Origin of the sequence: Vagococcus allomyrinae, assembly GCF_017829975.1 — a bacterium.
GTDB lineage: Bacteria > Bacillota > Bacilli > Lactobacillales > Vagococcaceae > Vagococcus_D > Vagococcus_D allomyrinae.
In genome coordinates this window covers 1-57,671 of sequence record NZ_JAEEGA010000015.1, presented here as the reverse complement: position 1 = coordinate 57,671, position 57,671 = coordinate 1, and the positions used below count along the sequence as shown (strand labels likewise).

The 57,671-nt window shown below is 40.3% G+C and carries 50 protein-coding genes (1 of these 50 running past the window's edge); 15 read left to right on the top strand and 35 right to left on the bottom strand.

The features are described from left to right. Nucleotides 1-375 (bottom strand): peptide chain release factor 2 gene (gene prfB / locus I6N95_RS19750; protein WP_209531072.1). Its coding sequence is split into 2 segments (ribosomal slippage): nt 1-302 and nt 304-375, totalling 1,122 coding nucleotides; it reaches 748 nt to the left of the window's first position; the frame shifts between segments, so codons are not numbered across the junction. A gap of 464 nt (nt 376-839) precedes the next feature. Beyond that, nucleotides 840-3,368, bottom strand: a complete 2,529-nt coding sequence (secA, locus tag I6N95_RS19745) for a preprotein translocase subunit SecA (protein ID WP_209531071.1) — start codon at nt 3,366-3,368, stop codon at nt 840-842. A gap of 390 nt (nt 3,369-3,758) precedes the next feature. Between secA and I6N95_RS19740 the strand changes: the two genes are divergently transcribed. Then, nucleotides 3,759-4,649 (top strand): alpha/beta hydrolase, encoded by an 891-nt coding sequence (locus I6N95_RS19740; protein WP_209531070.1) that lies wholly within the window; start codon nt 3,759-3,761, stop codon nt 4,647-4,649. A 49-nt stretch (nt 4,650-4,698) separates the two neighbouring features. Here I6N95_RS19740 and hpf read toward each other — a convergent pair whose 3' ends face one another. The 3 genes from hpf to I6N95_RS19725 form a co-directional block, all read right to left on the bottom strand. Beyond that, nucleotides 4,699-5,265: a ribosome hibernation-promoting factor, HPF/YfiA family gene (gene hpf, locus I6N95_RS19735; protein ID WP_209531069.1), complete on the bottom strand. Its 567-nt coding sequence runs from the start codon at nt 5,263-5,265 to the stop codon at nt 4,699-4,701. A 213-nt stretch (nt 5,266-5,478) separates the two neighbouring features. After that, the gene (locus I6N95_RS19730; RefSeq protein WP_209531068.1) at nt 5,479-6,012 is read right to left on the bottom strand and encodes a ComF family protein; all 534 of its coding nucleotides are present in this window, start codon (nt 6,010-6,012) and stop codon (nt 5,479-5,481) included. 152 nt (nt 6,013-6,164) lie between these two features. Continuing rightward, nucleotides 6,165-7,520: an ATP-dependent helicase ComFA gene (locus I6N95_RS19725; protein WP_209531067.1), complete on the bottom strand. Its 1,356-nt coding sequence runs from the start codon at nt 7,518-7,520 to the stop codon at nt 6,165-6,167. A 216-nt stretch (nt 7,521-7,736) separates the two neighbouring features. Here I6N95_RS19725 and I6N95_RS19720 point away from each other — a divergent pair, with 216 nt between their 5' ends. Continuing rightward, on the top strand, nt 7,737-8,654 hold the full coding sequence (locus tag I6N95_RS19720) for an alpha/beta fold hydrolase (protein ID WP_245249739.1): 918 nt from the start codon (nt 7,737-7,739) through the stop codon (nt 8,652-8,654). 20 nt (nt 8,655-8,674) lie between these two features. Here I6N95_RS19720 and I6N95_RS19715 read toward each other — a convergent pair whose 3' ends face one another. The 3 genes from I6N95_RS19715 to I6N95_RS19705 form a co-directional block, all read right to left on the bottom strand. Next, the gene (locus tag I6N95_RS19715) at nt 8,675-9,379 is read right to left on the bottom strand and encodes a hypothetical protein (protein ID WP_209531066.1); all 705 of its coding nucleotides are present in this window, start codon (nt 9,377-9,379) and stop codon (nt 8,675-8,677) included. Nucleotides 9,380-9,458: 79 nt separating this feature from the next. Further along, nucleotides 9,459-9,983: a hypothetical protein gene (locus I6N95_RS19710; RefSeq protein ID WP_209531065.1), complete on the bottom strand. Its 525-nt coding sequence runs from the start codon at nt 9,981-9,983 to the stop codon at nt 9,459-9,461. Nucleotides 9,984-10,268: 285 nt separating this feature from the next. Continuing rightward, complete coding sequence (locus tag I6N95_RS19705; protein WP_209531064.1) at nt 10,269-10,577, bottom strand: DUF7662 domain-containing protein; 309 nt, start codon at nt 10,575-10,577, stop codon at nt 10,269-10,271. 211 nt (nt 10,578-10,788) lie between these two features. Between I6N95_RS19705 and I6N95_RS19700 the strand changes: the two genes are divergently transcribed. After that, nucleotides 10,789-11,427, top strand: coding sequence for a YigZ family protein (locus I6N95_RS19700; protein ID WP_209531063.1), 639 nt, complete (start codon nt 10,789-10,791; stop codon nt 11,425-11,427). Between the two features lie 217 nt (nt 11,428-11,644). Here the strand turns inward: I6N95_RS19700 and I6N95_RS19695 are convergent, their stop codons facing one another. The 3 genes from I6N95_RS19695 to I6N95_RS19685 all read right to left on the bottom strand — a co-directional run bounded on the left by I6N95_RS19695 (nt 11,645) and on the right by I6N95_RS19685 (nt 18,028). Continuing rightward, nucleotides 11,645-12,721, bottom strand: coding sequence for a glycerol dehydrogenase (locus I6N95_RS19695; RefSeq protein ID WP_209531062.1), 1,077 nt, complete (start codon nt 12,719-12,721; stop codon nt 11,645-11,647). 82 nt (nt 12,722-12,803) lie between these two features. Further along, nucleotides 12,804-13,514, bottom strand: coding sequence for a GntR family transcriptional regulator (locus I6N95_RS19690; RefSeq protein WP_209531061.1), 711 nt, complete (start codon nt 13,512-13,514; stop codon nt 12,804-12,806). A 203-nt stretch (nt 13,515-13,717) separates the two neighbouring features. After that, nucleotides 13,718-18,028 carry a 2-hydroxyacyl-CoA dehydratase gene (locus I6N95_RS19685; protein ID WP_209531060.1) on the bottom strand — a complete coding sequence of 1,437 codons (4,311 nt, stop codon included), beginning with the start codon at nt 18,026-18,028 and terminating at the stop codon, nt 13,718-13,720. Nucleotides 18,029-18,269: 241 nt separating this feature from the next. Between I6N95_RS19685 and I6N95_RS19680 the strand changes: the two genes are divergently transcribed. Then, nucleotides 18,270-18,878 carry a TetR/AcrR family transcriptional regulator gene (locus tag I6N95_RS19680; RefSeq protein ID WP_209531059.1) on the top strand — a complete coding sequence of 203 codons (609 nt, stop codon included), beginning with the start codon at nt 18,270-18,272 and terminating at the stop codon, nt 18,876-18,878. Between the two features lie 74 nt (nt 18,879-18,952). Here the strand turns inward: I6N95_RS19680 and addA are convergent, their stop codons facing one another. The 8 genes from addA to I6N95_RS19640 form a co-directional block, all read right to left on the bottom strand. Then, the gene (gene addA / locus I6N95_RS19675) at nt 18,953-22,687 is read right to left on the bottom strand and encodes a helicase-exonuclease AddAB subunit AddA (RefSeq protein WP_209531168.1); all 3,735 of its coding nucleotides are present in this window, start codon (nt 22,685-22,687) and stop codon (nt 18,953-18,955) included. A gap of 1 nt (nt 22,688) precedes the next feature. Next, nucleotides 22,689-26,243, bottom strand: coding sequence for a PD-(D/E)XK nuclease family protein (locus tag I6N95_RS19670; protein ID WP_209531058.1), 3,555 nt, complete (start codon nt 26,241-26,243; stop codon nt 22,689-22,691). 256 nt (nt 26,244-26,499) lie between these two features. Next, nucleotides 26,500-27,768: a serpin family protein gene (locus I6N95_RS19665; protein ID WP_209531057.1), complete on the bottom strand. Its 1,269-nt coding sequence runs from the start codon at nt 27,766-27,768 to the stop codon at nt 26,500-26,502. Between the two features lie 26 nt (nt 27,769-27,794). Beyond that, complete coding sequence (locus I6N95_RS19660; RefSeq protein ID WP_209531056.1) at nt 27,795-28,916, bottom strand: DUF4349 domain-containing protein; 1,122 nt, start codon at nt 28,914-28,916, stop codon at nt 27,795-27,797. Continuing rightward, the gene (locus I6N95_RS19655) at nt 28,903-29,427 is read right to left on the bottom strand and encodes a sigma-70 family RNA polymerase sigma factor (protein ID WP_347340583.1); all 525 of its coding nucleotides are present in this window, start codon (nt 29,425-29,427) and stop codon (nt 28,903-28,905) included. The genes I6N95_RS19660 and I6N95_RS19655 overlap by 14 nt, the downstream gene beginning before the upstream one ends. A gap of 243 nt (nt 29,428-29,670) precedes the next feature. Further along, nucleotides 29,671-30,252 carry a signal peptidase I gene (gene lepB / locus I6N95_RS19650; RefSeq protein ID WP_209531054.1) on the bottom strand — a complete coding sequence of 194 codons (582 nt, stop codon included), beginning with the start codon at nt 30,250-30,252 and terminating at the stop codon, nt 29,671-29,673. 148 nt (nt 30,253-30,400) lie between these two features. Beyond that, nucleotides 30,401-31,294 (bottom strand): EamA family transporter RarD, encoded by an 894-nt coding sequence (gene rarD, locus I6N95_RS19645; RefSeq protein WP_245249757.1) that lies wholly within the window; start codon nt 31,292-31,294, stop codon nt 30,401-30,403. 152 nt (nt 31,295-31,446) lie between these two features. Then, nucleotides 31,447-31,830 (bottom strand): ACT domain-containing protein, encoded by a 384-nt coding sequence (locus I6N95_RS19640; protein ID WP_209531052.1) that lies wholly within the window; start codon nt 31,828-31,830, stop codon nt 31,447-31,449. Between the two features lie 302 nt (nt 31,831-32,132). On the opposite strand from I6N95_RS19640, the gene I6N95_RS19635 reads away from it, so the two are divergent. Beyond that, nucleotides 32,133-32,480 (top strand): sensor histidine kinase, encoded by a 348-nt coding sequence (locus tag I6N95_RS19635; protein ID WP_209531051.1) that lies wholly within the window; start codon nt 32,133-32,135, stop codon nt 32,478-32,480. Nucleotides 32,481-32,529: 49 nt separating this feature from the next. Here the strand turns inward: I6N95_RS19635 and I6N95_RS19630 are convergent, their stop codons facing one another. From I6N95_RS19630 to I6N95_RS19620, 3 genes are all read right to left on the bottom strand, one after another. Next, nucleotides 32,530-32,730, bottom strand: a complete 201-nt coding sequence (locus I6N95_RS19630) for a hypothetical protein (protein WP_209531050.1) — start codon at nt 32,728-32,730, stop codon at nt 32,530-32,532. 161 nt (nt 32,731-32,891) lie between these two features. Next, a complete protein-coding gene (locus tag I6N95_RS19625) occupies nt 32,892-33,458 on the bottom strand; it encodes a hypothetical protein (protein WP_209531049.1) in 567 nt (188 codons plus the stop codon). Between the two features lie 817 nt (nt 33,459-34,275). Beyond that, on the bottom strand, nt 34,276-35,982 hold the full coding sequence (locus tag I6N95_RS19620; RefSeq protein WP_209531048.1) for a LysM peptidoglycan-binding domain-containing protein: 1,707 nt from the start codon (nt 35,980-35,982) through the stop codon (nt 34,276-34,278). A gap of 520 nt (nt 35,983-36,502) precedes the next feature. On the opposite strand from I6N95_RS19620, the gene I6N95_RS19615 reads away from it, so the two are divergent. Continuing rightward, nucleotides 36,503-37,057 (top strand): beta-class carbonic anhydrase, encoded by a 555-nt coding sequence (locus tag I6N95_RS19615; RefSeq protein WP_209531047.1) that lies wholly within the window; start codon nt 36,503-36,505, stop codon nt 37,055-37,057. A gap of 352 nt (nt 37,058-37,409) precedes the next feature. On the opposite strand, the gene I6N95_RS19610 is transcribed toward I6N95_RS19615, so the two are convergent. Next, a complete protein-coding gene (locus I6N95_RS19610; RefSeq protein ID WP_209531046.1) occupies nt 37,410-37,772 on the bottom strand; it encodes a winged helix-turn-helix transcriptional regulator in 363 nt (120 codons plus the stop codon). A gap of 152 nt (nt 37,773-37,924) precedes the next feature. Here I6N95_RS19610 and I6N95_RS19605 point away from each other — a divergent pair, with 152 nt between their 5' ends. After that, nucleotides 37,925-38,761: an aldo/keto reductase gene (locus I6N95_RS19605; protein ID WP_209531045.1), complete on the top strand. Its 837-nt coding sequence runs from the start codon at nt 37,925-37,927 to the stop codon at nt 38,759-38,761. 58 nt (nt 38,762-38,819) lie between these two features. Beyond that, complete coding sequence (locus tag I6N95_RS19600; protein WP_209531044.1) at nt 38,820-39,614, top strand: SDR family NAD(P)-dependent oxidoreductase; 795 nt, start codon at nt 38,820-38,822, stop codon at nt 39,612-39,614. A gap of 375 nt (nt 39,615-39,989) precedes the next feature. Here I6N95_RS19600 and I6N95_RS19595 read toward each other — a convergent pair whose 3' ends face one another. The 10 genes from I6N95_RS19595 to I6N95_RS19555 all read right to left on the bottom strand — a co-directional run bounded on the left by I6N95_RS19595 (nt 39,990) and on the right by I6N95_RS19555 (nt 47,747). Then, nucleotides 39,990-41,381 (bottom strand): oxaloacetate decarboxylase subunit alpha, encoded by a 1,392-nt coding sequence (locus I6N95_RS19595; protein ID WP_209531043.1) that lies wholly within the window; start codon nt 41,379-41,381, stop codon nt 39,990-39,992. Further along, the gene (gene citX / locus I6N95_RS19590) at nt 41,378-41,923 is read right to left on the bottom strand and encodes a citrate lyase holo-[acyl-carrier protein] synthase (RefSeq protein ID WP_245249733.1); all 546 of its coding nucleotides are present in this window, start codon (nt 41,921-41,923) and stop codon (nt 41,378-41,380) included. Before citX ends, I6N95_RS19595 begins: the two co-directional genes overlap by 4 nt. Further along, entirely contained in the window at nt 41,916-43,445 is a 1,530-nt protein-coding gene (gene citF / locus I6N95_RS19585) for a citrate lyase subunit alpha (protein WP_209531041.1), read from the bottom strand. Before citF ends, citX begins: the two co-directional genes overlap by 8 nt. After that, nucleotides 43,446-44,333: a citrate (pro-3S)-lyase subunit beta gene (citE, locus tag I6N95_RS19580; RefSeq protein WP_209531040.1), complete on the bottom strand. Its 888-nt coding sequence runs from the start codon at nt 44,331-44,333 to the stop codon at nt 43,446-43,448. It abuts the gene before it with no gap. Next, entirely contained in the window at nt 44,321-44,632 is a 312-nt protein-coding gene (gene citD, locus I6N95_RS19575; protein ID WP_209531039.1) for a citrate lyase acyl carrier protein, read from the bottom strand. Before citD ends, citE begins: the two co-directional genes overlap by 13 nt. After that, entirely contained in the window at nt 44,622-45,635 is a 1,014-nt protein-coding gene (citC, locus tag I6N95_RS19570) for a [citrate (pro-3S)-lyase] ligase (protein WP_209531167.1), read from the bottom strand. Before citC ends, citD begins: the two co-directional genes overlap by 11 nt. A 92-nt stretch (nt 45,636-45,727) precedes the next feature. Beyond that, on the bottom strand, nt 45,728-45,853 hold the full coding sequence (locus I6N95_RS27520) for an OadG-related small transporter subunit (RefSeq protein WP_283809000.1): 126 nt from the start codon (nt 45,851-45,853) through the stop codon (nt 45,728-45,730). Between the two features lie 34 nt (nt 45,854-45,887). Further along, nucleotides 45,888-47,009: a sodium ion-translocating decarboxylase subunit beta gene (locus I6N95_RS19565; RefSeq protein ID WP_209531038.1), complete on the bottom strand. Its 1,122-nt coding sequence runs from the start codon at nt 47,007-47,009 to the stop codon at nt 45,888-45,890. Between the two features lie 29 nt (nt 47,010-47,038). Continuing rightward, complete coding sequence (locus tag I6N95_RS19560; protein WP_209531037.1) at nt 47,039-47,428, bottom strand: acetyl-CoA carboxylase biotin carboxyl carrier protein subunit; 390 nt, start codon at nt 47,426-47,428, stop codon at nt 47,039-47,041. Then, nucleotides 47,412-47,747 carry a hypothetical protein gene (locus tag I6N95_RS19555; protein ID WP_209531036.1) on the bottom strand — a complete coding sequence of 112 codons (336 nt, stop codon included), beginning with the start codon at nt 47,745-47,747 and terminating at the stop codon, nt 47,412-47,414. The genes I6N95_RS19560 and I6N95_RS19555 overlap by 17 nt, the downstream gene beginning before the upstream one ends. Before the next feature lie 550 nt (nt 47,748-48,297). Between I6N95_RS19555 and I6N95_RS19550 the strand changes: the two genes are divergently transcribed. The 3 genes from I6N95_RS19550 to citG are packed head-to-tail and all read left to right on the top strand — an operon-like array spanning nt 48,298 to nt 51,227. Further along, nucleotides 48,298-49,641 (top strand): CitMHS family transporter, encoded by a 1,344-nt coding sequence (locus I6N95_RS19550; protein ID WP_209531035.1) that lies wholly within the window; start codon nt 48,298-48,300, stop codon nt 49,639-49,641. Nucleotides 49,642-49,675: 34 nt separating this feature from the next. Beyond that, on the top strand, nt 49,676-50,380 hold the full coding sequence (locus tag I6N95_RS19545) for a GntR family transcriptional regulator (RefSeq protein ID WP_209531034.1): 705 nt from the start codon (nt 49,676-49,678) through the stop codon (nt 50,378-50,380). Further along, nucleotides 50,364-51,227 carry a triphosphoribosyl-dephospho-CoA synthase CitG gene (citG, locus tag I6N95_RS19540; protein ID WP_209531033.1) on the top strand — a complete coding sequence of 288 codons (864 nt, stop codon included), beginning with the start codon at nt 50,364-50,366 and terminating at the stop codon, nt 51,225-51,227. The genes I6N95_RS19545 and citG overlap by 17 nt, the downstream gene beginning before the upstream one ends. 40 nt (nt 51,228-51,267) lie before the next feature. Here the strand turns inward: citG and I6N95_RS19535 are convergent, their stop codons facing one another. Beyond that, nucleotides 51,268-51,990, bottom strand: a complete 723-nt coding sequence (locus tag I6N95_RS19535) for a response regulator transcription factor (protein WP_209531032.1) — start codon at nt 51,988-51,990, stop codon at nt 51,268-51,270. 157 nt (nt 51,991-52,147) lie between these two features. Here I6N95_RS19535 and I6N95_RS19530 point away from each other — a divergent pair, with 157 nt between their 5' ends. Further along, nucleotides 52,148-53,971 (top strand): sensor histidine kinase, encoded by a 1,824-nt coding sequence (locus I6N95_RS19530; protein WP_209531031.1) that lies wholly within the window; start codon nt 52,148-52,150, stop codon nt 53,969-53,971. A gap of 54 nt (nt 53,972-54,025) precedes the next feature. On the opposite strand, the gene I6N95_RS19525 is transcribed toward I6N95_RS19530, so the two are convergent. Continuing rightward, on the bottom strand, nt 54,026-54,793 hold the full coding sequence (locus tag I6N95_RS19525; RefSeq protein ID WP_209531030.1) for an SDR family NAD(P)-dependent oxidoreductase: 768 nt from the start codon (nt 54,791-54,793) through the stop codon (nt 54,026-54,028). A gap of 307 nt (nt 54,794-55,100) precedes the next feature. On the opposite strand from I6N95_RS19525, the gene I6N95_RS19520 reads away from it, so the two are divergent. The 3 genes from I6N95_RS19520 to I6N95_RS19510 all read left to right on the top strand — a co-directional run bounded on the left by I6N95_RS19520 (nt 55,101) and on the right by I6N95_RS19510 (nt 57,566). Continuing rightward, a complete protein-coding gene (locus I6N95_RS19520) occupies nt 55,101-55,445 on the top strand; it encodes an antibiotic biosynthesis monooxygenase (RefSeq protein WP_209531029.1) in 345 nt (114 codons plus the stop codon). Nucleotides 55,446-55,648: 203 nt separating this feature from the next. Continuing rightward, nucleotides 55,649-55,843, top strand: coding sequence for a helix-hairpin-helix domain-containing protein (locus I6N95_RS19515; RefSeq protein ID WP_245249731.1), 195 nt, complete (start codon nt 55,649-55,651; stop codon nt 55,841-55,843). 28 nt (nt 55,844-55,871) lie between these two features. Beyond that, entirely contained in the window at nt 55,872-57,566 is a 1,695-nt protein-coding gene (locus tag I6N95_RS19510; RefSeq protein ID WP_209531028.1) for a YfhO family protein, read from the top strand. The last annotated feature ends 105 nt before the right edge of the window (nt 57,567-57,671 follow it).

Sequence of the window (57,671 nt, the reverse complement as noted above, 5' to 3'; positions counted from 1 at the left end):
TTGCTATCATAGGGTTGATTTAACAATTGCTCCAACTCATAGGCATTCAAACGATCTGTAAATGACTGCAAACGTTCAATTAGCTCTTGATTTAAGGTTTCGTCAAACTCTTCTTGTTGCATCTCCAACATTAAAGCAAGCTCTTCGTGTTCCTCGGCTAAATCCATAAAAGCCTGATACTTGCCTTTCAAAGCATTAGTACGATTAATGACTTCCTGAGCCGCGTCATTGTCATTCCAAAAAGTAGGATCCGCCATTTGCTCTTCGTAACCTGCAATCTGTTCTTCTAGGTCATCTAAGTCAAAGAGACCTCCTGAAGTCACCTATTTTTTGTTTTGCGCTTTCGATTTCATTTTTCAACTCACTGATTTCCATAACTTTTTCCTCCTTGAAGCACTTTTAGCTCATTTAAACCTGTCAGAACCACTTCACGAATCGTTGCCGTTGTTCTTATCGTTTTAGTCTTTAGTAGCAAAGGGCGTATCCTTTTGATGCCCGCTTTGGCTTTAACAACGTGATGGGCCTTATCGCAAAAGCTACTCCTCACTGAAATAGTGCCCCCCTATGGTTGCTTGGTTTACTTATCAGCTATCATGGTCCTGTCCAATTAAATAAATTCTCCATTACCAATTGTACAACTTTTTTATGAATTTTCTAGTACTACGCTTAGTATTTTTTGATAAGTTTATGTTAATTTCTGATACTACATGGCCATAATGGCATTTTGAGCCTCATTGAAAGGATTGGCAAGCCAATCGCCCCTTTTTAGAAACAACGCTCTCTTGCTATCTTTAAACAAAGCAAATGCGGCTTGGAATTATCCAAACCGCATTGACTCATTAGTCGTTTTTACCGTGACAGTTTTTATATTTCTTACCACTACCACATGGGCATAAATCATTTCGGCCAACTTTATCAACTTGACGTGGTTTCTTGCGTTGGTCCGCATCAACTCGTCCGTCTTCTTCTGTTGGGTGAACGGCTTCTCCTTGAGCTACTTGCTCACGTTGAACGTTTTGTCTGATTTCGGCTTTCATAAAGAGACGTGTGGTGTCAAATTCGATAGCGCCAATCATCGTTTCGAACATTTTATACCCTTCTTGTTGGTACTCAACAAGCGGATTATTTTGGCCATAAGCACGTAAACCAATTGATTCACGTAATTGATCCATCGCATCGATATGATCTGTCCACTTCATATCCACAACCCGCAAGATCACCACTTTTTGGAATTCAAGTAATTGTTCACTGCCATTTAAAACGTCAGCTTTTGCTTGATAGACCGCTTTTGCCATATCGAATAACATCGTCTTAATTTCAGCTGGCTTTTTGCCTTTGACATCATCAAGGCTGATAGCATCTTCATGTACAAGACATGAACGAGCAAAGTCAACAATGCCTTCGTAATTCCAGTCTGTTTCTTTTTCAAAAGCCGTGTGATCGTCCACACTGCGGTTAATCGCCCGCTCAACCATTCCTAAAAGTACATCCGTTAAGCTATCGTCTTCCATGATCACTTGATTACGTTGACCATACATAATTTCACGTTGCTCACGCATCACATCATCGTATTGCAGGACGTTTTTACGTGTGTCATAGTTATTCCCCTCAACACGTTTTTGTGCTGATTCAACTTGTTTAGACAACATTTTACTTTGAATAACCGCGTCATCTTCCTCAATCTTAAAGCGATCCAACATCGCTTTAACACGATCTGAACCAAAGCGTTTCATCAAATCATCTTCTAATGATAGATAGAATTGTGTCACACCAGGATCTCCTTGACGACCGGCACGTCCACGTAACTGGTTATCAATCCGGCGAGACTCATGACGCTCAGTCCCGATAACCGCTAAACCACCTAATTCTTTCACACCTAAGCCTAATTTAATATCCGTTCCACGACCAGCCATATTGGTAGCGATGGTAACGGCACCCTTTTGACCTGCATTTAAAATGATATCGGCTTCTTTAAAGTGATTTTTTGCATTCAAGACTTCATGAGGCACTTTTTCACGATTTAGTAATTGTGATAGGTACTCAGAGGTTTCAACCGCTACTGTCCCCACAAGAACTGGTTGTCCTTTGCGGTGACGTTCTTTGATATCAGCTGTCACAGCTTTAAACTTACTTTCCAACGTTGGATAAAGTAAATCTGGACGATCATCACGAACGATCGGACGGTTCGTCGGGATTTGAATAACCTCAATATTATAGATTTCACGGAATTCTTCTTCTTCGGTTTTAGCAGTACCCGTCATTCCAGATAATTTTTTGTACATCCGGAAATAGTTTTGGAATGTTACGTTTGCCATTGTTTTGGTTTCATCTTCAATTTCAACTGCTTCTTTGGCTTCAATCGCCTGATGAAGACCATCTGAGTAGCGACGACCATCCATAATACGACCTGTAAATTGGTCAACGATCATAACTTTGCCTTCTTGTACTACATAGTCAATATCACGTAACATGATGTAGTTCGCCCGCAATGAATTATCAATATGATGAGTCAAGGCTGTATTGTCAATATCGTATAAGTTATCAATACCAAAGGTTTCTTCTGCCTTGGAAATACCTTCTTCTGTCAAGGCGATGGTTTTAGATTGAACGTCGATTTTATAATCTTCCTCATCTACCAAACGCTTCACGAAATTATCAGCACGCGCATATAAAGCAGTTGATTTTTCCGCTTGGCCTGAAATAATTAACGGCGTTCTAGCTTCATCGATTAAAATTGAGTCAACCTCATCAACAATCGCATAATTCAACGGACGCTGTACCATCTGCTCACGATAAACAACCATGTTATCACGTAAATAATCAAAACCTAATTCATTGTTTGTGCTATAAGTAATGTCACAGGCATATGCATGACGTTTTTCTTCAGAAGATTTAGAATTTAAGTTCAACCCAACGGTTAAACCAAGGAAGTTATACAACTCTCCCATTTCACTGGCATCACGTGTTGCCAAATACTCATTAACCGTGACAACATGAACCCCTTCACCAGTCATGGCATTTAAGTAAACAGGCATTGTGGCCGTTAAGGTTTTACCTTCACCAGTTTTCATTTCAGGTATATTACCATCGTGTAAGACCGTTCCCCCCATTAACTGAACTTTGTAAGGATATAAGCCTAGCACGCGTTTTGACGCTTCACGAACTGTCGCAAAAGCCTCTGGTAATAATTGATCTAATGTTTCACCTTTTTGGTATCTTGCTTTGAACTCCTCAGTTTTTGCTTTGATTTGCTCATCGCTTAAGGCTTCCATTTGTTTAGCATAGCTGTCAACTTGGTCTGCTATTTTTTCTAAGCGACGTAACTCTTTCTTATCGCTTTCGATAATTTTTTTAAGAAAATTAGCCATCTTGTCTTTCCTTTCCCTAATAGAATAAAACTGATTACATTTTATCTACATTTCATATATAAAAATTGAGATATTACCCCATCTTTTTTATTCTAGCATCTTTATGTTGAAAATGAAACAATTTTTAGCGATATCCTGCTTTTAGAAAGAATTAACCAATGTTTTTCAACGTTTTTCTTGAAAAATACATTTTTATTAACAACTCACTAAATAGCCGCTTTTACCACGGCCACCTGTCTTCAAAATAGTTAATCAGCTCAGCCCAGCTACGCCGTTCAGCAAAAACTCAGACAAGTTGCCTAATCTTCTCATAAGAGAGCTTGTCTATTTTTTGATAATTGCGCTATAATTGTATGAAGCTATTATGCCTCTTTGAAAGGAGTATTTCAAATGAAAAAATATTTCCTTAAACTATCATGCTGCCTCGCCCTCTTTTTAAGCGGGTGTAGCTCGACCACTCAGTCGGAACATGCTAACACGATCGAACAACCAACCATCAATTTAAGCAAGCAAATCCCCATTCTCTTTCTTCATGGTAGTGGTGGTTCAGAAAATGATTTAATCGCTTTTGCTGAAAGCATTACCGACGATCAAGCCGTAACGAAGCTAATGGTCACCATCGACGGTCATAATCACTTGACCTATCTCAATCAACTAAGTGACAAAAACAAACGGCCTTTTATCTTTATCGGTTTTAAGGATAATAATGCGGCAATCGAAGACTGGAGCAAAAGCTTGGCAACTTTATTGCAAGATTTGACCCGCCATTACCAGTTTCAAACAATTAATCTAGTTGGTTTTTCCAATGGTGGGTTAGCTGCTGGTTACTTCGCAGAAACTCATTCAGAATACCATAATTTACCCTCTCTAGATAAATTAGTGATGATCGGCGCACCCTTTAACGACTTAACACCACTAAACAACACTGACCCGTTAGATTTTAATGACCTTTCAACTAAGGATACCTACTTTGATAAATTTTTGCAAAAAAAAGAACAGCTACCTTCCGACTTAAATGTTTTAGCAATTGCTGGCGATATCGGTGACGCCTCCTTTTCCGATTCCGTTGTGCCCATTAGCAGCGCATTCGGCTCTCGTTTAATTTTCCCCGACCATGTGCGTTATTACGAAGAACAACTGAGTTATGGACAGGCGGCCAGTCATGTCGGATTGATCAGTGATAATAAAGACGTGAGCAACTGGGTTAAAAACTTCCTATTTGTATCCAAACAGACAGGAGCCCCCCAGCAAAATATTGTCTCTCATCTAAAAAAAAGGTAAAAATTCACATGTGAATTTTTACCTTTTTTCCTTGTTATTTAATTTAAACCTAGTTAGTTTCAATCAGACCGTATTTACCGTCTTTACGACTATAAACAATGCTTGTCCCATTGGTTTCTGCATCTTCAAAGATAAAGAAATTATGTCCTAACATGTTCATTTGTAATACAGCTTCTTCACTGTCCATTGGTTTTAATGATAGGCGTTTAGTTCTAACAATTTCAAGTTCATGCTCTTTAGCTTCAGTATCAGCTTCCGCTTGACCATTCAAGAAAACTGCAGCTGTCTGAGTGTCAACAGCTACCTCACGTTGTTTGCGATTGATTCTTGTCTTAAATTTACGAATTTGTCTCTCTAGTTTATCAACAACTAAGTCAATACTTGCATATAAATCATGAGATGTTTCTTCTGCTCTTAACACGATATATGGTAGTGGAATAGTCACTTCCACTTTGGCGTTTTTATCTGAATAAACCTTCAAATTTACATGAGCTGTTGCTTCAGGAGAACGTTCTTTATCAAAATAGCGTTCTAACTTAGACACTCTTTTTTCTACATAAGCTCTAATAGCATCCGTTACCTCAATATTTTCTCCTCTAATGTTAAATCTTAGCATAGCAATTACCCCTTTCGTCTACCATTGAAAGAAACTGGAAAGGACCACTCTCTCCATGTGTTTCTTCTTACCTTTATTATAACTAAGTTCCGATTAAAATACAATTAATGTTCTCTTTTTTTGAAAAATAGATAACAACTGATTTTTACAGCTCCGTGTAACGGCTTTACAACTGTTTCGAGTTTAATAACAAGCCTTTTGGAATTTTATAACTTAACGTGCTAAAGAAAAGGTCTGAATTGACTGCGGGTTTCCTTGGGCAAGACAAGCTTTTGCATGGAGCACTGTCCGTCCTGTCGTGTACACATCATCGACAATTAACACATGCCGTTGATTAATTAATGACAGATGCTCCACAGGCACATAAAAACTCTGTTGGGCTTTTAGCCGCTCACGCCTAGTTTTATTGGATTGAGGGCTTTCAATTTCCCCTTTCTTTTTTAACAAAGGCACATATGAAATCATTGCCGCTTTCAACAACTCCTCCACTTGGTTAAAACCTCTACTTTTTAGGCGCTCATCAGAAACAGGAATCGGCACAATCAACGATTGTCTTTTTTTTCTAAAATAAGCAGATAGTTCCCTATTAAATGAACTAGCAAGTCCAATATTCCCCTTAAATTTATACTGTTGAAACCAATCGTGAAGAGCTTCATCGTAACAAAATAAGCTTTTATGGTTCAATACAACACCAGGAATTGTTCTTTGCCACTCTCTACAGTCCTCACAGTACCCCGTCTCAAACATTTTGTCACATCCCAAACACTTCTTAGCATGATGATTTAAGGTAAAGAGTTCCCGACACCTCTGACAAAGGTCCTTAGGAAGAAGTCTGCTTAAGGAAAAAATCTCCCTTAACGTCAGATTAACGGCAAATTCTTGTTGACAGTACACACATTTCATTGCTCAATCAGTCCCTCCTCTTTTGCTAAACGATTTAACTTGCGAATCTCCCGAACGGCTCCTTTCATCGCCTTGCTCCAACCATCGTGTAAAAAATAAACATTGCCCGTCGGATTTTCATCGCTCCTTCCAGCTCGTCCGGCAATTTGAATTAACGTTGACTGATTAAAAACCCGATGGTTACTTCCTAAAACAATCACATCGATATCAGCAAAGGTCACCCCTCTCTCTAAGATCGTTGTTGTTAAAAATAACTCATAGTCTCGCCGTCTCATAGCCTTTATGCTTTCATACCGCTGACGGTCTTTCCCGTAAGCGGAACCGATGGCTGACTGAGGAAATTCTTTGACAAGCAATCGAGTCATTTTGCTTAAAAATTCAACTGTAGGACAAAAAATCAACGTCTGACGCTGTTGCTCAAGCTGTCCAACTAAAAGCTGTTTAAATGAAGAAAGCACTCGCTTTTTTTGTGGCATTCTTTCCCAATTAGCCAGCCAACGCCCTTCCGGAACAGGTAAAGAATGCCGATGAAACCGTGCAGGCAACACCACTTTTTCTAAGTTGCCAGAAACAACCTCCTGCTCCAACGCCGGTGTCGAGGTGGCAGTCAACAGAATACGAGCACCTTTTTGTTTCCTAGCATTTAAGGTTGCCCTTTGCAATAATCGATTATCAACATAAGGAAATGCATCAACTTCATCCACTATCAGCACGTCAAAAGCATGGTAAAACCGCAACAACTGATGCGTGGTACAAATAACCAAAGATGAGTAATGATAGTCTTCTTCTTGTTTTCCATACAATAACGCAATCTCAATTGATGGAAAGGTTCTTTGTAACCGAGGAAACAACTCCAGACAAACATCCACTCTTGGAGAGGCTAGAGCGATCCGCCAACCTCGACTCAACCCCAGCTGGATTCCTTCAAACAACATCTCCGTCTTCCCCGCACCGGTCACAGCATGAATCAACAGCGCCCCTTTCTTCTCGATCGCTGTCATCACTTTTTCTGATACTTTTCTTTGACTTGGAGTCAATTGCCCTTCCCAGACCAATCTCACCGGCCTCTGATCTTTTTTCGGTCGTCGCCGACTTCCGTAAAGAGATAAGTTACTTTGAACTCTTCCAAGTTGAATACAGCTAGGACAAAAATAAAAGGTCTCAAACTTATTCACAATTCTAACATGGTCACTTCGATGAACAGTACCACAACGCATACATTGAACCGATCGACCGATGATGCGCATAGCTGGATACTCCTTAATGCGGTAATCTGTCAACATCCCTCTCAACTCCTTGGGAACTTCACTTAATAACAAGCGTCGTCCTGAAAAAAAACTTAATCCGCTCATTTTTAATTCCTCCTTTCGCCAAAATACCCTTACTTTAGATTTCGCAAAAAATCGCAAAAGTCATTTATTTTATTGGGAAAGTTGACTAAAATAGACTATACTGTGAGTAATAGTTTCACCTTACTGGTAACACTTGAGAGTATCTGACCCCTTTTACCTTAAGCTGACTTAAATGAGTTACAAGAAAATAACGCATCATTCGAAAGGACGAACCAATTGAAAACACACATTGAACTTCCTTCAAAAGACAGATTAACTACGCTCCACCTTGTCCAATGGGCACCTGAAAAACCAAAAGCCATTTTTCAAATAATTCATGGAATGGCCGAATTTATTGAAAGGTATGATGAATTTGCTCATTATCTTACAGAGCACGGCTTTCTTGTAATTGGTCACGATCACTTGGGACACGGTCAGTCAGTTTCAAAGTCTGACCCTCTTTACGGCTATTTCTCTGAATCACAAAGTGCCAATATATTAATTGAAGATAGCTATCAAGTCACTGACATGATTCAACGCAAGTATCCAGAGCTCCCTCTCTTTATTATGGGGCATAGTATGGGCTCCTTTGTGTTACGAAATTATTTAACTCGCTACTCCACCCATTTAGCAGGGGCAATCATTATGGGAACAGGCGGTCGACGATCAGAGCTAAAGTTTGCCTTACCACTTGCAAACGCCTTAAACAAGCAACACCCTAAACACGTGAATCATTTTTTTGATAAACTGGCCTTTGGGAGTTTTGCCAAACATTTTCCTGAAAAAAAATCCAATTTCGACTGGCTTTCTAAAAATCCGGATAATGTCGACTCTTATATCGCTCACCCAAATATGGGCTTTATCTTTACGAATAACAGCTTCCACACTCTTTTCACCTTGATGAGTAAAGCCACTGAAACTAATTGGTTTGAGCCTATTCAACGGACGCTGCCAATATACATTACATCTGGAGAGCAAGATCCTGTTGGCGATTTTGGAAAAGGCCCCAGAGAAGTAGCGAATGAACTAGCCGAAGCTGACTTTAAAGATGTCACCCTTCATCTCTATCATGATTTACGCCATGAGATTCTCAACGAAAAAGAAAAAGACATCGTTATGAATGACATGTTAACTTGGCTAAATCGCCATCTATAACAAAAAGAAAGGTCAGTCACTTAATCAATGACTGACCTTTCTTTTTCTGCAGCATGCTGTAAGATAATATCGATTAACTTCATTTGAGGCAGGGTGATTTGACGGTGATACATAATGTCAGCTAACTGGTTAAAATCAGCTTCTTCTCGTTGATAAAAATCAATTAAGCTAAGCACCGCTTCAGAAGAATAGTTTTTGGGCCCCAACTCAAATTGTTTAAAGACACTAAGCGCTCGACTGTCGAAAGCCGGGACACATCCCAATGTTCCAAGCAGCACTTTTGTAATCAAATTCTGCGATACCGGACTCGCTGGCTCTCTTTTGTCTAATCTTGCATAGGTATGCTGTCTTATTTTATGATAAACAGTTGTGATCTCGTCAGTCAATTCAAACAAACGATTACGATTTGCTGCTAACCCCAAATCCAAACAAGATATGCCACTTAAGGCATGATATTTTGGTGAACAAATTAATTGAATGGCTTCTCGATGGACTTTATAGCCATTTTGTAGAATAAATGACGAGCCGTGGTACATATTTGCCTGTCCTAGATAAACACTTAAATGCAGTGAGAGCATATTGTAATCGCTAGAGGATAACTTTCGCCAACGACTGCTACTAAAATAGTTGTAGCAATGATACCAAACCCACTCTTCTTGATTCTCCCGTAAAAGAAGTCCATTTAAATAATGGTTGCCAACATCATGGGCACTAAAATTTTTCACTTTCCCCCACCTCCTTCCTAGCCTAGCTTTAAACAAAAAAAGTGTAGCCAAGAAATGATCAGCTACACAATCGTGTTTATCATTTAGAATACACTTCTATTCCAGCCTTTTTGATAATATTGGCCAGCTCAGAAGGCCGATCAAAAAACTCTTTTAATCTGACTTCCTCTTGTCCGTTTAATAAAGTGGTCACTCCTTGAGGAACATGGTAACAATTACCATCAAAATCAACGCGTACTTCAGAGCCATCCAATCGCTCAATAATCAGCTCACGATACCCTAACATCTTAACGGTATGGGGATGCCGCAAATCCGGCTTGCGAACGATCATGTTCCCTTCGTAGGGCACATAATGCAAAATTCTAGTCGGCCTTTTTTCACCATAGACCAAGGCCCCTTTGTCTAACTCACGATCAACAGTGTGAGGATAAAGTATAGCCGCCTCATCTTCTTCATAACTACCATCGGCTTGCTCCAGTTTTACCGGAAATAACAAATAAGGGTGTAACTCAATTCGCGCACGTCGAATGTCTTTTAAAGGAACTAACGACCCATCGTTCAAAATAAGAGATTTCCCATCAAAAAGTCCCTCAACTACGTCCATCTGCATCGCTCCTTCTATCGGCAAGTATTAAACGCTCGATCTTGTGAAAAATTGTCAAACCAACGTCTTTTCCCATAACTATTGTAAACCAAGTTGCCCATAGTTGCAAAGGTAACTAAAACAAAGAGTTTACGTAACTTACCTCATTTACGCCATGCCTATTTTACTATCTTATTTTTAATAAAAGCAACAGTTTTACCAAATTAGCTGTCTCTTGTGAAATAAAAAGCTATCCATTGTTAAGAGATCACTCTAATCTTGTTATCGGCTAGAACAGCCAATAGTTTATTCTTTTTCCAATAAAAATGTTGATTTCATCAATTTATTAAAAACCACATACTCTTTTTCTAGGTTAACCCGCACCACCTCATAACCGGCATTAAGCCAGCCATAAGCCCCTTTTTCAGGATACTTATAATCATTGGCCCACCAATCTTCAGTAGTTCTTGCCGATTTAGGCAAGCCACTATACGGAAATAATATCTCGTCAAATTGAGTAAAGGTTAACGTCACTTGTGAGCCACCATTACTCATCATATAGCGGGTAACTGCATCGTATTTTCGTTCTCGTTTTGATTGATAGTGATTGGTCATTCCTTTCACCTCTTCTTTGAGTTGTAACTTACACCTATTTTCATATGCATTTAGCTTGTTCCAACAAACCGTCTATACATATTATCTCACATAATGCCATTCTTGCGAATGCTTACAGGTTTGTCCAGTAGTTTGATCTGTTTTAGTCCTTAAGGTAAACTTGCGCCTTTCCTTCAATTTGTACTATACTGAAAGGGAAAAGAGGTGCCTTATGCTATCACGCTATTTAACTGTCAAACAAACTGGTCAACATGAAATCGAAATAAAAAAATCACGCTTTATCTGCACTCTAGCCCGAGTGGAGAGTGAAGATCACGCCAAACAACTGGTTCAAGACATCAAAAAAGAACACTGGAAAGCTAGTCATAATTGCAGTGCCTTTACTATCGGTGAGCGTCAAGAAATCCAACGCAGTAGCGATGATGGTGAACCAGCTGGAACTGCTGGTATTCCGATGTTGGAAATACTCAAAAAAAGACAACTCGTCAATACCCTTGCGGTTGTTACCCGTTATTTTGGCGGAACCGAGCTTGGCAAAGGAGGGTTAATTAGAGCTTATGGTGGCGTCGTAGCAGAAGCTCTTGAGGTGATCGGAGTTGTTGAAGGTCGACTGCAACAAGAAATAATGATTACGATAGATTATAGCAATCACGGTAAAATGGAAAATTTTATCGAACAGTCCTCGTACCTAATTAAACACATCGAATTTACTGATAAAGTCGCCATCACTTGCATGGTCGATGAAGACAAGGTTGAAACGTTTCAGCAAGAGGTCATCAATGTCCTTAAAGGACAAGGAACCATTATCTTAGGTGAAAAAAAATATCACGAATCAGATTACCACAGCTAACGATCAACGAAGTCCTTGATTGAGGAATCTAGAACACCCTCCAACTTGACAGGTTTTCACGAACACTTTGCTAGAAAAGCGCCAAACGTTTGCTCTCTGCGGTGCTCCTTGTCTCTAGTTGCAACCCTCTGTCTCAAGACTATTGTTTTTAGATACGAGGGACCTCGACATTTGTGCAGTGTTCGCGGCACAACGACTTACTCTAACTGTTCTTTAGTTACCGTCCTATGTTATCTGCAGCTAACATCCCTTCAATTATTCGTTCCGCAGTGACTTCGCCGGCTAAAAAATGACTAGTTTCTCCTTGAACGACGGCTTGCTTGGCAATTTTTTTAAGAGTCTCCATGCGACCATCAATAAACAATCCAGCTAAAGTCGTTGGAAGTCCTAGTTGTTTATACAAGCTAACAAAATCAGCTATCTCTTGATCTGGTCTCTTTTCAAGGACCAGCTGAACCAGCGTCCCAAACGCCACTTTTTGCCCATGACTCAACGTTTGAACCTTGCCATCTAATACTGAAAGGCCATTTTGAATAGCGTGAGCAGCTGCTAGGCCACCACTTTCAAAACCTAAACCACTTAAAAGGATATTGGCTTCAACAATGGCTTCAAAAGCTGGGGTTAACCTTCTTTCTTGGTTATCTGCCACAGCTGCCACACCATACTCAAAAAGAATTTCATGACACTTCTCTGCAATCGCAACTGCTGTTATCGTTGGTTGTCCTCCTAATAAATTCAGCTTCCCCTCTTCTAAAACGGTCCGAACTTCAACATAAGTTGCCAAAGCATCGGCAATTCCCGAAACCAATAAAAAAGATGGGGCTTGAATAATAATCGCCGTATCAACCAAGACAATATCAGGACTTTTATGATAATAGCTGTAACGTTCAAACAATCCCTCAGAGCTGTAAATAACCGAAATAGCTGATGTTGACGCATCGGTACTGGCTGCCGTTGGGACAATCGCGATTGGCAAAGCCAAATGATGGCTGACTGATTTCCCTACATCAATCGCTTTTCCTCCACCTAAAGCGATAATAAAATCCATCTTCCCTTCTAAGTTATGATTAACCAACCGCTTAATTTCTTCGTCAGATGATTGATTTTTTATAAAAAATGGGGTGACCTTTAGTTTATTCGCTAATCGTTGGGCTAGTTCACGCCCACAAATTTCCCAAACAACCTCATCCGTCACTAGCATGCAATGCTGACCTAATTCTAAATAATGACTGTCTGTTTTTAGTACATCGGGACCTTGTATGTAACGATTGGGACTTCCAAAAATTTTAGCCATGTTGCTTCCTCCTATCGATTGTTCGTTTTTTCACAATAATTATTATGCAAAGAGGAACGAACTGATCCCTCCTTGACATGACTTATTTTTCCAATAAAAATTCAAAACGATTTCCCACGTACTGTGAACGCACATATTCAAAAGGCTGCTCATTTTCAAAATAAGTAATTTGTCGTAAACGCAAAATCGCATCCCCTTTTTTGATATCCAAATGTTCTGCAATTCTTTCAGAAGCAACCATGGCGGTTACACGTTGAATTGCTTTACCGATTTTTTGCTCACTATGCTCTGCCAATGTTTGATACAGAGATTGAGTAATCTCTTTTTTGTTGTACTCTTTTACAAATTCGTAAGGTATGCTTGTCACTTCGAAACAAATAGGCAAATCATCTGCATAACGGATTCGTTCCATTCGTAAAATTTGATCATTTTCAGTTAACTGCAATTTTTCCATTTCACTCGAACTTGGTTTTGTTACAAAATACGACGTTGTTTTACTCGCTGGCTTTTTCCCTTGAGAAATCATAATCTCAGAAAAACTCGTCGTGCCCGTCATTGTTTCTTGTACCTTTTTACGAGCCACATAGGTGCCTGAACCGATTTTCCGTTCTAAGATCCCTTCGTCTGCCAAAGTTTGGACAGCTTGCCGTAGGGTCATACGACTGACACCAAACTGGATGGATAACTCACGCTCTGAAGGTAAACGATCGCCCACAGCCCACTTCCCTTTTTCAATCTCTTCCCGAATTTGATCATGTATTTGAATATAAACTGGTAAATTTTTTTTTGGCATGCTACTCTCCCTCTCCTTCAACAATGGTGATTGGTCTATCACTTAACGATGCAACTAAAACCTTAAAATACGCTAATTCCTTCTCCCCTATTATAACTGGTATATACCAAACTTACAACCACATTTACCATTATTAAACAAAAATAAATGACTTTTTTGAGCGCCACCCTTTTTCCACTCACTCAAAAAAACAGATCGAGAAATTAATCTCGATCTGTTACAACTGTCAGCTGATTTTTTTCTTGCTCTTCAATTAACTCAGCATGTTTTTTATCCACTTGTTCTTGATTAAATACTTTCTTAGCGGTTGCCATCATTAAACGAATGCGATTAAGCTGATTAACAATTGACACACCAGGATCATAATCGATCGGAGCAATATTAGCTTTTGGATACTGGCGACGCAATTCTTTTGTAACTCCTTTTCCAACTACATGATTCGGCAAACAACCAAAGGGCTGCAAGCAGACAATATTATGGACATCGTCTTTTAGGAGTTCAATCATCTCGCCCGTTAAGAACCACCCTTCACCAGTGTGATTCCCAATTGACAAAATTTTACTAGCCTCTTCAGCTAAATCATAGATCGAAGTGATCCCCGTAAATCTGGCAGACTCTCTTAGGGCCTTATCCATTGGTTTCTGACATACTTCAATAAATTTAATCCCAAACTCTGCCATCCATTTGCTTTTCTTAGCGGTCCCCAAATTTTCATGCTTCCAAACTTGATTGTAGAGAGAGTAATTCATAAAGCCGGTAATATCTGGAACGATCACTTCTGCTCCTTCAGCTTCCAGCAGACGAACGATATCGTTATTGGCAATTGGTGAGTACTTGACAAGGATCTCGCCAACTACCCCAACTTTAGGCTTTTTCTGACCTGTCTGTGGCACTGTATCAAAGGCTTTAATAATGGCTTTCATGTTCTTATTAAACTGACGGAAAGAACCACTAGCAACACTCGGTTTAATTTTTTCAAGCCACTCATCATGAAGCTGGTCAACCATTCCCTGTTCAACTTCATAAGGACGTGTGCGGTAGACAACACGTTCGAATAAATCACCGTAGAGAAAGGCTACTGCCAGACGTTTCAACAGGGGTAAACTCAATTTAAACCCTGGGTTTGATTCCACCCCCTGATTCCCCATTGACACGGAGACAACTGGAACCTGAGAGAAACCAGCATCGTTCAATGCTTTGCGCAATAAGGGAATATAATTGGTAGCCCGACAGCCTCCACCGGTCTGAGTCATCATCACGCTAGTGTTATTGACATCGTATGCGCCACTTTGAAGAGCTTCAATCAGTTGACCAATAGAAATAATCGCTGGGTAACAAGAATCATTATTGACAAATTTAAGCCCAACATCAATGGCTCCTGTGTCTTCTGATGGTAGACAGACTACCTTATAACCTGATTCCTGTAAAGCCACATCAACTAACCCATTTTGATGAATCGGACTTAACATTGGCAATAACAAGGTATGCTTGTCTTTCATTTCTTTTGTAAACACAATTTTTTCTGGTTCATCAAACTGTTTCACAGGTACCACATTTAAATGGGCCCGTTCATTGACTGAAGCCTTTAAAGAGCGCAAACGAATTCGGATGGCCCCGAGATTTGATCCCTCATCAATTTTTAAAACCGTATAGATCTTACCATATTGTTCCATGATTTCTTCCACTTGGTCTGTGGTAACAGCATCCAACCCACAGCCAAATGAGTTTAACTGAACCAACTCCAAATTGGTCGATTTGGCAACAACTCGAGCGGCTGCATAGAGCCGTGAATGATAGACCCACTGATTGACCACTCGCAAGCCACCAACATCCTCCAGATGCGAAACACAATCTTCTGTCAACACATGGAAGCCTTCCTGAGTAATCACATCAGCAATCCCATGATTGATTTCTGGATCAACATGATAGGGACGTCCCGACAAGACAATCCCCTTTTCACCCTTTTGAGTCAACATCGCCAGAACTTCTTCACCTTTCGCCTGAATATCCTGTTTATAAGCATCTAACGCCTCAAAACCATGACGAATCGCCGCACTCATTTGCGCTTCATTAATCCCCAAGTCAGCAAAGGCTGCCGTCATTACTTTCACCACTGACTCTTCATGAGCTAGATTCATGTAGGGATTTCGATAATCCACTAATCCATCCCGAATATCGTCAACATTATTACGAATAACATCAGGATAACTTTGAACAATCGGGCAATTAAAATGATTGTCAGCTTCCGTTGATTCCTGCCTTTCAAAAACAACCCCTGGGTAAAAGATCAATGGAACCCCACTGTTTATCAATGCTTGAATGTGACCATGAGTCAGTTTAGCAGGATAACAGGCTGTGTCACTTGGAATAGTCTCCATGCCTTGCTCATAAAGCTCCTTATTAGAGCGAGGTGACAATTCAACTCGAAATCCTAACTCAGTGAATACGGTGTGCCACAATGGATAATTTTCATACATGTTTAAGACCCGTGGCAAACCAATCACTCCACGGGGGGCATCCTTAGCCTTTAATGAGCGATACTTAAATAAACGACGGTATTTATAATCCACTAAATTGACACGACGGTCTTCTCGTTTAATTTTGATGCGCGCGCCACGTTCACAGCGATTCCCAGTGATAAACTTGCGACCATCAGAAAAAATCGTCACCGTTAACATGCAATTATTTTCACACAACCCGCAGTTAGCAAATTCGTTCTCAGCAGTAAACTCTGCCATCTCATCAGCACTTAATAGCGTCGTTTCATCAGCCAACTCAAAATTTTCAAGGGCGATCAAAGCTGCGCCATAAGCTCCCATCAATCCCGAGATCGCTGGGCGTACCACCTGACGACCACTGACTAACTCAAACGCTCGTAAGACAGCTTCATTATAGAAAGTCCCGCCTTGGCAGACAATTTTCTCCCCTAATTCTTCCGGACGACGAATTTTAATGACTTTATAAATCGCATTTTTGATTACAGAATAGGACAAGCCTGCAGAGATATCCCCGACAGTTGCCCCCTCTTTTTGAACTTGTTTTACTTTAGAGTTCATAAAGACCGTGCAACGAGAGCCTAAATCCACCGGTCCTTGAGAACTTAAAGCCGCTTCAGCAAAATCCTCTACTGTATAGCGCAATGACTTGGCGAATGTCTCAATAAAAGAACCACATCCTGAAGAACAGGCTTCATTAAGTTGAATCGAAGACAGCACACCATCTTTGATTTTCATGGCCTTCATATCTTGACCACCAATGTCTAATATAAAATCAACACCTGGCTGAAATTTATTGGCTGCTTTATAATGAGCCATCGTTTCAACTTCACCAATGTCTACTTTTAAGGCATTTTTGATTAGTTGTTCCCCATAACCTGTTACTGCCGCCTTGCCAATATAAGCATCTGCTGGCATCTCACGATACAGATCCTGAATCACTTTCATCGTAGTTTCCAAGGGCTGGCCCTCATTATTGCCATAAAACTGAAACAGAATTTCGCCATCTTCATTGATCAAGATGACTTTTGTTGTCGTTGAGCCGGCATCAATCCCTAAAAATGTCACGCCACTGTGCTCACTTAACGATTTAGTCGCAACCGTCGCTGCATTGTGCCGCTGACGAAATTCTGCCAACTCCTCCTCGGTTCTAAACAAAGGTTCTAATGCTTGGCTAGGCTGTAGTTGCTCATTAGAATCATGGGATAACTTATCCAACAAAATGGCAAAGGTCGTTGTATCCTCATTTTCTTCCGCATAAATTGCCGCACCAATGGCCACAAATAATTGTGGGTTTTCTGGGAAAATGACATCTTCTGGCTGAATATTCAAGGTTTCAATAAACCGTTGACGCAACTCACTCATAAAATACAAAGGCCCACCTAAAAAAGCAATCTTGCCCTTAATTTTCCGACCAGAAGCTAGCCCGGCAATGGTCTGATTAACAACTGCTTGAAAAATACTCGCTGAAATATCCTCTTTTGCTGCGCCCTCATTAATTAGTGGCTGGACATCCGTTTTAGCAAACACGCCACAACGAGACGCTATCGGATAGATATTTTCATAGTTTTTAGCTAATTCATTGACACCGTTCGCATCAGTTTTCAACAGGCTGGCCATCTGATCGATGAACGCCCCAGTTCCTCCTGCACAACTACCATTCATCCGTTGCTCCATGGCACCTTCAAAAAAGGTGATCTTCGCATCTTCACCACCAAGTTCGATGGCCACATCCGTTTCAGGAATCAATTCCTCCACGGTTTTCGTACAAGCGATCACTTCTTGAACAAATGGAATAGCCAAAACCTCGGCCAAACCAATACCGCCTGAGCCTGTGATGGTCATCGCCACTGGTGCCGTTCCTAAAACTTCCTGAGCTTCACCTAAAACTTTTTTACTTGCTGCTTTGACATCCGAATAATGACGCTCGTATTTTGAAAAAACCGTTTGATTCAATCCATTCAGAACCACTAATTTGACTGTTGTTGAGCCGACATCAATTCCTGCTCTGTAATACATCTTTCTACCTCCATATTGTTTCAATTAACAATTCTTGCTCTCTTTTTCACTAAATAAGCAACAACCTGTTGAATATGAAACAATTCGTCTGTTATAATCATTCTATAGCAACTACAAATAAATTCAACAATCAATTTTAGTGATTTTGTGAGATAAACAACAAACTCGGCCGATTTGTTGCTTTTCTTGAAACTTTTTTGTGAAAAAACAGGCTGACTAACAAAAGAAAGTAGAGGATTTCATGAAAAAAAAGACAGATCTACGGGTACTTCGAACCAAGAAAATGATTATTGAAGGCTTCATCACCTTGATTGATGAAAAGGGTTATGAAGCGATCACCATTCAAGATATTGCTGATCAGGCTATGATTAATCGAGCGACATTTTACGCCCACTTTAAAGATAAACTCGACCTTTATGAGCATGTACTAGAATTTGCCATTGATATTTTCGCCTCTATTTTAAATACCGAACAACTTGTTGAAGGGAATTTTTTAAAGTTAAAGAAGGTGGAATTTATGCTGACATCTGTCTTCATTAAAATTCGCGAAAATAAAACTTTTTTCCTCACCTTAACAGAAGGCACTTCAGCTTTGCTATTCAGAGAAAAACTATCTCAGTTACTGACTGAGCAATACCAAGATGTTTTCAATAAACTGAGAATTACCGAAAACGATATTGAAGTACCGATTGACTTTATTATTGAGTATATGACCTCGATCTTTATCGGCACAGTTCATTGGTGGGTAAAAAGTGATTCTGACTTCCCGCCAAATCACATGTCTCGCTTAGTGATTAAACTGGTTGGAAACGGCCATTTAACTGTCCTTGGCATTGATGTCGAGAAATAAGAACAGGTCTGGCCAATTGACCAGACCTGTTCTTATTTTCTGCCGCAGTCAGGCACGACATCGCACTGATGATGTTATTCAACCACCATCTCTAAATACTGGCCTGCTGATAGTAAGATCAATTTCACACCAGTGACTGAGCGACCTTTAACTTGCTCTAAGGCTTGTTGATACAAGCTCAACTGACCACGATATTTTTGTTTGACTTTCTCCAAGTTAACCTGATCAACTTTAGCCATATGATCCGTTTTAAAATCATACAAAATCAATTGATCAGAGTCTTCGTAATACCCGTCAATAATTCCATGAATCAATATTTTATCCTCAGCTGCCGCAGGGTAATCCTTAAAGATTGCCTCTGCCTGCATCAACATTGAAAAAGGTTGTTCTCGAGTGACGCCCTGACTATTGCTTAATAACAACTGACCAAAGTCACTTTGATAAAAGGCGATAATCGCTTGCCTATCAATTTTTTCTGCCACACGTTGATCCAGGGAGCGGTTGGTTACTAATTCGGTAATTAGCTGGTCGAGGCTTGCTTCTGTCGGCATCTCTAAAGGCATCAGTTGCATAATCAAATGGGTGGCCGTTCCAACCTCTGTCCCTTGAACCCCCCCTATGTTTTCCATAAATTTAGGTTTAGCCAGCTGATCATCTGCATACCGATTCACGGTTTGTGCCTTTTCTTGAGTCAAATCCAAAGTTAGCAAATCCGCATTATCAGGATCTTCAAAAACCCGTTTAATTTCTGAAACCGACTGATAACTGGTCGTCTTTGTCGAGAGCTTAAAGGGGTAAACAAAGTCTAAACGAGCCAAGGCATCTGTTAACACACGAGGGTTTTCTGTTACAAATACAGGAGCGGACTCATTGACTTCCTCCACAGCAGTTACATCAGGTCTCAGAGCCTCTAATCCACTAAAGCTAATCTTGAAATGAGCCGGATGCTGATAAACACCGCCAACTTTGACCACCTCATACTCAGTCTGAAACTTTTGGGCATCCTGGTGACGCATCAGCGTCAAACCAATCCAATCCATTAACGTTAAACTCTTCAAGCGTAATTCATCCCCTAAAACCACTCGTGGTTCCATGGCACTGCGACTCCACTTCTTCCAAGCCGCTTCTTGATCCTTATAAGAACCGACCAAAAAAAGCTTTTCCTCAGCTCGAGTCAGAGCGACATACAGCTTTCGCATTTCTTCTGACAACAGTTTTTTGCGTTTCTCTTCACGGATTGCCAAAAAAGGTAACGTGCGGTAAAAGAGCCGACTATCCTGGTCCGTATATTTAATCCCTGCTCCCAACTTATCATCAAAAATATACGCATTGTTCAAATCCATCAAGTTAAACCGTCGCGTTAAATCCAACACAAAAACAACGGGGAATTCCAACCCTTTTGAAGCATGAATCGTCATGACACGGACCGCATCTTCATCTTCACTGATAGCTGTTGGTTCAGCCAAATCCTTGTCCTTCCCTTGCATCTTCTCGATAAAGCGAACAAACTGAAACAATCCCTTAAAACTCATCTCTTCGTAACTCGTTGCTCGCTCATACAAGGCATGAAGGTTAGCCTGACGCTGAGCGCCAGCTGGCATTCCCCCGACATAATCAAGGAAACCAGTGTCTTGATAAATTTGCCAAATCAGCTCTACTAGAGGCTGCCGTCGAGCCATTTCCCGCCAGTTTAACAACTGACTGTTAAAGACTGTTAATTTTCGACCTAACTCACTGCTGTCGTTTCTGACAACATGAGTGAAAGCATCAAAGAAACTGCCCGTGGTTAAGCTGGCTCTGATTTCTGCCAATTGATTTTCCTTTAGCCCAACGATTGGTGATCGCAAAACTGCAGCCAAGGGAATATCCTGATAAGGGTTATCGATGACATTTAATAACGCAATCATAATGCGAATCTCAGTTGCTTGAAAATAATTTTGCGTGTCATTGACGTGCAAGGGAATAGCCAACTCTTTAAAAATATCCAACAATACTAGGTTATTTTTTTTCGTCGGTGTGAGTAACACAATATCCTGGTAACGAATCGGACGGGTTTCTTTGGTTTTTTTATCGTAGATCGGAAATTTCTCGGCGATTAACCCTTTGATTTTATTGCCGACTAAACGCAGTTCGCCTTCTGTTTTATCATCAATCTGAAAACTATCGTCCACATCTTCAAATTCATCTTCTGTCTCATTGGTATTCTCAAAGATCAATATTTCAGTATCGTAGTGATTCGTCTCGGGAAACCCTTTAAAGCCATTGATTAATTGAGCGGCCTCGTCATATTCTAGCTGACCAACAGAGGTATTCATCAGTTGTTCAAAAATCAAATTGGTAAAATCCAACACGTTACGACGAGAGCGGAAATTTTCTGCTAAAATAATTCGTCGACCGTCCTGACCTTCACCAAAGCGATTATACTTGTCAATAAATAAGGTCGGGTCCGCCAGGCGGAAAGAATAAATCGATTGTTTGACATCCCCTACCATAAACAAGTTGCCTTTTTCTGGCTTCGGCTGGCGCAGCCACAAGAGAATATTCTCCTGAAGTTGATTAATATCCTGATACTCGTCAACTAAGACTTCGACAAACTTTTCCCGATAATAGGTTGAAGCCTCAGTTCCTTGCCAACCATCTGCCGTAATCGTCGCTAAAATTTGCAAGGTAAAATGTTCCAAATCATTAAAATCTACCAAATTTTTCTCGGCTTTACGAGCAGAGTATGCTCGCTCAAAACGAAACGCAACCTCGGCCATTTGACTGACCATCACTTGTGACTCTTTCATAACGGCTACCATCTTCTCAGGCTCAATACTAAACAGCCCTTTTTGCCAATCCGTCAACATTTTTTTATTGCTGTTACGCAACTCCTTAATCAGTTCATTCGTGGCTTTTTCCTCATCTTCCAAATTGCGCAAACTGGGATAACGACCAAAACTCAACGTCATCAGATAGCGATAAACACCCTCTAAATCATCACCTTGAAGCAAGTCTAACAAGCTTTGACCAACTGTCACTTCCCCAGCTAGCAACTCACTAACTTTGCTGAATTTTTCCTGACCCTCTGCCAGAGCGACCATTTCTTGACTCTGACTGATGATCAAATCCAGTTCCTTGATTAAGTTTGGCTTTAGCACCTCTTGATAAATTCCCGCATCGGCTAGACTATCCCTCACTTCATAAGCTGTTCCTAAGGAATCCAACCAGGCTTTAGGATTAGGATTGGAACGGGCAAACTCATAAAGTGAGAAAATTAACCGGGTTAAGCCATCATCACTACGGTCATTGGAAAAGTTGGCCGTTAAACGATAAAACTCTTCCTGATCCTTTTCATAGAGTTCTTCCCTTAACTCTTCCCAAACATCCTCTTTCAGCAAAATCATTTCGGTTTCATCTGTTAACAAACGAAAGACTGGGTCAATTTGAATTAAATAATAGTATTTGCGAATGACCTGTAGACAAAATGCGTGAAGCGTGCTGACATTGGCTGTTGGAATCAAACTCAACTGGTGCATAAAATGACGTTTTAATTCACCATCGGATTCAGCGGAAATCGACTGTTCAACCGCCTGTTTAATCCGTTGTTTCATCTCTTTTGCAGCTGCTTCAGTGTAGGTTACAATCAACAGTTGATCAACATTGGTTCCGCCTTTAATTTTTTCAATTACCCGTTGAACTAAGACCGTTGTTTTTCCAGAGCCGGCTGAGGCTGACACTAAAATATTGGCACCATGGTCATAGATTGCTTGCCACTGTCCATCTGTATATTGACTATTACTAGGTTTTAAGGGCAGATCACTTCTTATTTCAGACATCTTGATTACCCTCCTCGACAATTTTATTTAACACATCGTCTTTTTTCAACTTCTCTATCCGATGATACTCATTTTCCTTTAACATCACATCAAACTGACAAACACTGCGAAACGGACAGTACTGACAAGCCACACGCAGTTTATCTCGATAAGCTGGGTTTAATTTAGTCGCCCCATTAAATATCTCTTGCCCAGCTTCCTTAAAATTATGACGATTATGTTGAATTAACAACTCAACTTCCCCTTCCGTCACAAATTGACTAGAAGAAAATTCGCCATTCTTTTTCATGTTATAAGGAAAAACACTCGATTTAGGCTGCTCATCCAAAGTTAAGTCCAGACGCTCCAATAGAGGGGCTTCATTCAACAATATCCCTTTATAGCCATACTCCTTAAACAATTCTTCCGTTGCCACATCCTCTGGGAGATTCCCCTCCACTGTTGGATTCTTAATCTGCAAGTAAAACGCACCAGCTGGTTTGGCTTTTTCTGTGCCAATTAACATCACTGCATTACTTAAAGCCACATCTAAGTAAGTAATCATCTGCATAGCCAGTCCAAAATAGGCATCGCGATAATCAAAGGTATGACGACTGGATTTATAGTCAACTACCGCTAAATATGCCTGATCGTTCACATCAATTCGATCTAAGCGGTCGATTTTCCCACGAATACTCATTTGTTTATTCTGACCCAATTCAATAGTTAAACTGTCCAAACTCCTTTCCTGAGCGAATTGACCAAATAAAACTTCCGTTTGAACAGTTGACAAGCCCGTTCGTTGACTTTGTTTTCTCAAAGCCCAACTGACTCGCTGAATTGTCTGCCCTAACTGATAGCGAATATAATTCATTCTGTTACTGGTCGTTAAAATCGCAAATTTTGGTTCTGCTAAAATCCCCGCCAATACTTGATTTGTGACTTCTTTCAATTCCTCTGTCGTCAACTCACTTAAGTTTAATTGCTCACGAATCAATACTTTAAACAACTGATCTAAAGCATCATGATAAAAATCACCTGTGGCTGCCGGCGTTAACTCAAACACATCTCGCTCTTTTAATTTTAACCCATAATTCATAAAATACTTGTATTGACACTGATAAAAACTTTCAATTTTTGAAACCGAACCGTGAATCGTTTCACCGTATAACGCGTCCACTAAAGCTGGGGTTAGGGCCTCTGGCATATTTTTATGAACTTGACTTTCAAAAGTTTTACGAGCTAGTTCCTGATAGTCTGGATGTTCCAAAAGTTTTTTCTCCAACTCCAGCCAAAAAGGTGAAATGGTGGCCCTTGCCTCCTCAACCTGCCTCTTTAAAGCATTTAAATCTGTTACCAGATTACGATAAGTACTAATATAGTCCGTGCTTAAACTAAAATCAGCTGGCAATAAGCGTTTTGTTTGAACAGGCAATCCTAACTTGCGAGACAAGATACCAAGATAAGGCGACATTTTCACCTCTTTACTACCTTCTTTAGTCGCTGGATACGTTAAATATAGGCGATCTGCCGTAGAATTAAAGGCCAAATAAGCAATATAGGGTTCTTTAGCTAAATCCGCTGATGTATTTTTAATTAAAAATTTCCCTTCGTCCAATCGATCATCGATCAAACTGCGCTCTTCGTCAGATAACAACGTTTTATTCTCAATTTTTTTAGGCAACACATTATCCGTCGCCCCAATAATAAAGGTCACTTGATTTTTTTGAGCATGGATTAGATCCACTGAAGAAATACTCACTTGATCAATCGTCGTCGGCACCTTACTGTATGAAAGACCAGCCATCCCAGTCTCTAAAATATCCACAAAATCCTTGAGGACAAATCGATCTTCTCCCAGTATCGCGACATACTCATCCAGTAAGTGAATAAAGGCCTGCCAAGTTTGCTCATGAACCTTGGCTTCTTCTAATTTTCCCGCTTCAATATCCTGATTTCGCCAGTAAATAATCTCTTGCTCTACTCCACTGGACACTAAAAATTGATAAAGAGCTATGGCCGCTTGGCGCCCATTTTCAGCTTGATTTATTTCAGCAAAAAAAGGCAACAATGCTTTCCGCAAATCCCCCCGTACTTCATTGGAAATCCGCTGAGCATACAAATTTTCATCTTCTTTTGTTTCATCATTTTCAAAATCGTAATAAATATATACCCAGTCTTTTTCCTGAGTCCAGTAGAAACCTTCATAGCCATAAGCCAACACCACGTTTTCAGTTACATCAACCTTGTCGCGATAGCGATTGCGCAACTCTTGCCACGCTGCCACCGACAACTGCTTATCCTCAATTGGTAAAAAAAGTTCTGTACGTAAAAAGCGCATAACATCGGTGTAACGAAAATGTCGTTCTTGAATCGCGAAAAGACTTATTAAAAGTTCTACTAAAGGATGGTGTTTCATTTCCAGTTCCTGATTCACGTAGTAGGGAATCTCATGACTATTAAAAACCGGGCCAATCGTCTTACTGTATGCTGGCAGTTCACGAGTCAACACTTGAATATCCTGATAACGCACCCCCTCATCAGCTACTAATCGCCGAATCTCCTTGGCCACATGACTTACTTCAGCAAAAGGCGTTGTCCCCTCCCAAATTTGCACCTTATCGGTCACTAATTTAGGAAATTTTTTTGAGGGACTCACCTCTTGAGAGTCACGCCAACACTCATCCACAAGACCAATCTGCCCTTCCGCATCTGGCAGACGGGTATCCGCCAACAAATGAACTTGCTTACTGCGAGCGTATTGATGCAGTTCATAATATAGCTTCCCTGCATCAAAAAACATATTGAATCGTTCAGGAGGACGTTGAACATAGGCCTGATCTAACACCAGATTTAATTTAACCTCCGCCGCTCGTTCCACTAACACTGCAATCAACTGCTGCTCACGAGCTGTAAATCGAGAAAAACCACTGATGACAAACATGACCTGAGATAAATCCCGTTCCTTTAAGTATTCAGCCAAATGAGAAATTAATTCCTTATTCCCCACCTCTCGACTAGCTAGAGCTACCAAATATTCCTCGTACAATAACTGAAAATCCTGCAGTTTCGCCTTAAAATCAGCCTCTTTTAACGAATTGCCCATTTCTGTTAAAAGTTCAGTCAAATCAGCTAAATCAATGCTGCCATCTTGTAACTCACTAAATAAATCAGCTAGCTGTCCAATAAATCCAGCCTTATTAACCTCGCCGCGAAAAACCGATAAATTTTCAGCTTGGGCCAGTAAAATTTTGCGAATCAGCATATGCGTCCCTGCCTCGCTTAAATGCTCGTCCTGATAGAGAGCCGTGTGCTGCAAATAATACCATGCCAAACGAGAAAAACTAAACACCTGTAAGCGCATGGTCGTCATATTGTTCCAACCAGCGTAAGCTGGTAATTGATGTAAATTTTCTAAAACACTTACTTCAGTCTCAAATTTTACGTGGTTCGGCACCAAATAAAATACTTCATGTTTTGGATCGGCTGTCAACCATTCTGTCGCCCGTTCGACCAGTGGTGTTTCATGTTGACAACTCCCTGGTCCATAGATAAATTCTAAGCTCATCAGCTTCACTCCTCGTATTGTCCTAAACTCCCGCTATTTAGCCATTCATCATCACAGAAAATCTCACCTACCTCAATCAAGGATTCCCTAAAATGGCAAACACCAAGGTGATGAAACGTTTGTCATAAGTGTATCATATTTTAAGAAAAATTGGGGTTTAAGACTGTCCTTTACCATCCAAAAAACACCCCCAAAAGCGCGTTGTTAGCAATCAAAATAAGCCAGCATATCAAGCATGCTGGCAAAAAGGCTATTCTTAGTTCATGATGCTGGGATCATCAACAATTCCTTGTAGTAAAGGAACCCCATCCTGATCAGAAATTAAATAGACAAACGATCGATCCAGCTTAAATTCCATCATGGGTTCCTCTGGCACAACGACTGGTGGTACCTTGGGTTCTTCTGGGGTGACAGGCATCATCACTTGAGTATAAGCTGTACCATTCACTTGATCTTCTTCAACTGACAAGCGATTATTCTGCATCGCCCGTCCAAGATATAGACTAACGTTACTGCTCAACCGACTAAAATCAGCTGCGTCTTTAGAAAAAGCTCGTTCAAATCCCATTTTTTCCAAACTAGGCTGTAAATCAAGGCTATTCTGTGCGCGAAATTTTGGTATTGAAATAGTCATTTTAGAGGCTTTGTTTTCAACAATCCAAAACAAGGATAACATCTTTTCTTTTGTATCAATCAAACTTCTGACATCAACGCCCTCATTTGGCAAGATGAGCTGCAGTCGATTGCCATTTTTCAACGGCAAGGAGATAGCCACATAATCTGTTCCTGCTGCGTATGGATAACTGGCATAACTTTGGTGCATCATTGCCGTTTTTAGCTCTTTACCATCAGCATAAAACATCTCCTCCTTAGTTAACTTAACATCAAAAGGGTTTAGCCAATCCAAGGTCAAAGAGGAAGAATTTAATAGAACTATGGCGAAACCTGATTCAATTAACGATTTGTCATAGATCCCTTCAGCTGAATTAGCTGCTGCCCATTTAGCAATCACCGTTGCTGCTGACTCAGGATCCTCTGTAAAAGAGACGTTATTAATATCACCGTAATAATACTCCTCAGCAATGTTCTTAAAAGAGGTTGTTAACTTAACTGGCTCGTCTAGCCAAAGTCCATTGGCCATCTTAATATCACCTGATCCCAAGTATTTCCCTAACAACTCTTCATTAAACGAGTGAAGTGTTTTTCGCGAAGTCGGTGTTTGATATAAGGCTTCGAACACTTCCTTCTGAGTCGTTCCAACAGCGCCCTCACCTAAAAGAGACAGCATCAAATACGGCGCTACTGGTCCGTATAATTGATTCCCCTCTGACTGAAGCATCAAACTGCTACTTTCAGCAGCAAAGTGTAACAAACGATCCTCACTGCTATACTTTTCAATAGCGGAATCAACGACCTGACTTTTTTTTACTTTCGGGGCACTAGCAGCTTGTTGTTCAGACATACAGCCACTGAGTAATAGACTACTCCCTAAGACAGCAATCATCCCTATGTACCTTAATTTCATCTTACGCCTCCTAGTCAAGCTGATGATCAGACTCGACGTTTCTTATTAACGCACCAGATAACACCCAATACACCAATAATTGCCACAAGATAAGGCCCCACACTTAAAAAGAAGACAGCTAACTGTTGACCCAACTGCTGCCAAAATTTCAATTGATCGTGCCAATTATCTTTTGTCTTGGTTAATATTGTGGTGCTTTCTTCTTTGGTGATTTTCTTAACCTCATTGACTGACAAACGAACTTCCGTTTCAGCCACTTGACTGTCAATTAGTTTATTTTGTTGAATCAGACTTTCTTTTGAACTTCTGACTTGGGATAAACGGTCTTGAATGTATATCATATCTTGAACATTATCACTTTTTTCCAATAATTTCAACAGTGCGTCTTCTTCTGTTTGCAATGCCGTAATCCGACTGTCGTTATCTGCATAGCTTAAGCTATAGTCTGTGGCGTTTTCTGACGAAGAAATAGTTTCACCAATTTTAGCCAAAGCCGTGACAAATTCTTCTACTTTAGCCTGAGGAATACGAAACGTATAGCTTGCCCTTCTTAACAAATCATCGCTCTCCTGATTTGTTATGTCCGATTGACTGACATAACCATCGTATGTCTTAACGGTCTTTTCGATCCTTTCAATCGTTTGACTAAAATCGTTGGTTTCTTTTGCAATATCATAGGTTTTAATCAATTTCTGAGTTGACGCCGCACTTTTTTTAGCTTCTGGACTGGCTTCTGTTGCTGCATCTCCACCAGCTTCATTTGTACTAAATTCCACTTTCCCTTTTGTCTCTACCTCCTGTTGCCCAGTCGCTTCATCCACTTTTGGGGTAGCAGCAGGCGACTCAACCGCTTTATCGGCTTGGGGGGCCGATTGGTGCTGACTTTCAGAAGAGTTGAATTTCATTTGACGATTACTATTAATACTAGCAATACCGGCAGATGCTAACAATAGCACAGTCGCCGCAACAGCTAATAGCCGATGATTCTTTTTAATGAATGACCGAATCTTTGTTACTTTTCTCCGCTGGCTACTTTCGACACCTTTTTTCTGATCCGCCCCTAAGCCCTTTTCAATCGCTTGAAAAACAGCCTTTTGAGGAACGTTTATTTCCTGCCACTCTTTTTCCCACTGGTTATTCATCTTCATGGAATTCCCCTCCTTCCAAATAATCTCTCAATAAACCACGTGCTTGATGCAACTTGTACTTTGTTGTCCCAACTGGTTCTTCTGTTATCAAACTGATTTCTCTGACCTTGCGGCCGTGGAAATAATGTAAAACTGTCACTTCTTGTAAATCTTCAGGTAATTTGGCAATTCCTGCGTAAATGTCTAAACGACTGTCCTCAGATAAGCCTTGCCTCGCCTCAACGTGCTCCAAAGGCTCTGTTAAAACTTGTCGACTTGGACGTCGTAGTAAGTCCAGACTAGTATGGATCACAATTCTAACAGCCCAGGTGGTAAAAAAAGCGGGCTGACTTAACGAATCAATCTTAGTCATAATTTTTATGACCGAATCTTGAACGATATCCAAAGCGTCTGCTTCATTTTTTACATATAAAAAAGCTGTTTTATATAATTGCTGATAATGATCTTTCAACAACGTTTCAAGCGCCTGACGATCTCCTTTAATGGCAGCTTTTACCTCAATGACATCCACCAACACATTCACATCCTTCCCTAATAGTTATCTTATTCACTGATTAGACGTGTCACAAATCCAAAAGGTTGGAAAAATTTTACAAAAGTTAACAATTTTTCCTCTTAAACACTTCAGTCTTCCGACAGACGGCAACATCTAATAGTCATCCCCTAAATAACCAAAAAATGATGGCAAAAAAAATAGTCCATAAACTGATTTAACACAGTTTTAGACTATTCAATCATTCTAATGGGTGAGTTACTAATTAACGGGACCAAACTTACTAGGAGGCCAAATACAGAACTTCACATTTCCCGTAATATCAGATTTTTCAATAAAGCCTATCAAGCGGCTGTCTTTTGAAATTCGGCGATTATCACCTAAAACAAATAATTCTCCTTCAGGCACAGTACTAGACCCTAAGGCCGTCAAATTGGCTAAACTAAACTCGCTATGAGGCTGACCATCTTCTGCGGTTACGATCGTTAAGAAATCACCGTCTTCTAACTGTCCTTTAAATTCATCCAGATAAGGCTCGTCATACTCTTCGCCATTAATAAGCAATTGATCATTCTTATATTCCACCGTATCTCCAGGCAAACCAATCACGCGCTTCACATAACTCTTTTTGGGATCATCTGGAGCTGGAAACGTCACAATATCAAATCGTTCAATTTTTTTTGTTTTGGTCGCAATTACTCGTTCTCTATCTTGTAGCGTTGGGTCCATTGAATTCCCGGATACAACAACCGGCATAAATACAAAGGTCCGGATGATGAATAAGACGATTAAAAGACCGCCAAACCACACTATATTACTAATTATCTCTTTCTTGTTCAACATCTTACCTCCTGAGAGTTTAAAATCTTACCTGATTCATTTTATCACAAAAACATCAATTATTGTTAATTATTAACTTAATCCCCACTTTATGAGGAAATTCTTCAATCTTTCTTCAAAATTAAGCAAAAAAACAACACTTGAAAGAGACTCAAATGTCGTTTTTGGCCAAACCAGTTCGCTGTTTATTTTTCCGAAGCAATAAAATATTACTAGCTGTGAAGATGAGAACCCCCAACCAAATCAAGCCAAATGCTAGTAATTGCGGCACAGCAAAGGTTTCTTTAAATTGAAAGACAGCCGCAATTAACATCAGTGTTGGTGCAATATATTGCAAAAATCCCACGAGGATATATGAAATATTTTTCGTCGCTTCCGCAAATAGAAACAGCGGAATGGCTGTCACAATACCTGCCCCTATTAACAATAGGTTAAGTTTTAAATCAAAGGACATAAAGCCTTCAGAAGAAAAAAACACCAAATAAATAAAAGCAAAAGGAGCGATAATTGCCGTTTCCAACGTCAACCCTGTCATAGAACTGACAGCGGCTACCTTCTTAATTAGCCCATACAGACTAAAAGTCACGGCCATAGCAATAGAAGCCCAAGGAACGACTCCACTTTGAATGGCTAGCAACACAACACCTAATGCGGCTAACAAACAGGCGATGAGTTCCCCACGACCCAAACGCTCTTTTAAAAAAAGGGTTGCTAACACCACATTGACTAAGGGATTCATATAATACCCTAAACTGGCATCAATAACTTTGCCACTACTTACTGAAAAGATAAAAATAAACCAATTAGTTGTCACTAACAAGGAAGCAGCCACAATCGCCAACAAACGGCGATGATTGCTAACAACTTCTTTCACTTCTGCCATAAACTGCGACCATTTTCCACCAATCAGCAAAATGACTAACATAAAGACAAACGACCAGACCACCCGGTAACTCAAGACAGACAAAGGAGCTACCTTGCCAACAGCCTTCCAATAAAAAGGCAAAATCCCCCAGAGAATATAAGCCATAAAGCCCGCTGCCATTCCCCATTTTCGCCTTGCTTCTTTTTCCTTATTCACCAACAACACGACCTTTACACAATATCGAATCGATTCTGACCCATTCGTTGTTTCATTTTATCACTAGAGTGATCAGAAAGAAAGTCACGCCAATCATCTGTGACACTGCCATCAGTTTAAGCCGTCGTCACTTGATGGCCCGCAGCAGCTAAAACCGGCAGACTTCTTTCAACGTCAACGGCTTTCAATAGGACATAATCGGTATTGTAAGTTGACAAAGCAAAGATGGAAACCCCCGCTTCCGCTAAAGGATTCGCAATTTGCGTTAAAATGCCTGTTAAAGCGAAATCTAAAACCCCGCTTATCTGCAATAAGACCCATCCGTCTTCCACAGCAATCGCTTCAGTCGGATCTAACTGAGCAGTTACAGCAACCACTGAGCACTCCTCAGCTGTCCAGATAACACTCTTAAAACCTTTCATTTCAACCATATTCGGTTGATAGCTAGCAGGAAATTGAACCACTGAATAGTGTTCTTCCTCATTTAATAATAACTTCATGCTACTCCTCCTCTGTCATTTCAATGTTCGCTAAGATACTCTTAAATGATACCATGGTAATTAATCAGATTCTATCACAAATTTAGTGCTTATTGACGCAACAAGCTCCTCTCTTGAACAGCTCCTTCGTGAGTTGAATTAGCAATGTTAGAATGAGCTCAATCGTCTAAATAATTGATTCCCTCAACTATTCCATGACACTTTCATCTAAAAGTGAGGCAAGCACAGAATCTGTTGTGATCAATGACCTGCTGGAAGAAAGTCTCGCAAGTTTTTATGTCCCGCTAAAGGAAAAAGCGATCGTGCCGACTATTCACCTCACCAATAAAAAAATTTATCGTTCACTTAATGCTGTCGCTTTATCTCGCATTTTTACTAATCTGTTAACTAACGTCACTCATTTTAGTGATGGCGATTTAACAGTTACCCTTAATGAAACAGGTGAAATCAGCTTTACTAATACCGCGGCCAGCCTCAATGAGGTGCAAGTCGGTAAACTATTCAACCGATTTTACACTGTCGATACTGCCCATAAGTCGACCGGTTTAGGCTTAGCCATTTCCCAACTATTGATTGCAGAAATGAACGGCACCCTCACTGCTCACTATCATCAAAATAAGTTGACGATCATTATTCATTTACCAGAATAAATACTCCCCTCAGTATATCTTCAAAGAGAGTCACTGAGGGGAGGACTGTTTAATCAACAACCTTTATGTAATTAACTTGCGATAAATTGATGAGTGCTTTGCGTTTAAAATCTATCTGACCGACCATTAATAATTCATTTTCTGTCGCCATTACGTCTATCACTTTATCGGCCGAAAATGAATGAAACTTATCAAAAACAAACACAAGCGTACTTCCTTCTGAGATCTTCTGAATGAGATAATCTTTCATACAAACACCACCTTTCACCTCTTACTATAGCAAGCTAAGACTGTGCTGTACATTTAATGATTTCACCTCTGACTGAAATAATTGACAAATATAAGACTGTCAGCAGAAGTTGCCTCTAGTAAGTCATTTAGTTGGTCAGTAGCATCTAAAAATTGGGGCATCTATAACGTTTCGGTAGGATGGACGTGATAATCTTCTGTTAATAACAAATTGACATACTTATAAGCTGTCGCTAAGGCAACATTGCACTCAGCAGATATCTCTTTCAATGAATAATGTTCTGAATAATACAGATATTGAATTCGTTTAACCGTTTCAGGATTTATCGTAGGGCGCCCCCCTTGCCGACCTTCACTTTTGGCTTTCTCTTGTCCTAAAATGGTTCTTTTGATAATAGCAGCTTTGTTTGACTTGGCAATCGCAATGATACAGGACAGAAATTGTTGATCAGTCAGCCGTTCTGCCATGTCTTGATCCACTACATGAAGCGTTCTGTTTTCCTCTGCAAGTGCCATAAAACAGTCTAATAATTGAACGATTGTAATGCTTTCACCGATGCTGGACAACCTTACAATGGCGATCGTCTCTGCACGGTTAGACGCCATAAATTGTTTGAAAGAATCCAATTCTGTTTTATCTGGATCTTTGAAAACAATTTCGTCAACGCCATATGCCAACAAGTGTTTTTCTTCTTCTGGCGTCATTATTGATGTATAGCCTATTATCATTCCTTTAGCGCCTCCATTTACTCTCTTTTATCCCCATTTTAGCTCAAATTTTTTAAAATGACCAGATTTTACCTCATTAATGACATTCATTAAGAAAAACTAGCCTATTTTACACCAAAGAACCACTACCTATTAGTCATTAAAGAGATGTTTGCTATTGGGGCATTCCCATTCAGCCGAGGTAATTATGCAGACAAACTTGATAAAGATCTCACTCTTATCGACCACTCCGATCCTCAAAACTCTCTTTTTCATTATTTCCTCTTTAAAAATAACTATTCTTGTAGTATATTATAGATAATCAAAGGAGCTGATTACGATGAATCATTTTTCACTTTTACTGACTGCAACTACCGTTCTTTCTCTTATTATTGTTGGACTTAGTTTTATTACTGGGATTCAACTATTTCGCGGTAAATGGCATAATGACACTAACGCGCCCCCTTTATCTCGTAACGACAGGCGTAAGCAGCGCTTTTCCAACCATATTAATGGCTGTTTAGCAATCTTGTTAAGCCTTGCCCTGATCGGTCTAATTATTTCGTCAACAATTACCCCCTTTCTAGGGAGCATCTGCCTAATCAACTTTCTGATCGTAATCACAAATCAGACTAACCTGTTAAAAAGATTCACCCATTGAGCAAATCCTTGCTCTGTCGTCATAAAAGGGATGATCTGACCCTTGGTTGATAACCCATTGATATTTTTTATCATATAGTAGATCACCTTTGCAAAAGAGCTTTCCAACTCAATGACCGAGTCGAAAAGCAACTTTTGCTGTTCTTTGTTAGTGGTTGTTATAACATTTCCGCTTCTTTTACGGTATTCTTAATTGTTGACCAGGATACAATTGTTCTGTTTGCAAAAAGTTTATCCGTTGCATCTCCATAATGTCTACCCCGTATCGCCTAGCTATGCCATACAATGTTTCTCCTGAACTGACAATATGTTCTCTCAATTCCGACTGTACTATCGACTGATCTGGTACTGAGGCCACTACTTGGCTGGCCGGTTCGTTTGCTGAGTTAGCAATAGGTGCTCTAGCATCTGCTGGCAACATCAATTCCGTTCCAGAATAAATAGTGACTTCTGCTAATTGATTCACCGCCTGCAAATCAGCAATACTTACCCCATACTTTTCTGCAATACCCAAGAGAGTATCTCCAGTTACGACAACATGAGTGAAGCTTGCTGCTGCAACTTTCACATCGGTTACTACTTCTGCTAGCGCTTCTGCTGGCGCTCTAAGATTTAGTCGTTGATCGAGCATGAGATAATCACTCGTCAAATGATTCCAATCTTTTAGTTGTTGGAGGCTAAGACCGAATTGCTCGGCTATTTTTGATAGACTGTCCCCTGCTTTTACTACATATACATCAGGATCCTGTTCAACGCTTTCAGAGGGTGATTCCTCAGTGACACTCTTTTCACTTGAAGAACTGCTGGCTGGTATTGGCTCTTGGCTTGTTCGTTCGATTCTATTGGTTTTTGGTAATTCTTTTTGCGTTCGACCTTTAAAGGTTGGCAACTTCTCCAGAAGGAGAGCACTTGCCACCATCGTCAAAAGAACTATCACTCCTGCGATCCCCCACCATTTTTTTATCAATGGCTTTTGTTGCCGCTTCTGACGCCTAGCGTCAGATCGAGATAGACGGTCTTCATCTCCTAGTCCCTCTAATAATTCCTCACCGACCTCTGGAAGCTCAGATTCGACATACTTCAAATTAGCAAGCTTCTTTTCCCTATCACGAGTTCGACTCTCAATAAGCTGTTTTTCATAGCCTTCTTTCCAAAAATTCTTTTGCTCTTTATAAGATAAATTAGTAATTTGTTGGTAATAATCCTCGTAGCGCTTTAAAACATCCTTAACCTCACCATGTTCTTGTAAACGACCAAATTCCAACCAGATTAATTTATCACAGTAGCTCTCTACGCGATTGATATTAGCGGTATTAATCCAAATACTTGAGCCTAGCTCTTTTAAATTTAGTAAATAAAAAAAGACTTTAATATAAAAGTGTTCTTTTACAGTTAAGAGAGATTCATCAATGTAGATGAGGCTTGGCGCAACATGAAGCAATATGCTAACTTCTAGTTGGATTTGTTCCTCTTGGGTGTAGTATTTTATCTTTTTAAAAAACTGCTCACCAAGTTCCGAAAACTCATGGATATCTTTTGTTAGTTCAGCAATTTTCTTTTTAGACATTTGCCACTTAAGTAATTTTCGTTTAGTATAGGACTCACCCGTTCGTTCCTTACTTCGCTGTTCTGGTAATTCCAAAGAGCCCATTGTATCAGGTCTACCAGATACCAATCCTTCGGAGGGGGTGATTTCCCCCATTAAAATCCGTATGAAAGTCTGTTTACCTGCTCCTTTGCCACCAATCAATCCAACTATTTCGCCAAATGGCTGACTCAATGACAGTCTATCTAAAGCGACGACTCGTTCTTCCTGATTTCCTTGAGTTGATACTACCCGATAATAGTGAGTAAGACTCAAAATTCCCCATTTTTTAGTTGTCATTATTGCCCCTCCTTCAATCTTCATTATGCAAAATCACATATTTCCCTTAAAATTTTATTTAGTTTGGTGCGATTCAAGACCTTTCTATTGTTATATGTATGTTTTACGAACTTCAGAATTGACCAAAAAATTAGTGGCATTACTTCCATTAAAAATTGATTAAAAACATTCTTTTGCTACCATTTATCGCTGATATTATATCGTCAAATCACTTATCATTTGGTCGTTATAACTAGTTTTTTTTTACCTCTATTTATTTTCTCATAGACTGAAGAATAGTTAAAGACCAATAAAGGAGCGTCGTTTGAACAATTTATCAAAATACACTCCTTTTTTATCCTCCTATTACAACGATACATTTCTAGAAGCGTGGCATCACAAATCTAATTATTTCCTCTCATCTTATTCTCATGTTAAAATAGTTGTTAAGTGTTTCTTTGTACATTCAATTAATTTTTGACACTTTTTTACTAGTGCTAACTTTAGAGCACACTAGAATAACTATTCGGAGGAAATAATTATGCCAAAACAACAAGATGTTATTAGTGATATCATGGCACACAACAAACAATTTGTTGCCCATAAAGATTATGAAAAATTTGCGACCTCAAATCTACCTGATAAAAACATGGTGATTGTCAGTTGCATGGATACCCGTCTAACGACTTTATTACCAGAGGCTTTGGGCCTAAAAAATGGCGATGTCAAGATGATTAAAAACGCCGGTGGAACCGTTCTTAATCCCATGGGCTCTGCGATGCGGAGTATCCTTGTCGCTCTTTATGCTTTTAATGTCACCAATGTCGTCATCATTGGTCATGAAAAATGTGGCATGGCACGAGTTGATAATTCTTATTTGATTGAAAAGATGAAAGATCGTGGCGTTACTCAAGAAACTGTGGACAATTTAGATGTCGACGTTCTCAGTTGGTTAGCTGGTTTTGATTCTTTAGAGGAGTCGGTTCTTTCCAGTGTCTCTATCGTAAAAGAACATCCCCTAGTAGCCCACGATGTTAATGTCTTTGGTTTAATCATCAACCCTGAGACAGGTGAATTACGCCATGTCCCAGCCTAAATAAGGCCTATTTAAATTAGAAAAAAGCGGATCACACTCATCGATAATTTGAGTGTAATCCGTTTTTTTAGTGACAATTTTATTTTAACATCGCTTGAATCAAGGGTTAACCTTTTCCGCTAATAGCAATCTAAGCAATATAGAATACCATCTAGACTCATCTGTGCCAGCTGACTATTTGATTGACATAAAACTGATAAACGTTAAGCTTGATAACTCACAATGCTTCATAATCACCTCTGAAAGAAAGAGGGCTAGCCACATTTCTCTCTTCTCAAGCCAGCATTACTTTCCTTGCGTCTTTCATACATGTTGCAAAAAATGCCGAAATAATCACGACTTAACGCTAACTTTATAAATCCTGATGCTTCAAGACAATCCTTTCGTTAAATTCCACTTGCCGTTTTTGAATATGAGCTTCTCCCCAAGTGCATAACAACTCTAAGACCGGTTCTAAAGAGCGACCATATTCACTAAGAGAATACTCCACTTTTGGTGGTATTTGTTCATAAACAACTCGATCAATGACTCCTGAATATTCCAACTCGCGTAATTGTTGCGTTAACATCTTCTGGGTAATCGCCGGCATCAATTTTTTTAATTCAGAAGGGCGGCGAGTGCCATGCTTCAAGTGGCATAAAATAATCGGCTTCCATTTACCACCAATCACTTCAATCGTCGCCTCAACACCAATCCCGTAAACAATTGGTTCCATTTCTATCAAATCCTTTCACAGGTACTTTTTAGTACCTATATCACAAAAAAGTACCTACTTCACATTTTAACCTATAGGGTCTATACTAACGACATATCATTAAAATGTAAACAGATTTACTTCAAACTAAACAAACAAACGGAGGAATTAGAATGAACACAATCCCATCTGTCACATTGAACAACGGCCTCGACATGCCCGCATTAGGTTTAGGTGTTTTTCGAGTGGAAAACTACCAGGAATTGGTTAACGCTGTTAAAACAGCCATTATTGAAGGTTACCGCAGTATTGACACGGCTAGTATTTATGGCAATGAAGAAGCAGTTGGCGAAGGCATTCGTCAAGGAATAGCCGCTGCTGGTATTACCCGTAAAGAGTTATTTATTACCTCAAAAATTTGGAATGAGGATATGCGCAAGGGAAATGTTGCTGCTGCTTATCACGAAAGTTTAAGCAAAATTGGTGTTGATTACTTAGATTTATATTTGATTCATTGGCCTGTAGCAGACCATTACGTTTCAACCTGGCTGGAAATGGAAAAACTCTACAATGAAAACAAAATTCGCAGTATTGGTGTCAGTAACTTTCAGATCCATCATTTGGAAAACTTGGCCAAATACGGCACAGTTAAGCCTGTCATTAACCAAGTCGAATATCACCCACTGCTGACTCAAGTTCCTCTTAAAGACTACCTTGATACACAGAAAATTCAAATGGAAGCTTGGTCTCCTTTGATGAATGGGGACATTCTAAAAGATGAGTTAATTCTATCGCTCAGTCAGCATTATCAAAAGTCACCTGCCCAAATTGTGTTACGTTGGGACTTACAAAATCAGGTTATTACCATTCCAAAATCAACCAACCGCGGACGCTTAATCGAAAATATTTCCGTCTTTGATTTTGAATTAACGCCAAGTGAAATGAAGGCCATCAACTTGTTAAATCAAGACCGACGAATAGGCCCAAATCCAGACACCTTTGATTTTTAAGTGATCAACATGCTAAAAAAACATTTATTAGCACTCAAACAACGAAAGGAATACACTAATGAAAATGAAGCTAACAGGCTTAACAGCCTTAGTAACTGGCTCAACAAAAGGAATCGGCAAAGCAATTGCTTACGAACTAGCTAGCGAAGGTGTTCATGTCATTATTAACGGTCGTAAGGCATCCGACGTCAAGACGATCGTGGCTGATATTAAGGCCACCTTCCCCACCACTGCTCCTCAATCAGCCCCCTATGACTTGAGTCAACCAGAAGCGCTGAATAGATTAACAACACAATTTCCCAAGGTGGATTTACTAATAAATAACCTTGGAATTTTTAAACCCACCGACTATTACGAGATTAATGACGATGACTGGCTCCATTTCTTTCACGTCAACGTCCTGATCAGCAACTCGCTTGCCAGGTTTTATTTACCGAAAATGCTAGACACAAATTTTGGCCGGATCGTTTTTATTGCAAGCGAAGAAGCGCTGATGCCTTCAGGAGAAATGGCTCACTACAGTATGACGAAAACCATGCAGTTGTCTTTAGCCAAAACCTTGGCCACTCAAACAAAAGGTAGCCGAGTCACCGTCAATACTGTCCTACCTGGACCTAGTTTAACAGATGGTGTCACCTCGATGCTAAAGGATTTGTACGGCGAACAAGAATTAACTTTTGAGGAAATGGAAACCTTGTTTATGGAAGACCACCGTCCAGCTTCCCTGATTCAGCGATTTATCCCCCCAGCGGAAATAGGCAGACTCGTCACCTTTGTCTGTAGCCCTTTAGCCAGCAGTTTTAGTGGTTCTGTTATTCGAGCTGACGGTGGGATGATTCCAACTATCTTTTAACTGCGATTCAATTAAATTCCGTTCGACTATTAGCCATGTTTGTCTTGCCGACAACCACTTGAACGGTCACTCCGCCAATAAACTTTAACAAAAATGAACAAGTTTACTACAATCATTTGATATGTTTAATAGCAAATAAGAAAGACACGCTTGAAATAGGGCAACCCATGATCGCTTTTGAGAACGGATCTGGTAGGCGAACTCATTCATGGTGACACATCCACAAATCGTAATAAAAATCTTAAACAAACTAAAATCCCTTAAGCATGCTTAAGGGATTTTTACTTTCTCGATAAACCTGCGAGTCTCATCACAAATTTACATTAGGAGGAAAGTCTTCCAAATGATTAAGTTACCAGCACGATAACCTGTCATTTAGATCTCTATAGTAACCTTCACTTGTTGTTCCACAACATCGTAGAAGGGGTCTTCGCGTCGTCCTAAAAAATCTTTTCCTTGTTGAGGAAATAGACCGTAAGAGAGCACATCTTCGATTGACTTAGCATAAGGTTGACTTTCTTTTTCAAAATCAGACAACCCTGGTGCCAAATAATCCGCCGGCCGCTCCGTCATGATTGGTTCGTCCCCAATAATCAACTGTTTGATCGCATGAGAAATGGCCACTGGCGGTTTTCCATACTGCCCCTTAACATACTCCTTAATTTCAGTCGGGATTAATTTGTAACGCTCACCGCTGATAATATTCATCACTGCTTGCGTACCAACCATCTGCGATAAGGGAGTTACTAAAGGGGGATAACCTAAATCAGCCCGCACTCGAGGAACTTCTTGTAAGACTTGTTCATAGTTATCTGCCAGCCCTTGTTCTGTCAACTGACTCAGTAAATTTGACAACATGCCGCCAGGCACCTGATACAACAATGTTTTTGGTTCCGTGTCTTTAACTTTCGGATTTAATAACGCTTCATAACGAAATTTATCCCGAATCGGGTTAAAATAATCGGCAATGGTTTCCAGTGTTTTAAGGTTCAACTGAGTGTCATAGCCTAATGTTTCTAGAGCAAGAGCCATCGATTCCGTGGCAGGTTGACTAGTGCCACCCGAAAAACTTGAGATAGCTGTATCAATGATATCAGCACCGGCTTCCACGGCTTTCAGATAGGTCATCTCAGCAATGCCACTAGTGGCATGAGTATGAACCTCCAACGGTAATTTAAGGGATTGCTTAATAGCTGAAACTAACTGAAAGGCATCTTCTGGTGTTAAAATGCCCGCCATGTCTTTGATGCAAATTGAGTCAGCTCCCATCTCCGCTAATTCTTTTGCCAGGTCGACAAAATAACTGATTGTGTGACACTCACTGGTCGTATAGGATATGGCTGCTTGGCAGTGACCACCATATTTTTTGGTGGCTTTCATCGCCGTGGCCAAATTTCGCGTGTCGTTTAACGCATCAAAAATTCGAATAATATCGATGCCGTTTTCAATCGCTTGTTTAACAAACTCTTCAACCACATCATCAGGATAATTTTTGTAACCCAATAAATTTTGTCCACGTAACAGCATTTGTAGTTTGCTTTTTTTAACGACTTTGCGAATCGCCCTCAACCGTTCCCAAGGGTCTTCATTTAGAAAACGTAGACAGGCATCAAAGGTAGCACCTCCCCACATTTCAATGGCGTAATACCCCGCCTGGTCCATCTCTTCCAAAATTGGCAACATATCACTTGTTGGCATGCGAGTAGCAATTTGACTCTGTTGCCCATCACGTAAGACTGTTTCGGTAAACCTAATTGTTTTTGTCATTCCTGCTGTCCTTTCTCGATTAATTGGCAAATTGCCTCTTGCATCTCACTAACCGGATGCTGGCGCTTGCGACTGCATACCTTCGCATCTTCATCACAGAGAAAACACCGACGGGGTGATAAGCCTAACAGTTTTCGATTAATTTGCTTGAGAGTCTGACTTCCCTCATTCCGCACTAAGACATCTAGATCCACTAAACGACCATAAGGATGCCTTTCTTCAATCTCTACAAGCTTGCGTTTAACCTCAAAAGGCTCCTGATCAAGTAGCAGATAATATTCTGGTCCTGTTCGAATATCCAAAAGGCTTAAGACTTGCGCTTCTTCCTTTGGAAAAAAAAGATTCAGTTCGGCCACCACCTCTGCTGCTATCGCCTGAATGCCTGGACTATTTTTGACTGGTCCAGGTATATTTAATGTCATCGATAATAAGCATTTCCCCCCCTGTTTCAATAGATATGCTTGTCGGTCAGCACGGGTCTCTCTAGCTTCAAGCATTCCTTTAAGGTGAATGCTTGGTCCTGAAAAAAGGGCATTAGACATTGCGCACCACATCAATCATCGTGCCATCACGGTACTCGATTACGGCCACAACTTGTTCACCGTACTCAATCGCTTCAGGGATTCCGACAATACCATAAGCTTTTTCTTGCAACTCTTTAATGGTGTACTGAGGCACATCTAGTTCCTTAAAATGAGCGATAAGATCTGACCGTAAAGGATTGATGGCAATCCCCAGCTCAGTGACAAGGACATCAACACTACTGCCAGGAGTGACCACTGTATTGACTGCTTCAACCACTGTGGGAATCCGTCCACGAATCAGTGGGGCGATCACCAAACTCATTTTACACGCCGCACTCGTATCAGAGTGACCGCCAGAAGCTCCTCTAATAACACCATCTGAGCCTGTCAATACGTTGACATTATAGTCCGTGTCGATTTCCAACGCTGATAAAATCGCCGTGTCCAACTGATTAATAACTGCTCCTTTGCTTAAAGGCGAGGCGTACATATTCGCATCGATTTCATAGTGGGCCTCATTGGCACCTAAGGAAACTGCCGCCGGATGGTCAAAATCCTGAACATCGATAATCCGTTCAACCAAGCCTTCTTTTAACAACTCCACCATGGCATTAGTAATACCTCCTAAAGCAAAACTAGCTGTAATCCCGTCTTTTATCATGCTCTCTTTGAGAAAGCGAGTCACGGCCAACGCCGCCCCACCAGTTCCTGTTTGAAAAGAAAAACCATTTTGATAATAAGGGGAATGTGTGATGACTTTCGCTGCATAGTCAGCAATTAATAGCTCTTTCGGATTGTTAGTAAAACGAGTTGCCCCTTTAGCAATCCCAGTCGGATCTCCAATCGCCTCAACTTCAACGATAAAATCAACGTCCGTCTGAGGAATGCTGATCGGTGTATTGGGATAAGGAACTAAGCTATCAGTAATCGCTACGACTTGATCCGCATACTTAGCGTCGATCATGGCATACCCTAATGACCCGCAGGTTGCTTTGCCAACTGTGCCATTTAGATTGCCATAACAATCAGAGCTAGGGGCTCCCAAAAAAGCCACGTCAATTTTAATATCACCTGTGGCGATGGCTCGGGCACGACCACCATGAGAGCGAATCACGACGGGGTGTTTCATAATCCCACTGGAAATAGCCGCTCCTACCTTGTCCCGCAAACCACTTGACGTAATCTGAGTCACTACCCCATTTTTAATGTGTTCAATCAAAGGTTCATGGACATTGGCAATTGAGCTCGGAGCAATTGACAAATCTTTAATCCCCATCTCAGCAATTTGGTCTAACACCATGTTCATCACAAAATCCCCTTCTCGAAAGTGATGATGGAAAGAGATGGTCATGCCATCCTCTAAACCAGTTTTTTCGATAGCCTCTCTTAAACTCCCAAGCAGTTTTTGATCGCGGGGTTTGACTGGTCGGATATGTCGAGCCCTTTCTTGATACTCTCTGATCATGGCTAACTCCCCGGCAAAGCCACCATGATTGCCACTATGCTCTTCCGGAATTTCTCGGCCTAAACTATTTTTCATCTAAACGTCCTCCTCAGAAATTAACTTCGCCGCCTTGGCTAAAGCGATCACTCGCTCTGCGCGCTCCACAATTGGCTTGTCCACCATTTTGCCATCGACGGCAATCACACCGGCTCCTTTGGCCTCCGCTTCCTGAATCGCCCAAATCACTTCCTTGGCCTGTTGAATTTCTTTAGCTGTTGGTTCATAAATTTGATTGACTAGCGGAATTTGACGTGGGTTAATGACCGACTTGCCATCAAAGCCTAATTGCTTAATTAAACGAACCTCGGCCTGAAAACCGGCTGTGTTCTCAACATCAGCATAAACCGTATCCACCGCAGCAATCCCCGCTGCCCGGGCGGCATGTAAAATGGTACTGCGAGCAAAAAATAATTCCTGACCATCTGGAAAACGTCTAGTCTTCATATTGGTCACGTAATCCTCGGCACCTAAGGCAATTCCAATTAAACGATCGCTGGCTTTGGCAATTTCTCGGGCATTCAAGACCCCTTCTGCCGATTCAATGGCGGCCATCATCTTAACCGTTCCCAAAGGAATGCCGTACTTGACTTCCATCTCACCAATAATCGCTTCCACCGCGATTATATCTTGTGCCGTTTCGGTTTTTGGCAAACGAATCACGTTAACGCCAGCGATGACCATCGCCTCGATATCCTCATGACCAACCGTATCCAGTCCATTTATTCGCACGACTGTTTCAACTGCAGTATAATCAAATGTTTTTAATGCCTGATACACGAGAACCCGAGCCGTATCCTTTTCTTTTAAAGACACAGCGTCTTCCAAATCAAACATAATGGCGTCCGCTCCATATAGAGGGGCGTCCCTAAGCATCGCAGCATTAGCCCCCGGGACAAACATCATCGTTCGTCTTAATTGTTCCATGAATGAATCACCTGCCAATCTAGTTTTCCATTTGTCCCAGCAGCTCGATAAGCCACAGCCAATGTCCGAGCTTCGATCGTACAATCTAATGCCCCTTTATCAATGGCGGTCACTTTAGCAGAGCTGATCCCAATCTTCTCCAAAGTTTCCTTGATCAACTGACGGATTTGTTGGCCAAACTGCTTTTCGACATTACTATCTAACTCGATTATAATCTCTTCTTGATCATGAATAGCCAATGAGATTAAAATATCGCTGGATTCTGTTGTACCAGCTGATGCAAATTGCTTAATTTCCAAAATAAGACACCTCATTCTTTTTTTGATGTTTGACAATTTCTTGATAAGTGATCGAAGGGACTATCTGCTTAATATAAGCTAAATCATTAGCTTTCATCAGCCGTCTAACAAGTGAGGCGCTGATGACTTCTTCCCCATATCGTTGTCTGGGCAAGACTTGCAAGTGAATGTTTGGAGCAAAAACGGCCTTCATCGCATCATTGTAAATAGCTGTTACCGGTGAAAATGGTTCTTCTCCTACATAGCGGCGACGGATATCCAAAAAGGACGCTATCCGTTCTTTAAACAAACTGGCATCCATTAACGCCTGACTTCTGGCAAGAGCTGTGGGCGTTCGATCCTTTAAAAAATAAGAAGGAAAGGTCGCACTTGAGACACTATAATCACGTGTTGGTAGAACCACCACATTCGAGAGATACTTGACCCCTTCTTTCACTAAACGCAATCGGGTAGTCGCTTTAAACAAGGAGCGATCCTCAGACACGACAAAGACATAAACGGTCTCGTTCTCTTTGGCTGCCTCTGTCACTAAATACAGATGACCATTCGTAAAGGGATTCGCATTCATGACAATCGCAGCATTTTTCTGGGTAGGCTGTTTATATCTCCCTAGTTCTTTTAAATAATCAAAAAAGTCAGGGGCTCCTTGTTCCATAAATACCAACTCCGGAGTGCGAACTATTTCATTAAACCCCAGCCCTTTAAACTGCCGAATCATCTCAGGCTTGGTATAAACAAAATAATGAGCCCCGCCCTCCTCGGAGACTTTTTCTCGCAATCGATCAACAACTTTCGTTAACAAATTCTCCTGTTGGTACTCTGGCGCAATAGCTAGACACTTTAGAATATTGAAAAAAAGCGAGCCTGTTGCAATTAGTTGATTATCCTGATAGATGCCAATTGTATAATCTACTTCTTCATCGTGGGCAAGACCAACTTCCTCCAATAGAGAACACCATGATCGGCGGGCCTCCAGGTCTCGATCTAACCACAGTCGTTTAATTATCACCTTGTCTCACTTCCTTTTAACAAAACCCTGCCGACAATCAGTACGACCTCTCAAATTGCCGGAATAACACTGTTTCAACACAAGCTTTATTTAGCCGGAAACAGCTTAATCAATAATTGTGAAATCAGATATAGTAAAAACAACACAAGAAAAACGCCACCCATGCCGAACAACATTAACTCCACAGCAATTTTTAATGCTTCAGTATTCATTTTGATGCTCTCCTTTCGGTTACTAACCTTTTTTTTATGAGAAAAATGCCAGCAATAAGCCACCTGCAATAACCGACGCTATTTGGCCAGAAACATTCGCGCCGACTGCGTACATCAACACAAAATTTTGCGGGTCTTCATCTGTTGCCATTTTTTGAATCACTCGACTGGACATGGGAAAGGCTGAGATTCCCGCTGCACCAATCATCGGATTGATTTTCTCTTTGCGGAATACATTCAAAAGTTTAGCAAAAAGCACCCCACCAACCGAATCCATAATAAACGCTACCAAACCAAAGGCAATAATCAGCAAGGTTTGCACATTTAGGAAGAGTTCTGCTTGCATTTTAATGGAAATCGTCAACCCCAATAAAATAGACACGATATTAACTAACTCGTTTTGAGCAGTATTAGAGAGTCGATCTAATACGCCACATTCCCTCAATAAATTACCAAACATTAAGAAACCCACTAAAGGCAAGGAGATTGGCGCAATAAAGCCTGCCACTACCGTTATGGCAATGGGAAAAATAATCTTGGTTAATCTTGAGACGCTATCCGCTTTATACGTCATGCGAATGCCCCGTTCTTTCTTCGTAGTGACGGCTTTAATGGCAATCGGTTGAATAATCGGTACTAAAGCCATATATGAATAAGCGGCAACGGTAATTGGCCCTAATAAGGTGGGCGCCAATTGATTCGAAACAAAAATTGAAGTAGGGCCATCAGCTGCACCAATAATCCCAATGGAAGCGGCTTGTTCTATATCAAAACCAAAGAGTACAGCAACAATCACCGTAAAGAAAATCCCAAATTGAGCGGCCGCTCCGAAAAGTAGCATAAAGGGATTTTGTAACAATGGGCCAAAATCAATCATAGCGCCAATCCCAATAAAGATGAGTAAGGGAAATAATTCCGTTGCAATCCCTGCATTAAATAGCACATCAAAGACCCCTTCTGTTTCTGAGCCATTAACTATTTGTGTGAGCACACCTGAACCGGGAAAATTCACTAAAATCGTTCCCAAACCCATCGGAACCAAAAGGGTCGGTTCATATTCCTTTTTGATGCCAAGATACATCAGTAGACAACCGATCCCCATCATAATAATTTGTCCAATTGTAATGGACGTGATACCTTGAATTAATGTTTCCACAGTTTTTCTCCTCCAACTTTTTCTTTTTGTTAGGCAATTGTAATAAGCTCATCTCCAGCATTAACAACTGAGCCCAACAAGGTGTGAATCCCTGCCACCTTACCGTTTTTCGTTGCAACGACTTGATTTTCCATCTTCATCGCTTCTAAAATCATTAAAGGCTGATTCTCTTGAACCTCATCGCCGACATTCACTAAAATTTTGATAATTGTGCCAGGCATTGGTGAAGTCATTGCTTCCCCTTCTACGTCCGTGCTACTCACTGGTACGATTTCGGTTGTTGGTGCCACTTCAACTGGTACTGATGTGGCAACTGGTGCAGCAACCGGGCTTACAACAGATCCCGAAACGCCACCTACTTCTTCCATTTCTACTAAATAAGCTTTTCCATCAATTGAAATCTTAAACTTGCGCAACATCATGACTTCCTCCTAGTTTTTCCTCTTTAATTGACGTAACCCTAAAGACGCTTTCAGGCTGATCACCTGTTGCCAAGCTGGTCGCAATCACAGCCACCAACTGAACTTCAGGATTTCTCTTTAACAATCGCTTTACAACAAAGTGGCTAGTGGGATTATCTCCTGCAGCAATCCCCGTCCCAATCAGAGACACTAGTTGCTGCTCACTCTTGTCAGCGGGTATATAAGGAGCAACCTCTTGCCACTTGCTCTGAACAGGTTCCTCTAACCGATGAGTGATCCTCTCCTTTTCGCCAAACAAGCGTTTAAATAGCCCCATAAACTCACATCCTTTCTGCTTGATAATTTCATTATAGGTAAATTGTCTTTGAATAAAACCAAAACCGCTATGATAAATTGTTCTTTCACTGTTCCTTTTTTTTATCCAGTCATAAAAACAGCTAAAACCCTTGATATACAAGAGTTTTAACTGATTTAACCTTTTATTAACCTTTTATTGACTTCTCTTTAAGAAAGCGGTAACAAGATTGTTCTTTTGCTGTTCTTTTTCCCTTTTCCCTCTATTCTTCCCTTTTTTTATCAGCTAAACTAATCCTTGCTTAAGCAAATAAATTGATTCATTACTAATTCACGTGAACGTTTTATCAAGTTTCTGCAACACCTTTTTACAACGGATCTTATGTACTACTGACTTGCCTCTGCTTTTTAGCTACTTACCTAGTGAAGTGACGGCAGTCAACACCCACGTATCACGGAGAACCGATATTCTTAATAAGTTAGCGTGATTGTCTCTGATCTCTAGCGAACTCTTTCATAAGAATACGGCCCCTTAGAAACAACCGTTATCGGATGACAAAGGAGAGAAAAAGATGTTATTAACCGTTCTATCGTATGCCATGATTATTATCTTTATGATAGTTATCATGAAGAAAAAAATGTCGCCTTTTACAGCTTTAGTTTTAGTCCCTCTGTTTTTCGCGTTATCAGCGATTTTGTTAGGTGTTTCTAACAAAGGAACTTTAGGAGATTTTGTGATGGAGGGGATTAAGACAACCTCCAATACTGGGATTATGTTACTCTTTGCGATTCTCTACTTTTCAATCATGTTAGATGCAGGTCTTTTTGATCCCATCACGAAAAAAATGATTTACTTAGCCAAAGGTGATCCCATGAAAGTGCTAATCGCCACGGCCGTTGTAGCGGCAGCTGTTTCGTTAAACGGTGATGGTACGACTACAACCTTGATTTGTTGTTCAGCTTTTATTCCTATTTATAAAAAACTGGATATGAAATTAATGAACCTTGGTGTTTTGGTTATTTTACAAAATACCATCATGAACTTACTTCCTTGGGGCGGACCAACCGCTCGAGCCATGAGCGTACTAAACGTTGGTGCCGAAATTCTGGCTTATCTAGTTCCTGGGATGATCGCTGCGTTAGCGTATGTCATCTTGATTGTCGCTCCCTCAATGGGACGTAAAGAACGAGCACGGTTAGGTATTAAAACCCTTTCCGATGCCGAGTTAATTGCGATGACAACGGTTACTGACGAAGAACTTTTAGCTGTTCGCCGTCCTAAAAAATGGGCTTTTAATGCCGTGTTAACCATATTATTATTAACCTTGCTTATTACTGATTCATTTGTTGGTCTTGGTTTGCCACCTTTGTTCCTCTTTTTAACAGGGACAGTTATTGCGTTAATGGTCAATTATCCTAACCTCAAAGATCAGTCTGCTCGCATAGGCGCCAATGGCGGTGATGCTGTTCAAGTTGTCATCCTCGTCTTTGCTGCCGGTGTCTTTATGGGCCTATTCCAAGGGACCGGGATGGCTGATGCCTTAGCTCAGAGCTTTACTAAGATTATTCCCAATCAGTTAGCTGGTTTCTGGGGATTAGTCATTGCGCTCATTTCTGCCCCTGGAACCTTCTTTATTTCCAATGATGGTTTCTATTTCGGTGTTTTACCTGTTTTAGCTGAAGCTGGCCGCTCTTACGGTTTTACCGACATGCAAATGGCACTCGCTTCATTAATGGGACAAGCTTTCCATTTACTTAGCCCCTTAGTAGCTTTCATTTACTTATTATTACGCTTAACAGGATTAGACATGGGAAAATGGCAAAAAGAATCAGCTAAATGGGCCTTGGGAATATTCATCATCTTTATTGTGGCGATTATTCTAACTGGTCATATGCCTTTATACATCCCTCAATAAACCAAATCAACTATTAACTTAAAGGAGCCTTATCATGTCAACCGTAACAGAAAATGTCGCTAAAAATCTTGATTTAACCCGTAATGAACCTTTAAAATCGCTTGTTTACCAAGCCTTTCGTAAAACTATCATCTTAGGGGAAATTCCTGCTGGTGTAAGGATTAATGAAAAAGAATTTGCCGAGGAGATGAATATTAGTCGAACGCCAATTCGCCATGCTATGCAAACCTTAGTTTCAGAAAATTTAGTGGCCTATCAACCAGGTATTGGAAATATTGTTAAGGGAATTAATGTCGCCGATGCTCATGAGATCTATGACATACGTAAAGCTTTGGATATTTTAGCAACAACGACTGCTATGAAAAAAATGACACCTGAAGACTTTGAGGAACTCCGAACGTTATTAGAAGACACCCACCAATTAAATGAAGAAGGAGACGTTGATTTAGTTTTGCGGAAGTTTTCTGACTTTAATCAGTTTATCTATCAAAAAAGTCAGATGTTACGCTTGGAATCGATTGTCACAAAGTTACGCGATTACTTGGTTTATTTTCGTGATATCGCCATTAAAGACAAAGAGCGCCGAGATCGCGCCCTCCATGAACACTGGTTGATCTATCAGGGAATGACCAATCAAAACAAAGAACAAATTGAGTTGATTATTCACGAACATTTAGATACATCTTTATCCTTTATCATCAAAGAAATGGAGCAGTATTTAAATGACACAACTCATTAATCAAATCAGTCAATATGCCCAACAAGCCCTTCTTCACGAGGCCGCCCTTTTTCCTAAGCCGGGACTGGTCGACCCCCTCAGTAATGGGGCTCACGATGATATGAGCTTTCTCACATTCATCGACAGTAGTATTGCCTTAAGTCCCTTTTTGAGCGACTATCTAGCCCTTGGCCACACTCATCAAGGAACACCCCAAGAGCTTTTCGCCAAAATAAGGCGACAAGGAATTCTTGCAGAAGAGGCGATGTTACAAGTCACAGCTGGTATCAATACACATAAAGGTGCCAATTTCTCTTTTGCCCTAATCCTAGGAGCAATCGGTTACTATATTCAACAACAGCCAGACTTAAAATTGCCCTTCAAGACCAACGATACACTGGCTAACTTGATGTATGTAGCGCTGATGAGCGAAAATTTGATTCAAGCAGACTATGCGGATTTAGTTTTAAAAGAAGATTTAAGTGCTGGTGAGCGACTTTATCTAGAACACGGCTTTACCGGGATTAGAGGAGAAGCAGCGGCCGGCTATCCGATGTTACGCAAAGTTGCCCTTCCCTTTCTAAGAAAGCAGCCAGCAGAAAAAAGAAGCTTCTTATTGACAATGTTACTTCTCATGGGCCAAGTAGAGGATTCAAATCTCATCCATCGAGGAGGAGTCAAAAGTTGGCTAGCCATTAAGGAGAACGCTAATCAGTTATATGTGAACTTAACTAACGCACCATTAGAGCAAATAGAAGATGCCTTGCGTCTCTTTGATCAACAATTGATTTCCCAACACGTAAGTCCTGGTGGAACTGCTGATTTACTGGCCTTAGCTTTATTTTTCAGCAAACTAGAAGGTCGTTAAGCAGTGCTTGGCCAAACATAAAAAGAGACGTTGATTAATCTTAATCAACGTCTCTTTGCTTCTCTGGATGAAAAGAGTAACCAATCCCCCAAACCGTCTGTAAATAATGAGGCTTCTTTGGGTCATCTTCAATTTTATTACGTAAATAATTAATGTAAACCACGATTAATTTTTGGTCCATGTCACCACTGCTCCATACATTAGCATAAATTTGTTCTTTACTAAACACCTGATAGGGATTTTCCATGAAAAACAACATCATCATAATTTCTTTCGAAGTCATGTTGATTATTTCTCCATCTTTGCTAAACTGATAGAGGTTCTTATCAAATTTAAACACACCATGGACCAAGATGGATTCACTTTGTTGATGATTAACAGCTAAAAATCTTTCCGTTCGATTTAAAATGCTTGTAACTTGTGCTTTTAAAACAATTGCTGAAAAAGGTTTTGTTAAGTATAAATCTCCCCCTGATTCCAATCCACTCACAATGTCAGCCTCTTCTTTTCTCCCGCTGATAAAGATGATTGGGGTTAGTGGCTGTCGTTCTCGAATCAGCTGTGCTAGCTGATAGCCATCATTTTCGTATTCCAAGCTCACATCTAGTAAGAACAACTGAAAATCAATTCGTTTCATCATATCCAATGCGTGATCAATAGTCTCGCTTTGATAGATTAAGACACCAGTTGCTTGTAACGCTTTCCAAATCAATCGACGAACAGCAGGGTCATCGTCAACTACTAGAATTTTTTCGTTTCTCACCACACACACCTCATAATTTTAATTATATTAACTATACAATAGCTGAATTAGCCCAAATTTACAACTCAATCTTGTTTCTCTCCTAAGTAAGTTGATAACAAGGACTACTTCCACATGTTGACCAGAATAAACCGATTCTATAAAGGAGCGCTCACTGTTGAAAAGAACCACAAAAGTTGTTAATGCCATGATTGCCGCTACGACAATCTTAATTATTATTTCTGTTTTTTTTGCTATTCGCGGCTTTTCCGTTATCCGCAATACCACCACAGCCAGTGGTCAAGATTTTCTATTACAGTCAACTCAATACGTTGCCAAGATTGTGCAATTATCCATGAAAAATCGGCATCAATCACTCAGTTATTTGACCATTAATGAAAACTGGACATCTATCGAGTCACCTATGACATTAATTGACAATCAAACGTCACTCGTCCCTTTTTTTAAGTCACTAAATGGTGAATCGGAGACACTAATTTATATCGATCGAGAGGGCACTCCCATGAACGCTATTTCTTGGGATTCGAAGACAAAAAGAATCGGAACAATTAACACAGAAAACATCATGCCCTACTTAGAAAAGGATCCCTCGTTAACCAAAATGATCGACTCACCAGCTGCCGAACAAAATAGCGATTCCTACTTTATCGAAAAACAAGCCTATTTAAATTTTTATCATGCCATCAATAACCGCGCTGGTGATGTTATTGGTTACTTGATAATGCCCCTAAAATTGACTGTTTTTTATCAAAACTTTATTCAGGATTTTGAGTTGGAATATAAAGGGTATCCCATGATTAAAGATCGTTCGATGACTGTTGTGATGCATCCAGTAGATGAGCAAATCGGCTTATCCATCATTGACGGGCGCAAAGAACTTTTCCCAACCCTCCATTATGAAGATTTACAGCGTCTAGAAAAGTATCAACTGGAGCATAATGAAGGCTCGCTGACCTATAAATCTTATTGGTGGGATGAAAAAACTCCTAGAGAAGCTGAAAAAATTGGCGCATTCGAATGGGTGGATGTCGGCATGGCCCACTGGGTCATTTCAATTAATGCCGATTACCGAGAACGTAATGATGAGATTATTAATTTTGTCATTGTCCTCTTTTGTATCTTATTATTGTTACTGTTACTCATTGCTATTTTCACCTTCTTCTTACGAAGTTTCCGTAAACAAGAAAAGATTGAAGAAGAAAATAAACACTTAATCGCCAAACATCAACGTCAAAAAGCTCAACACAAATTAGAGTGGCAATTATCACAACGCAATAAATTAGAAACAGTTGGACTCTTAACAACTTCCATTATTCATGATATGAATAACTTTCTAACTCCCATCATCGGAAATCTGGAACTGTTAATGCAAGAGTATCAAGATCAACCTATTTTACATGACGATCTTCATGAAGTCCTCCAATCAGCACAAAAAGGTGATAAATTATTATCAAATGTGATGCGTTTCTCAAGAGAATCTGACAGCATTCAAGAAGTGGTTGATATCTCATCCGCCATCACTGTGGCCGCTCACTTGATCAGTGGGATTATTCCTAAGAAAATCCCCTTAAAAATAAACGTTCAACAACAAATGGGGCTAGTTCCACTTGAAGAAATCGACCTACAGAACGTTATCTATAATTTGATTACCAATGCTTACCAAGCGGTCAAAACGAGTGTGCCTCATCCATGTATCTGGGTTACTGCAAAAAAAGTAACTGAAGGTCACCCCAACGGTCCCAATCGTAACTATGTGATTTTGGAAATTACCGATAATGGCCCTGGTGTACCGGCTGAGTTACAAAAACAAATCTATGAGCCCTTTTTTACAACTAAATCAGCTGACGAAGGAACGGGTCTGGGACTTTTTGCGGTGGCATCGATCGTGGCTAAATATGATTGGCAATTAGACTTACGCTCCTCTCCTCAAGATGGAACCACCTTTTCTATCCGAATGCCCCTGACTGATCTGACCTTATAAAAAAACAGCGCTAATCCATATTTTTAATGAATTAGCGCTATTTCGTACGCCCCGTTAAACTAAAGTCAAGCCGCCATCAACTACTAAGAATTGGCCATTAACATAACTTGAGGCATCTGATGAAAGAAAAAGAATCGGGCCATTCATTTCTTCTTCTGCTCCTGTTCTTCCCATAGGGTTTCTTTCATTATGTTTAGACATAAATTCTGCTGATTTAAACAGTGAACCTTCCGTCATTTCAGTTTTAAAAAAACCCGGACCGATGGCGTTAACCGTTATATTGTATTTGCCATAATAAGTTGCCATTGATTCTGTCAAACCAACAACCGCTTTTTTTGACGTATTATAAGACTGTCTGACAAATCCCGGCAGTTTATCAGAGATCAGGGCATTAATCGAAGAGATATTAATAATTTTACCGTACTGATTTTCTATCATATTCGGTAAAATATATTTACACATTAAAAAGATTCCTTTAAGGTTCACATCAAAGGACCAATCCCAGTCCGCTTCTGTCAGCTCAATCAGATCCCCTTTAACGGCAACACCAGCATTGTTTAACAAGATATCCACTCGTGGAAAGACAGTAAAAATTTGACCAGCGGCATCTTTGATGGCTTGGTGATCACTGACGTCACACTTTATCGAAACCGCTTGAACACCATAACTGGTTAGCTCTTTCTCCAGTGCTTGCAATCTTTCCAGGCGGCGGGCAAGTATTGCCACATTAGCACCTGCTTTTGCATAAGCAACTGCGGCTTGAGCACCGATACCACTGGATGCGCCTACTACTACCACATTTTTCCCTGATAAATTATACATGATTGTCCTCCATTCATTTATTAGTACTTACTCCTGTATTATAACACTTAATTGTGATGTTTTTCACTTCATTCATTAAATAGCGCTTTTTTTCATTGCCACGTTACAAATACAGCATTTTTTTCGGAAATAATTTATAATCACGTTCGAAGTAACTGTTACCTCATGACATTGAACTAACCATTACGCCCTCTTTAAACAAGAATGTGAATCAATAACTATTTTTGTTCTGTCTATTGAGCTTTTTCATTGTTCAAGTGATAAGTGAAAGTGTATAATAAATGAAATCAAAAAAGGAGGAGACGCGATGTTTATCGTTACCAATACGATTCGAACAGAAAAACCAGCGACAGCTAAGATCATTGAAAAATTTGCTGGTGGTCATGCCACTGCCAGTGTCACAAATATTAAGGGGTTTTTAGGATTTGAATTATGGCAAAAAGAGGCCGCTCTAGACTATGATGAAATAGTTGTTGTAAGCAAATGGGTTGAAAAAGCCGATCAAAAAGCTTGGCTAAAATCAGAAGGTTTTAAGAAAGCACATGGTCGAACAGATGAGACTCGTCACGAAAAACCAAAAACTATTGGCATTATTTCCAATGAAATTGAAGAATTTTACTCCGTGTTAACTCAAAATCCGATCGAAGAATAGAATGAATGGCCTCACCTAATTGTATCCGGTGAGGCCATTCATTTTCGCATTTTTCTCCTCTTTATAGACAGCCTCAAGCCATAGTTTTTAACTAAATTCCATTCACTCTCACTCTTTAATCAAAACTCATCAGTTTCCTCCTTCTTTTCTATTCTTCTTGTGCTTTTTTCGTTATAATGGTAATTAGAAAAGAGGTGTTGATTTTGACATTCGAACATTTTTTAACAACACTGTCTAAACCGGCTAATCGTGCACTCCAACATCATGGTATTGATTCATTTGAAAAACTGGCAGCTTTAACGGAAAAAGAAGTGTTGAACTTTCACGGTGTCGGACCTGCTTCGCTACCTCTACTCACTCATGGACTGGCTCAGGCCAACCTAAGCATCAAAAAATAATCAAGACTTTTATGCAAGGAGTGCCCATATGAAAACTAAACACACGACTGAAGCGCTCTGGCTATCAGCTTTTTTAATCCTGATTGCTGCCATTTCCATCATGCCCTTTGTCTTCGAAAACAGTATCCACAGTCAAGATGATCTGATTTTTCACAAAGAACGTCTTGAAAATTACTATTTAACTGTCAGGCAGTTGGACTTTTTCCCAAAAGTTTTCCCTACTATGGCAGGTGGTTATGGGTATGGTGCTGACATTTTTTATCCATCGCTATTTTTGTTGCCTTTTGCTTTATTTCGCTTAATAGGCTTTTCATTTGTGCAAGCCTATTATTTGTTTCAATTTTGTCTAAGTTTAGCTACTGGTATTTCCGCTTTCTATGTCTTTAAACAACTGACTACTCAGCGAGCAGCATATATCGGCACTTTGCTCTATACACTCTCAACCTATCGCCTGATTGATCAATTTGTGCGTGGGGCCTTAGGTGAAACGCTGGCGTTTATTTTCTTACCTCTTGTTTTATTAGGCGTCTATGAGGTTAGTGTTGGCAATCAGCAAAGATGGTGGTTTTTAGGCATCGGAATGAGTGGTATTTTAAGCAGTCACCTCATTACTGCTTTTTATACTGCTATCATTGTCATGATACTTTTCTTAGGGGCACTCATAAAAAATCAATTAGATATACGGGTTAGAATAACTGCCATGCTCAAAGCCATTTTACTTGGCGGCCTGTTAACGGCTTGGATAATCCTCCCAATGCTTGAACAGCTATCGGCCCTGTCATTTAATCTGACAAATGTTAGTCTAGGGCAAAACGCCTTGAATTATCAGTTAGGTCAACTATTAACCAATAGTATTAGCACTGTGACAGAGCCTTGGAACAACTTAAGCCCTAATATTGGCATCTGCCTAGTGATTGTTTTAGTGAGCGCTTTGATTACTTGGAAACAAACCAGACTGGCTACCAAATTGGTCACCTTGCTAGCACTTACCCTTTTTGCTCTGTCAACCAATCTATTTCCTTGGTCGCTGTTTAAGGATACTATTTTTGCAACGATTCAATTCCCTTGGCGTTTGCTCATCTTTGTCTCACTAGCTGCTAGCCTTTTAGCCTGCCAGTTAGTGATGGAACATCCTAAAGCCCAGCGACCTTCCTTTATCATGGTGATCACAGCTCTTGTTTTTATCATCACCCTTGGCTTTAACAGCAATGTTCTTCACCAAACGACTGTCATGGGATTTGCCCCTTTAACAAATGAGGATTATCTGACTCAACGACATGCTGATATCGGTTATGGACAAGAATACTTGGTTCAAGGAACTAACTATAACGAACTAAAGGAAGCTCCTCATAAATACATAACAGTTAACGGAAAACGTTGGCTCAATTTTGACCAACAAGTTATCCAACAAACATATAAAACCACGACCATTCAGCTACCTGTGAACGCTGTCTCTACAGGAGAAATGATTATTTCTGTGCCACTTTTTTATTATGTTGGCTATCAAGTCGTAACGGAACAAGGTGTCTTTCTGGAATCTTACAGTGAAAACGGACTGGTGACATTTATTTCGCCTGGAAATACGAACTCCTTTACCATTACCTACGAGCGTACACCCACTCAGCGACTAGCTTTGCTGCTCTCAAGCCTAACCTTGGTAGTCACTTGTATTTGGTTCCTCTCCTCTTACATAATCGAAAAAAAGAAAGAGGCTGACCCATAAGTCCTCAACATAAGCCAAAAGGCCAAAAATCTTTTTTAAGATTTTTGGCCTTTTTTGACGAAATAAATAGCACTTCCTTGTATAATTAAAGTACCTAATCAATAA

Coding starts and splice junctions, on each gene's coding strand:
- I6N95_RS19555 (WP_209531036.1), bottom strand. CDS start 47,747: ATGGGGCTATTTAAACGCTTGTTTGGCGAAAAGGAGAGGATCACTCAT.
- I6N95_RS27520 (WP_283809000.1), bottom strand. CDS start 45,853: ATGAATACTGAAGCATTAAAAATTGCTGTGGAGTTAATGTTGTTCGGC.
- citF (WP_209531041.1), bottom strand. CDS start 43,445: ATGAAAAATAGTTTAGGCCGAGAAATTCCGGAAGAGCATAGTGGCAAT.
- I6N95_RS19680 (WP_209531059.1), top strand. CDS start 18,270: ATGAAAAAAAAGACAGATCTACGGGTACTTCGAACCAAGAAAATGATT.
- hpf (WP_209531069.1), bottom strand. CDS start 5,265: ATGCTAAGATTTAACATTAGAGGAGAAAATATTGAGGTAACGGATGCT.
- I6N95_RS19740 (WP_209531070.1), top strand. CDS start 3,759: ATGAAAAAATATTTCCTTAAACTATCATGCTGCCTCGCCCTCTTTTTA.
- I6N95_RS19625 (WP_209531049.1), bottom strand. CDS start 33,458: ATGATAATAGGCTATACATCAATAATGACGCCAGAAGAAGAAAAACAC.
- I6N95_RS19695 (WP_209531062.1), bottom strand. CDS start 12,721: ATGGCTAAAATTTTTGGAAGTCCCAATCGTTACATACAAGGTCCCGAT.
- I6N95_RS19525 (WP_209531030.1), bottom strand. CDS start 54,793: ATGTATAATTTATCAGGGAAAAATGTGGTAGTAGTAGGCGCATCCAGT.
- I6N95_RS19595 (WP_209531043.1), bottom strand. CDS start 41,381: ATGACAAAAACAATTAGGTTTACCGAAACAGTCTTACGTGATGGGCAA.
- secA (WP_209531071.1), bottom strand. CDS start 3,368: ATGGCTAATTTTCTTAAAAAAATTATCGAAAGCGATAAGAAAGAGTTA.
- I6N95_RS19710 (WP_209531065.1), bottom strand. CDS start 9,983: ATGGACGTAGTTGAGGGACTTTTTGATGGGAAATCTCTTATTTTGAAC.
- I6N95_RS19630 (WP_209531050.1), bottom strand. CDS start 32,730: ATGAAAGATTATCTCATTCAGAAGATCTCAGAAGGAAGTACGCTTGTG.
- citX (WP_245249733.1), bottom strand. CDS start 41,923: ATGTCTAATGCCCTTTTTTCAGGACCAAGCATTCACCTTAAAGGAATG.
- I6N95_RS19640 (WP_209531052.1), bottom strand. CDS start 31,830: ATGAAGTTATTATTAAATGAGGAAGAACACTATTCAGTGGTTCAATTT.
- I6N95_RS19685 (WP_209531060.1), bottom strand. CDS start 18,028: ATGTATTACAGAGCAGGAATTGATGTCGGCTCAACAACAGTCAAATTA.
- I6N95_RS19550 (WP_209531035.1), top strand. CDS start 48,298: ATGTTATTAACCGTTCTATCGTATGCCATGATTATTATCTTTATGATA.
- lepB (WP_209531054.1), bottom strand. CDS start 30,252: ATGTTGAACAAGAAAGAGATAATTAGTAATATAGTGTGGTTTGGCGGT.
- I6N95_RS19725 (WP_209531067.1), bottom strand. CDS start 7,520: ATGAGCGGATTAAGTTTTTTTTCAGGACGACGCTTGTTATTAAGTGAA.
- rarD (WP_245249757.1), bottom strand. CDS start 31,294: ATGGCAGCGGGCTTTATGGCTTATATTCTCTGGGGGATTTTGCCTTTT.
- I6N95_RS19670 (WP_209531058.1), bottom strand. CDS start 26,243: ATGAGCTTAGAATTTATCTATGGACCAGGGAGTTGTCAACATGAAACA.
- I6N95_RS19690 (WP_209531061.1), bottom strand. CDS start 13,514: ATGCCAAAAAAAAATTTACCAGTTTATATTCAAATACATGATCAAATT.
- I6N95_RS19700 (WP_209531063.1), top strand. CDS start 10,789: ATGCTATCACGCTATTTAACTGTCAAACAAACTGGTCAACATGAAATC.
- I6N95_RS19545 (WP_209531034.1), top strand. CDS start 49,676: ATGTCAACCGTAACAGAAAATGTCGCTAAAAATCTTGATTTAACCCGT.
- I6N95_RS19560 (WP_209531037.1), bottom strand. CDS start 47,428: ATGTTGCGCAAGTTTAAGATTTCAATTGATGGAAAAGCTTATTTAGTA.
- I6N95_RS19600 (WP_209531044.1), top strand. CDS start 38,820: ATGAAAATGAAGCTAACAGGCTTAACAGCCTTAGTAACTGGCTCAACA.
- I6N95_RS19615 (WP_209531047.1), top strand. CDS start 36,503: ATGCCAAAACAACAAGATGTTATTAGTGATATCATGGCACACAACAAA.
- I6N95_RS19730 (WP_209531068.1), bottom strand. CDS start 6,012: ATGTTTGAGACGGGGTACTGTGAGGACTGTAGAGAGTGGCAAAGAACA.
- I6N95_RS19520 (WP_209531029.1), top strand. CDS start 55,101: ATGTTTATCGTTACCAATACGATTCGAACAGAAAAACCAGCGACAGCT.
- citE (WP_209531040.1), bottom strand. CDS start 44,333: ATGGAACAATTAAGACGAACGATGATGTTTGTCCCGGGGGCTAATGCT.
- I6N95_RS19620 (WP_209531048.1), bottom strand. CDS start 35,982: ATGACAACTAAAAAATGGGGAATTTTGAGTCTTACTCACTATTATCGG.
- I6N95_RS19610 (WP_209531046.1), bottom strand. CDS start 37,772: ATGGAACCAATTGTTTACGGGATTGGTGTTGAGGCGACGATTGAAGTG.
- citG (WP_209531033.1), top strand. CDS start 50,364: ATGACACAACTCATTAATCAAATCAGTCAATATGCCCAACAAGCCCTT.
- I6N95_RS19705 (WP_209531064.1), bottom strand. CDS start 10,577: ATGACCAATCACTATCAATCAAAACGAGAACGAAAATACGATGCAGTT.
- I6N95_RS19605 (WP_209531045.1), top strand. CDS start 37,925: ATGAACACAATCCCATCTGTCACATTGAACAACGGCCTCGACATGCCC.
- I6N95_RS19660 (WP_209531056.1), bottom strand. CDS start 28,916: ATGAAGATGAATAACCAGTGGGAAAAAGAGTGGCAGGAAATAAACGTT.
- I6N95_RS19510 (WP_209531028.1), top strand. CDS start 55,872: ATGAAAACTAAACACACGACTGAAGCGCTCTGGCTATCAGCTTTTTTA.
- I6N95_RS19665 (WP_209531057.1), bottom strand. CDS start 27,768: ATGAAATTAAGGTACATAGGGATGATTGCTGTCTTAGGGAGTAGTCTA.